A 55368-nucleotide genomic window follows, 5' to 3' on the forward strand; every position below is an offset into this window, starting at 1 on the left:
ATCGGTGTTCTCGCAACCGGCGAGCAGGCCCGTGAACAGCACCGCGACAGCCAGTGCAAGGTATCGCCGGAACACGATGTCCTTTCGTCGCCGAACACGCAGGGCGCTCGTATTTGTGACCCTGGTGAGGGTAACCCGGCGCCCTGTGGGCCGGTGCGCAGTGACCCGGGACGGGCGCGGCAGTGCATGAGCGGAACGACCCGGGACCCCGTCGAACACCCTCGCGTAGGCTGTCCGGCCATGACGACGATGTGGGGCGCCCCGATTCACAAGCGCTGGCGGGGTTCCCGGCTGCGTGATCCTCGCCAGGCCGATTTCCTGACGAGAGCGTCGCTGAAATGGGTCATCGACAACCGCGCCTACACCCCGTGGTACCTGGTGCGGTACTGGCGGCTGCTGAAGTTCAAGCTGGCCAACCCGCACATCATCACCCGTGGCATGGTCTTCCTCGGCAAGGGTGTGGAGATCCAGTGCACGCCGGAGCTGGCGCAGATGGAGATCGGTCGCTGGGTTCACATCGGCGACAAGAACACCATCCGCTGCCACGAGGGTTCGCTGCGCATCGGCGACAAGGTGGTGCTGGGCCGCGACAACGTGATCAACACCTACCTCGACATCGAGCTCGGCGACTCCGCGCTGATGGCCGACTGGTGCTACGTCTGCGACTTCGACCACAAGATGGACAACATCGACATGCCCATCAAAGACCAGGGCATCATCAAGGGCCCGGTGCGCATCGGCCCGGACACCTGGATCGCCGCCAAGGTCACCATCCTGCGCAACACCTCGATCGGCCGCGGCTGCGTGCTGGGTGCCCACGCCGTGGTCAAGGGCGAGATCCCCGATTACTCGATTGCCGTCGGGGCGCCGGCCAAGGTGGTCAAGAACCGCAAGCTGGATTGGGAGACATCGGCCGCCGAGCGCGCCGAACTCGCCGCCGCACTGGCCGACATCGAGCGCAAGAAGGCGGCCAACAGCAACTGACCGGGCCGCTCAGGCCCCGTTGCACACCCCGGAGTCGCGGATCACGTTCCCATAGACATTCGCGGTGGCGATGTTGGCGTTGATGACTCCGGCCGGCTGCTGTTTCTGGATCTTGTCGCTGATCTGGGTCAGCTGATACCACAGGTGATAGATCGAGTCACCGTTGTACAGCGGTGAATACTGGCTCTGGTCCGGGTAATTGGTGATGTACAGCGTGTGAGCCCGAGGATCCAGGAACGCCGCCGACTGATCGACGTTGGCTCTGACGGCGTTGCCCGCGGCCTGCACGCCGGGCGCGGTCCAATAATCGTGCTGCGCGCCCAGGAAATTCTGGAAGCCCACGATCTGACCCATCAACGTGCCGTACTGGGCGTTGAACCACTGACAGGACTCGCGCTGGGCGTCGATCTGCTCGGGAGTGACGCGTACCTGCCACAGGTTGTAGGGGAACACCGTGTAGTTCGGCGACCAGTCCGAGGGCTGGGGCACGAACGCGGGCAGTGAGGGCGCGGTGCCGTTGGGCTCGGCGGTCGCCGGTGCGGCCAGGCCGAGTATGAGCGTCGCGCCGACGAATGCAGCGCAGGCCGTACGTAGATGTCTGCGGATCTGGACCACGCCTCGATTCTGCTTGGTGAGCGCGGCGCCGACAGCGGATCGGCGATTCTCGAAGGCGCGCGTCAACCCGCCCAGTCGATGCCGAAGCGGGCGCTCAGGGCGGCGCGGCCAGTCCGCGGCCAGGAAATGGTCCAGAACCGCCCGGCCCAATCCGCCTGCGAGGTGGTGCCGCTGCTCGGTCCAGACCCGGCAGGTCGAGGCGGGCGGCGCCTGGATCGCGAGAATCGGGCAGGTGCGAGACGCTCATGATCAACGCCAGCACGCCGATCGGCACATTGACCCAGAGGATCCAGCGCCAGCCGATGGTTTCGGCCGGGACACCACCCAGCAGGCCGACGAACAGCCCGAGATGGGCGGCGGTCAGCGTGAGGACGGGTGAACGTTGCGGTGCCATATCCGCACGCTGGGTGCGGATTGATTCGACGCCGGTCGAATCAGCGGTCGGGCAGGGCGTGCTCGACGATCGGCCGGCGCGGATGTGGTTCGCGTTCGGCACGTTTGGCCGCCAGATAGACCTGGCTGGTCTCGGCGGCCACGGTGTGCCAGTCGAAGTCGGCGCTGAGCCGCTCGCGGGCGGCGATCGCCCGGCGCTGCGCGGCCTCGGGGTCGTCGAGCACGGCGCGTACCGCCGCGGCCAGCCCCACCACATCCCGTGGTGCGAACGACATTCCGGTCTGGCCGTCGATCACCGCTTCGCCCAGGCCGCCCACATTCGAGGTCACCAATGGGGTTCCGGTGGCCGCGGCCTCCAGCGCCACGATGCCGAACGGCTCGTAGTGGCTCGGCAGCACCGCGGCGTCGGCGGACTGCAGGGCCTGCAGCAGTTCCTCGTGCCCGAGCCGTCCGACGAACCGGGTCGCCTTGAGCACCTTGTGTTTCCGGGCCTGCTCGATGAGCCACTGCTGCTGGGTTCCGTCGCCGGCGATGGTCAGCGTGGTGCCGGGATGTGCGCGCCGGATACGGGGCAGGGCCGCGATCGCGTCGTGCACACCCTTCTCGTATTCCAGGCGGCCGAGGTAGAGCAACTCAGGCGGACCCTGGCGGGGGCGTCGCGGCGCGAACGGCCAGAGATCGGCGTCGATCCCGTTGCGGATCACCCTGATCTCGGACAGTTCGGGTCCGAACAGTTCGGTGATCTCATCGCTCATCGAGGCCGAACACGTGATCAGCGAATCTGATTCGCGCACCAGCCAGGATTCCACGGCATGCACCTGGCGGCTGATCGGTCCGGAGACCCAGCCGGAGTGCCGACCCGCCTCGGTGGCGTGGATGGTGGAAACCAGTGGTACATCGAAGAATTCGGCCAGGGCGATGGCGGGATGGGCCACCAGCCAATCATGGGCGTGAACGAGGTCGGGCACCCAGCGGTCGCCCGAATTGTCTTTGACGGCAAGGCCGGTGCGCACCATGGCGTGGCCCATGGCCAGGGTCCAGGCCATCATGTCCGTGCCGAACACGAACTCATGCGGATCCTGGGCGGCGGCCACCACCCGTACACCCTCGCTGACCTCATCGGTGGACGGGTGCGTGCTGGGATCGGTGTCGGTGGGCCTGCGGCTGAGCACCACGATCTCGTGTCCGGCTTCGGCCAGCGCGGTGGCCAGGTGGTGCACGTGTCGGCCCAGACCGCCGACGACGACGGGCGGGTACTCCCATGACACCATCAGGATCTTCATGACTGCGTGCCTTCGTGCCGGTGCGAGTGTGCGCACAATGCTGGGGATTGCCGGGGTGTCGAGCGGCAGAACCGCACGCTCGCGCTGGTGGTCATTTTGGCAGACGCCGGGCGTCGAGGGCGCCGAACAGTCCGTCGGCCTTGTTCCAGCCGTCGGCGAGCCGTTCGGCGTGGTCGCGACGGCCCGAGGCCAGTGCGTCGGAGATCTCGCGGGTGGCGTGGGCGTGCAGATGCGCTCGGTAGCGCGCGTAGTCGGCGGCCGAATCCTTGCTGACCATGAACGGCCAGTCGCTCGACACGGTCAGCAACGTCTCTCGCAGGATCTGATCGGCCACGCGGTCGCGCGGGGTCGGTGCACCGACCGCGGCGTGCTGGGTGAGCGCCTTGTCCACGGTGCTCAGTGCGCCGTCGACCACCTCGCTGTTGAGCTGCACCAGATCGGCCACCTTCTCGCCGTTCCACACCTGCCAGTTCTTGCCCGAACCCCATGAGCTGGGCGGCAATTCGACCGGGGCACCGACGAATCCGCCGGCCTTGGCATCCGCGAGGGTGCCCACCCGCACGCCGGCCGCGGGCAGTGCCCGCAGCACCCGGCCCAGCCATTCCGGGCCCTCGTACCACCAGTGCCCGAACAGCTCGGTGTCGAACGCGGCCACGACGTGCGCCGGGCGGCCGATCCGCCGGCTCTCGCTGACCAGCCTGCGGCGGACCACCTCGACGAAGTCGGCGACGTGCTCGTCGATCGCGCGGTCGGCGCGCTGCGGATCGTAGGGCGCCTTCTCCTCGGACGGGACGTTGCGGCCGGTGACCCGGGCCGGCTTGAGGCCCGTGGTGTGGTCGTAGGTGTGGAAATCCCGGTACGCGGCATGACCGGGGTAGCCGGACTTGGGCGACCACACGCGGTAGCTGACCTGCAGGTCGCGTCCGAAGGCCACCACGTCGGAGTCACCGACCGGCCGGCCGAGGGTGGTGTCGCCGTGCAACGACGGGCCGTCCACCATGAAATGCCCGACACCGGCCGCGGCGTACCCGGTCTCCATGCCCGGCGCGTACGCGCATTCGGGTGCCCAGATGCCGACCGGGGTGTGCGCGAACCGCTGCTGTGCATCGGCCAGGCCTTCGCGCAGCGCGAACTCGCGCAGTCGCGGGTTCAGCAGCGGCTGGAACGGGTGTGACAGCGGGCCGCCGAGCAGTTCGATGGTCTCGGCGTCGATCAGCTGGCGCAGCAGCCCACTGGCGCCGTGCCGCCAATGGGTGGTGAATTCCTCGATGGCCGCACCGGCCTCGGCGTACTCACGAATCCCGAACTGCTGCAAGGCTTGTTCCTCGCGCAGCGTCGTCGCCTCCTGGGCGCGCAGCTGCCAGTTGGCCAGCCAGTGGTGCATACCCGTCAGGCAGTAGGGGTCATCGAGCTGCGCGGTGACCACCGGCGTCATGCCGAGAGTGATCAGGTGGCTGCGGTCCTCGGCGGCCAGCCCGCGCAACACGCGCATCAACGGCAGGTAGGCCGCGGCCCAGGACTGGTAGAGCCATTCCTCGCCGACCGGCCAGCGTCCGTGGTGGGCCAGCCAGGGCAGGTGGGTGTGCAGGACGAGCGTGAACAACCCCGGAGCCGGATCGCCGGCGACGTCGAGCCGGGGTACAGGTTCGGGTTCAGGCTCCGGAGTGGGATGCGTCACGGCCGCACCGCGATCGCGACCAGGTCGAGGCTGTCGTCAATGTTGCGTTCGTCGGCGGACGTGAGATCGAAGTCGTCGATGCCGACGGCGGCCACATCGGCGAGCAGCTGCTCGGGCCACGGAGCGTCGGCCACGGCTCGCTGCACCTGCGCCTCGATGATCGAGCCGCCGTGCCGGGCGTCGAGCTCTGCCAGCCCTGCGCCGTGAAACACCCCGAGCATCGACTCGACGGTGAAACCGGCGTCGTGGAGCAGTTCGGTCAGCTCCGCGCCGTTGAGTTCACGGGTGTGGAACGGGTTGAGCGGGGTGTCGCGGCCGGGTGAGAAGGTGATCCGGTTGGGGGTGGAGACCAGGAACACGCCGCCGGGCCGCAGGACGCGGAAACACTCGGAGACGAATTGACCCTGATCCCACAGGTGCTCGATGACCTGGAAGTTCACCACGACGTCGACCGACTCGTCGGCCAGGGGCAGCTCGGCGAGATTGCCGTGCCGGATGTCCACGCGGGGATAGCGGGCCCGCACGTGTGCCACCGTGGCCTCGTCGTAGTCGAGCGCGACGACACGGCGGGCCACGTCGGCGATCAGGTCGGCGCCGTAGCCTTCACCGCAGCCGGCCTCCAGGACCTCACGATCGACACACCGGCCGGCCAATCGCTGATACACCACCTCATGCCGGCGAAACCAGTAGTTCTCCTCGGCCAGGCCGGGGATGGTCCGCTCGCCGGTCAGGGGTAGGGCCCGGGATTCGACGCCGTCCGGGTCTTCCACTAAAGCGCTCATTGGAAGGCAGGCTAACCCAGGCGAAGCACTGGTGGACTATCCGCGAACGGTTCCCCTACCTCAGGGGTGTGGTAGGGGAGGCCGGAATACAAACTCCGACCAGCTATGGTGATCCTGCGAACCATCAAAAGTTACCGACCGGTAACATGATGCTAGTTGCCTAGAACGTGATATGAGCCCGGGTCACCGGTCTCATCGAGGAGGACGAACCAGAGTCATGACGAACATCGTGGTCCTGATCAAACAGGTCCCAGACACTTGGTCGGAGCGCAAGCTGTCCGACGGCGATTTCACCCTCGACCGCGAGGCTGCCGACGCCGTGCTCGACGAGATCAACGAGCGCGCCGTGGAAGAGGCGCTGTTGATCAAGGAGCGTGAGGGCGGCGACAGCACTGTCACCGTGCTGACCGCCGGCCCGGAGCGCGCCACCGAGGCGATCCGTAAGGCGCTGTCCATGGGTGCCGACAAGGCTGTGCACCTCAAGGACGACGGCCTGCACGGCTCCGACGTGATCCAGACCGGGTGGGCACTGGCCCGCGCGCTGGGCACCATCGAGGGCACCGAGCTGGTCATCGCCGGTAACGAGGCCACCGACGGTGTCGGCGGCGCAGTCCCCGCCGTGATCGCCGAGTATTTGGGCCTGCCGCAGCTCACCCACGTGCGCAAGCTGACCGTCGAGGGCGGCAAGGTCACCGCCGAGCGTGAGACCGACGAGGGCGTGTTCAGCCTCGAGGCCTCGCTGCCGGCCGTGGTCAGCGTCAACGAGAAGATCAACGAGCCCCGCTTCCCCTCCTTCAAGGGCATCATGGCCGCCAAGAAGAAGGAAGTCACCGTGCTCACCCTCGCCGAGATCGGCGTGGAAGCCGATGAGGTCGGCGTTGCCAATGCCGGTTCCAAGGTGCTGTCTTCGACCCCGAAGCCGCCGAAGACCGCCGGTGAGAAGGTGACCGACGAAGGTGACGGCGGCACGAAGATCGCCGAGTACCTGGTCGCCCAGAAGCTGATCTAGCCCACCCACTTCCGAAAGACGTAACGAGAACTCATGGCTGAAGTACTTGTGCTCGTTGAGCACTCCGAAGGCGCATTGAAGAAGGTCAGCGCCGAGCTCATTACCGCTGCCCGCGTGCTGGGCGAGCCTGCCGCTGTTGTGGTGGGCAAGCCGGGCACCGCGGCTCCGCTGGTCGACGGCCTGAAGGCCGCCGGTGCGGCCAAGATCTACGTCGCCGAGTCCGACGACGCGGAGAGCTACCTGGTCACCCCCGTCGTCGACGTGCTGGCAGGACTGGCCGAGTCGGCCGCCCCCGCCGGCGTCATCGTCGCCGCCACCGCCGACGGCAAGGAAATCGCCGCCCGCCTGGCTGCGCGTATCGGCTCGGGCCTGCTGGTCGACGTGGTCGAGGTCCGCGAGGGTGCGGTGGGCGTCCACTCCATCTTCGGTGGTGCCTTCACCGTCGAGGCCCAGGTCACCAGTGACACCCCGGTGATCACGGTCCGTCCGGGTGCCATCGAGGCCGCCCCGGCCGACGGTGCCGGCGAGGTCGTCAACGTCGAGGTTCCGGCCCAGGCCGAGAACGCGACCAAGATCACCAAGCGCGAGCCCGCCGTTGCCGGTGACCGCCCCGAGCTCACCGAGGCCAGCGTCGTGGTCGCCGGTGGTCGTGGTGTCGGCAGCGCCGAGAGCTTCTCGGTCGTCGAGGAGCTGGCCGACTCGCTGGGCGGCGCCGTCGGTGCCTCCCGCGCCGCGGTCGACTCGGGCTACTACCCGGGCCAGTTCCAGGTCGGCCAGACCGGTAAGACGGTGTCGCCGCAGCTGTACATCGCCCTCGGTATCTCCGGCGCGATTCAGCACCGCGCCGGCATGCAGACGTCGAAGACGATCATCGCGGTGAACAAGGACGAGGAAGCGCCGATCTTCGAGATCGCCGACCTCGGCATCGTCGGTGACCTGTTCAAGGTCAGCCCGCAGCTGACCGAGGCCGTCAAGGCCCGCAAGGGATAGATTTTTCCTGCGCGAGCAGACACAAAAGCACCCCAAAACTTCGGTTTTGGGGTGCTTTTGCGTCTTCTCGTCATTGGCCATGAGTGTCACGCTGGAGTGACACCCGGCGTCGGCGGGTTGGATGCCCCGGACTACGGACTTTCCAGGGTTTGGATCTCGGCACGCGGTGCCAGTGTTGGTCCTGTCAGCGCGTTGAGAAAGGGATTCGCACAATGAAAATCACAGTCATAGGTGCCAGTGGCCAGATCGGCTCGCGGGTCGTGCGGTTGCTCACCGAAGCCGGGCACGACGTGGTGGCCGCCTCCCTGTCGTCGGGTGCCAACGTCCTGACCGGCGAGGGCCTGGTCGACGCGCTCAACGGCGCTGAGGTGCTGGTGGACGTGGTGAACTCGCCCTCGTTCGAAGACGCCGCCGTGATGGACTTCTTCACCGCGTCCTCACGCAATCTGGCGGCCGCCGCGAAGGAGACCGGTGTCGGGCACTACGTCGCGCTGTCGATCGTGGGCACCGACGGCCTGCCGGACAGTGGCTACATGCGGGCCAAGGTGGCCCAGGAGAAGAACATCACCGAGTCCGGGCTGCCGTACACGATCGTGCGGGCCACGCAGTTCCAGGAATTCGCCGAGGCCATCACCGGGTCGCTGGTGGTGGGCGACGAGGTACGCGTCCCTGATGCCCGGATCCAGCTGATCTCAGTGGACGACGTCGCCGCCGAGGTGGCCAAGGTGGCGCAGGCCGCGCCGCTCAACGGCATCGTCAACATCGGTGGGCCCGACAAGATCTCGTTCGCCGACATGGCACGCGCGGTGCTGGCCAGGCAGGGGGACGACAAGCCGGTCGTGATTGACCCGCAGGCAACGTATTTCGGCACCGCCGTCGACGACAACAGCCTGGTGACCGGCGACGACGGGATCCTTGGTGAAACCCGCTTCGCCGACTGGATCGCGGTGCGCTGACATGCCTGTCTCAGCTGAGCGCGAGCAGGCGCTTCATGACGCGATGACCGTGATCGGCAGTGTGACGCCGCCGTTCATCCCGCCGAATGCCGAGGTGATGACGACGATCATCGAGTGGCCCGCGGGATCCCCTGGGGCGCCCCCACACCGGCATCCCGCCGGACCCGCCTTCGGCTATGTGCTGGAGGGCGAGATGCTCTTCGAGCTGGAGGGCGAGGCGCCGCGGGTGGTCAAGGCGGGGGAGGCCTTCTGGGAGCCCGGCGGTGACGTCATCCACTACTCGGATGCCAACAACCGTGACGACATTCCGCTGAAGTTCCTCGTCAACATGCTGTGTGTGCCAGGTGAACCCATGCTCGTCATCGTCGAAGACGAGGAGCTCGAGGCCCGCAAGGACCGGCGAGTTCGCTGATGGCCGAGTTCGGAGACGTCGTCCGGTCGCGTCGTTCGTCACGAATGTTCCTGCCGGACAAGCCTGTTCCACGTGAGCTCCTGGACGAGGCGCTCGCGTTGGCAGTGCGGGCGCCGTCGAACTCGAACACACAACCCTGGCACGTCTTCTTCGCCACCGGCGAGCGGCGCGACCGATTGGTGGACGCGCTGCTCGCCGCGGTCGAGGCGGCACCGCCGGCGGTCGGCTCCGCGGGCCTTCCGCCGCGGTTCGCTCACCTGCGCCGCGAGAGTGGTGCCCTGGTCTACGGGGCAATGGGGATCGCCCGCGACGACGCCGAGGGACGCTGGGCTGCCCAGAAGCGCAACTGGGAGTTCTTCCACGCGCCCGTCGCCGGGGTGGTCTGCATGCACCGGGATTTCACCAACGTCGACGCGATGGGGGTCGGGATGTTCCTGCAGATCCTGCTGTTGGCGTTGAACGAACGGGGTCTCGGCAGTTGCGTGCAGGTGTCCATCTCGTTCTATCCCGACGTACTGCGCGAACAACTGGGGATTCCCGACGATCTGACGATCCTGAGTGGGCTGTCGATCGGCTATGCCGACCCCCAATTTGCGGCGAATCACCTGGACACACCGCGCAACCCGATCGGCGAGAACGTGGTGTTCCTGCAGGACTGACCGGCAGCCCAAAAAGTCACCTGGCGCTCACAGACATGTCACACAGGCGATGCCGTATGGAGACCCGGCTGGGCGACCGTGCTGGTTATGAGCACTGCATCTGTACTCATCGCCGCTGATCACACCGACAGCGCGGCGCCCGATGCGCCGCGCTACACCCTGTTGTTGTCCGCCGACCCCGAGCTCATCGAAGCCGCCCAGCGGCTCCGCCACGACGTGTTCACCTCCGAACCCGGATTCACCCTCACCGGGGCTGCCGACGGACGTGACGCCGACCGGTTCGACGAGCATTGCGACCATCTGCTGGTACGTGAGGACCGCACCGGCGAGTTGGTGGGCTGCTACCGGATGCTGCCGCCGCCCGGCGCCATCGCCGCGGGCGGGCTCTACACGGCCACCGAGTTCGATGTGCGCGGCCTCGACGCATTGCGGCCGTCCCTGGTCGAAATGGGCCGTGCGGTGGTGCGGACCGACCACCGCAACGGTGCCGTCGTCCTGCTCATGTGGGCGGGCATCCTGGCCTACCTGGACCGTTCCGGGTACGACTACGTGACGGGCTGCGTTTCGGTGCCGGTCGCCGGGAACGCGGACGGCCCACCGGGAACCCAGATCCGAGGGGTCCGCGACTTCGTGCGGCGTCGCCACGCCGCTCCTGCCGAACACACGGTGTACCCGTACCGGCCGGTGATGCTGGACGGCAGAGGGCTCGATGACATCGACCCGCCCTCGCGGACCACGGTGCCACCGCTGATGCGGGGGTACCTGCGCCTGGGCGCGCAGGTGTGCGGGGAACCGGCCCACGACCCCGACTTCGGGGTGGGGGACTTCCCGGCCCTCCTGGACAAGCGCCGCGCCGACGTCCGCTATCTCAAGCGCCTGCGCTCGGTGTCGGCCGCGGCCGACATGGCCGACGGGATGGCCGGGGGCGCCTCATGACCACATGTGATCACTCCTGGCTGCCCAAGGCCTCGTGCGACGGCAGTTGCGTGCATGCCGGCGGCGCCGACGCCGGCCGTCGGCTGGTGGTGTGGATCCGCACTTCGGTGCGGGTGGTGATGGCCGTCATCCTGGCGCCCGGCGTGCCCCTGCTGGCGGTGCCGATACCGGGCCGCTCACATGTGCAGCGTTTCTACTGCCGGTTGATGCTGCGCTGCTTCGGAGTCCGGATCTCATTGTCGGGCGGACCTATTCGCAACCTGAAGGGCGTGCTCGTGGTCAGCGGCCACGTGTCATGGCTCGACATCTTCACGATCGGTGCGGTGCTGCCCGGCTCGTTCGTGGCCCGGGCGGACCTGGTCGAATGGCCCGCGGTGGGCCGGCTGACCCGGGTGATGAAGGTGATCCCGATCGACCGGGGCAGCCTGCGCAGGCTGCCCGCGGTGGTACACACCGTGGCCGAGCGCCTGCGCGCCGGACACACCGTGGTGGCCTTCCCGGAGGGCACCACCTGGTGTGGCCTGGCCTACGGACCGTTCCGGCCGGCGATGTTCCAGGCCGCGATCGACGCGGCCCGGCCGGTGCAGCCGTTACGCCTGGTCTACCGCCACCGCGACGGCCGGCCGTCGACGATTCCGGCCTTTGTGGGGGAGGACACCCTGCTGCGGTCGGTGCGGCGGGTCATCACCGCACGTCGCACGGTGTGCCACGTCCACGTCGGGTCTCTGCAGCTGCCGGGAGACGACCGACGGGCCCTGGCCGGGCGCTGCGAGGCGGTGGTGCGCGCCCACCAGGAGCTCCCTGGCGCTCCCGCGCACGTGCTGGCGGCCTGAGGAGGCCGGAGGGAGGGTCGCCTGCCAGCGGCTATCCTAGGAGGGCTATGGCCTCCATCCTGACCTCCTCCTCAGGCGGGCCGGTCTATCTCGATCACGCCGCCACCACCCCGATGCACGCCGCTGCCATCGAGGCGATGACCGCTGCGCTGGCCACCGTCGGCAACGCGTCGTCGCTGCACGGTTCCGGCCGGCTGGCGCGCCGCCGCATGGAGGAGGCCCGTGAGACGTTGGCCCGCCTGCTGGGCTGTCGCCCCTCGGAGGTGATCTTCACCGCTGGTGGCACCGAGAGCGACAACCTCGCCGTCAAGGGCATCTACTGGGCCCGCCGCGATGCCGAGCCGGCGCGGCGCCGGATCATCACCACCGCTGTCGAGCATCACGCCGTTCTGGACGCCGTGCAGTGGCTGGTCGATCACGAGGGCGCCGAGGTGACCTGGCTGCCGGTCGACGCCGAGGGTGCCGTCGCACCCGAGTCGCTGCGCTCGGCGCTCGAGGCCGGCGACGGACCGGCTGACGTCGCCCTGATCAGCATCATGTGGGCCAACAACGAGGTCGGCACGATCATGCCGATCGCCGAGCTGGCCGCCGTCGCGGCCGAGTTCGAGGTCCCGATGCACAGCGACGCCATCCAGGCCGTCGGGCAGATCCCGGTCGATTTCACCGAAACCGGCCTGGCGGCGATGAGCGTTGCCGCGCACAAGTTCGGCGGCCCGATGGGCGTAGGCGCGCTGGTGCTGCGTCGGGACACCGCCTGCGTGCCGCTGCTGCACGGCGGCGGTCAGGAGCGCGACGTCCGGTCCGGGACACCCGACGTGGCCGGTGCCGTTGCGATGGCCGCGGCCGCCGAGGTGGCCATCGGGGGGCTCGCCGAGCACAGTGCCCGGGTGCAGGCGTTGCGGGACCGGCTGATCGACGGCGTGCTGTCCACCATCGAGGACACCCATCTGAACGGGCCGCAGGGAGCCGACCGGCTTCCCGCCAACACGCACTTCACCTTCCGCGGCTGCGAAGGCGACTCGCTTCTGATGCTGCTCGACGCCAAGGGCGTCGAATGCTCCACCGGGTCGGCGTGCACCGCCGGTGTGGCACAGCCGTCGCACGTCCTGATCGCCATGGGCGCCGATCCGGCCACCGCGCGGGGTTCACTGCGATTCTCGTTGGGACACACCAGCACCGACGCCGATGTCGACGCGGTGCTGGAGGTGCTGCCCGCGGCGGTCGAGCGGGCCCGGCAGGCGGCGCTGGCCAGCGCCGGGAGGACCTTCTCATGAGAGTCCTGGTCGCGATGAGCGGCGGCGTGGATTCCTCGGTGGCCGCCGCCCGGATGGTCGATGCCGGCCACGACGTCGTCGGAGTGCACATGGCGCTGTCGTCGGCGCCGGGGACGTTGCGCACCGGATCCCGGGGGTGCTGCTCCAAGGAGGATGCGGGCGATGCCCGCCGGGTGGCCGACATTCTCGACATCCCGTTCTACGTCTGGGACTTCGCCGACCGGTTCAAGGACGACGTGATCGACGACTTCGTCGAGTCGTACGCCCGCGGCGAGACCCCGAACCCCTGTGTGCGGTGCAATGAGCGGATCAAGTTCTCTGCGCTGGCGGCGCGGGCGCTGGCGCTCGGTTTCGACGCGGTGGCCACCGGTCACTACGCACGGCTGGCCGACGGCCGGCTGCGCCGCGCGGTCGACGCCGACAAGGACCAGTCCTACGTGCTTGGTGTGCTGACCGCCGAACAGCTGTCGCATGCGCTCTTCCCGATCGGTGACACGCCCAAGTCGCAGATCCGGGCCGAGGCCGCCGAGCGTGGCCTGGCCGTCGCGAAAAAGCCTGACAGCCATGACATCTGCTTCATCCCATCCGGAGACACCCAAGCCTTCCTGGGCGCCCGGATCGGGGTCCGTCGCGGCTCGGTGATCGACAACGAAGGTGCGGTGCTCGCCGAACACGACGGCGTGCACGGCTTCACCATCGGACAGCGCAAGGGTCTGGGTATCGCGGGGCCGGGTGCCGACGGCCGACCGCGCTACGTCACCGCGATCGACGCCGAGACGGGCACGGTGCGGGTCGGACCGGCCGAGGACCTCGAGATCTGGGAACTGGTCGGCGACAAGCCCGTGTTCACCAGCGGGGCTCCGCTGCAGGGGCCGGTCGAATGCCAGATTCAGGTGCGGGCGCACGGCGGGATCACCGACGCGGTGGCCGAGCTGCGCGACGGCCGGCTGGCGGTTTCCCTGCGGGCACCGCTGCGCGGGGTGGCCCCCGGACAGACCATGGTGCTGTACCGGCCTGACTCCGACGGTGACGAGGTCATCGCCAGCGCGACCATCGCGCGCGCGTGAGCATCGACGGATGAGCGTCTTCGCAGCGGCCACCGGTATCGGTTCCTGGCCGGGCACCCAGCCACGGGCTGCCGCAGAAGTTGTCGTCGGTGAACTGCACACCCTGTCGCACCTCGTGGAACTGCCGGCGCGGGGGATCGGCGCCGACCTGATCGGTCGGGCCGGGGCCCTGCTGGTCGACATCGGCATCGACACCGTGCCGCGCGGATACCGCATCGCCGGTGGCCGCAGCGCTGCCCTGCGACGCGCCGAGAGCCTGCTCGGCGAGGACATCGATGCGCTGGAAGAAGCCTGGGAGCGTGCGGGGCTGCGGGGCAGCGGGCGCGCCGTCAAGGTGCAGGCGCCCGGTCCGATCACGCTGGCTGCTCAGCTGGAACTGCCCAACGGGCATCGGGCCATCACCGATCACGGTGCGCTGCGGGATCTTTCGGCCTCCCTGGCCGAGGGCCTGTCGATCCACCGTGCCGAGGTGGCCCGGCGGTTGGAGACCCCGGTGGTGGTCCAGTTGGATGAACCGTCACTGCCTGCCGCGCTGGCGGGCCGGCTGTCGGGGGTCACCAGTTTCACCCCGGTGCATCCCGTGGACGAGCCGTTGGCGATGAACCTGATCGACGCGTGTGTCGCCGCGGCCGGGGTGGACGTCGCACTGCACAGTTGTGCACCCGAGCTGCCGTGGAAGGCCTTGTTGCGCAGCACTGTTCATGCCGTTTCGGTCGACGTCTCGACTCTGACGCCGGCGGATCTGGACGGTGTCGGGGAGTTCGTCGACTCGGGACGTACCGTGCTGCTCGGTGTGGTGCCTTCGGTCGCGCCCGAGAGCAGGCCGTCGGTCGAAGAAATCGCCAAGGCGGCGGTGGCGCTCACCGATCGACTCGGGTTCGCCCGGGCTGTGCTGCGGGACCGCATCGGCATCACGCCGTCCTGTGGGTTGGCCGGTGCCACGTCGCAATGGGCGCGCACCGCTGTGGAATTCGCACAGAAGGTCGCCGACGCGTTCGCCGAAGATCCGGACGCCATCTAGAAAAAGCAACCAAAAGGTTGCTCTTGGCCGCGCACGGTCCTAGGCTGAAGGGCAACTGAAAGGTTGCGTATGAGTGCTGATCGGATCGAGAAGGAAGTTCTGCTCAAGGCGCCCCTGGACCGGGTGTGGCGGGCGATCAGCGATTCCGAGGAATTCGGCCGCTGGTTCGGGGTCCGGTTCGACGGACCGTTCGTCGCCGGGGAATCGGTCAACGGTGTGATGACGCCGACCGAGGTCGACGAAGAGGTCGCCGCCATGCAGGAGCCCTACGCCGGCGAAGCCGACGCCTGGCACATCGTTGCGGTCGAGCCGCCGCATCGGCTGGCCTTCCGCTGGCACCCCTATGCCGTCGAACCCGGCTCCCGTGAGCCCGGGGCGCCGACCACCCTGGTGGAGTTCACACTGGCCGAGGCCGACGGCGGGGTCCTGCTGCGCATCGTCGAGTCGGGATTCGACGCGATTCCCGCCGAGCGGCGGAAGTCGGCATTCGAGTCCAACAGCGAGGGCTGGGCCCATCAGGCCGAGATGGTGCGCAAGTACCTCGCGCTCGGTGAGTCGGTGTGACGGCCGCCGTCGGTTCGGCCGAACCGCTGTCCCCGTTTTTCAATGCGCTCGGCGATGCCAACCGGTTACGCATCGTCACCCGGCTCTGTGAGGGCGGCCCGTGTTCGACGGTGCAACTGACTCAGGTGATTCCGGTGACCCGTCAGGCCGCGACCAAGCACCTGTTGCTGCTGGAGGCGGTGGGTTTGGTGGCCAGCGATCGCAAAGGCCGCGAACGGATCTGGCGGATCCAGCCCGAGCCGCTGGTGCAGGCCAGTGACTACCTCACGGCACTGTCGCGGGGCTGGGACAACGCGATCGACCGCCTGCGGGCCTACGTCGAGGACTAGCTGCCGCGCAGCTCCCGGCGCAGGATCTTGCCGGCCGACGACTTGGGGATCGCGTCGATGAACTCGACCTGGCGCACCTTCTTGTAGGGCGCCACCAGGCCGGCCACGAACGTCATCACCTCATCGGCGCTCAACTCGGACGAAGGCTGTTTGACCACGAAGGCTTTCGGCACTTCCTCGCCGGATTCCTTGTCCTGCACCCCGATCACCGCGGCATCGGCGATGTTGGGATGGCCCAGCAGCACAGCCTCCAGTTCGGCCGGCGGGACCTGGTAGCCCTTGTACTTGATGAGTTCCTTCAGTCGGTCGACGACGTAGACGCAGCCGTAGGAATCGACCTGGGCCAGATCTCCGGTGTGCAGGAACCCGTCGGCGTCGATGGTCTCCCGAGTGGCCGCCTCATTGCCCAGGTAGCCGGCCATCACGTTGGGCCCCTTGAACCACAGCTCGCCGGTTGCGCTCAAACCCTCGGCGGGGATGTCGATTTCATGGCCGGTGTCTGGGTCGACCAGCTTGCTGACACTGTTGGGAACGGTCCAGCCGCACGAGTCCAGCGGCGCGACCGTGCCGACCGACGCCAGCCCACCGTCGTGCGGGGTGATGTGGCTGACCGGGCTGAGCTCGCTCATGCCGTAGCCCTGAGACACCGTGCAGCTCAATCGATCTGCCACGGCGCGGCCCAGATCGGCATCGAGCGAGGCGGCGCCGGACAGGACGGCCCGCAGTGAGGACAGGTCGTAGGAATCGACCAGCGGGTGCTTGGCCAGGGCGACGGCCACCGGCGGGGCGATGTAGACGAACGTGCACCGGTGCGTCGCGATGTTGTCGAGGAATTCGCCGAGATCGAATGACGGCATGACGACGAGTTGTGCGCGGGCGTGCAGGGCGGCGTTGAGCAGCACCGTCATGCCGTAGATGTGGAAGAACGGCAGAACTGCCAACAGCCGGTCATCGGAGGTCAGGCCCTGCAGTGGGCGGATCTGGGCCACGTTCGCCGTCAGGTTGGCGTGCGTGAGCATGACGCCCTTGGGGTTGGCCGTGGTGCCCGAGCTGTAGGGGAGCGCGGCCAGGTGCGTAGCCGGATCGAAGCTCACGTCGGGTGCCGGGCCTTCGGCGCCGAGGCCGTCACCGTCGAGCACCACCACCTGGTCTTCGGTGAGGCCTGCCGCCAGTGCTCCCTCGAGGGCCTGCGGCAGCAGCGCGTTCACCGTTACCAGCAGGCGCGCCTTCGAATCCTTGAGTTGCTTGGTGATGTCACGCGCGGTGAACAGTGCGTTGACGGTGGTGGCGGTGGCGCCCGCGCGCAGGATCCCGTGGAACGCGATCGCGAAACCCGAACTGTTGGGGGACAGCAGTGCCACCACGTCGCCGACGCCGATCCCGCGAGCCGCCAGCCCGCCGGCGAACGCGTCGATCCGGCTCACCAGGTCGCCGTAGCTGGTCTCGGTACCGGACTTGGCGTCCACCAGGGCGGTCCGGCCGGCATCGGCCGCCGACATGCCGGCGAAGAGATAGTCGTAGACGCTGACGGTCGGCAGGTCGACGTCGGGGAATGGACTGGCGAAACTCATGGGGCTTCCGATCAGTTCTCGTCGAGTTGTTTGATGAGTCGGCGCGAGGCGACCAACCGGAACGAGGCGTCGATGAGTTCGCGGACCTCGACCCAATCTACCTTCGCCGCACTGAAGTCCAGACCGAGCCAGCCGAAAGGACTCATGTAGGCCGGGAAGAAGAAGCGGCTGTCCTGTTCGAGTGCCCGGCGGTCGCTCTCGTCGACCTTGATCAGCAGCGAGTGGGGATACGGCACCATCTCGCCGCGGCCCTCCGGCTTCACGTTTCCGCCGTACATGGCGAACATCTTCGGCGCGCAGAACACCGGCCGACCCCAGGAGATCTTCTCGAAGGCCTCGGGAAATCCCAGGGCCACGGTGCGGAGTTCGGCCAGGCCCAGGTCGTCATCGCTGAACATGATCGGGTGCGGCATGTCGACAGAGTAGCGGTAGGGACCCGCCCGGGCTGATTAGAAATTAGGCTAGCCTTACCTTGCTCAATCGCAGGAAGGTGGACATGCCCACGACTTGGTTGGATTCCCTCACCCGGCAAACCCGCCGACCGGGTGGGTATCCCTATCCGCATCAGGCCGCCTATTTCCTCAACAATCCGTTGCGCCGACTCAGCGGAGACGACGAGCGTGCCGTCAAGCGGCTCGACCTGACCGGATTCGAGCGGGTACTCGAAATCGGGCCGGGCCCTGGATACTTCAGCGTCGCGATCGCCCGCAACCTGCACCGGGGGCGACTGGACCTGCTCGATGTTCAGCTGGAGATGCTGGACAAGTCTCGCAGCGCACTCGACCGTGCCGAGTGCTACAACGTCAGCTTCCACAGCGGCGATGCCGACGAAGAGCTGCCGTTCTATGACGACAGTTTCGACGTGGCGTTCCTGGCTTCGGCGTTCGGCGAGATATCGGACAAGCGGGGGTGCATCCGGTCCTTGCACCGGATTCTCAAACCCGGTGCGCTGCTGGTGTTTCGGGAAGGATTCCCCGACCCGGACCGCCTCAGCGTCGACGATCTGCGTGAGCTGGTGGAAGCCGACGATTTCGAGTTCTGCGATGCCACCGGGAACCGCTGGCACGACATCGTCAGATTTCGGCGCTTGCCGCTGCCATGAGCTGTCGGCGGGCTCCGCTAGCCTGCCAGAGTGAGCGAGAAGCCAACCGTAGACGCCGACGCCGCGCTGCCCGAACAGGCCGATGCCGACGTGCGGCGACGCTGGCAGGAGCTTGCCGACGAGGTACGTGAACACCAGTTCCGGTACTACGTCAAAGACGCGCCCATCGTCTCGGACGCTCAGTTCGACGCCCTGCTGCGCGAACTGCAGGCCCTGGAAGCCGACCATCCCGAGCTGCGAACCCCGGATTCCCCGACCCAGTTGGTCGGCGGCGCCGGGTTCGCCACCGAATTCGCGCCCGCCGAGCATCTGGAACGGATGTTGTCCCTGGACAACGTGTTCGATTCCGATGAGCTCTCGGCCTGGGCGGCCCGGATCAGCGGGGAGACGGGCGACGCCGCGCACTATTTGTGCGAGCTGAAGATCGACGGTGTCGCCCTGGCGCTCGTGTACCGCGACGGCAGGCTGGTGCGGGCCGCTACGCGGGGTGACGGGCGCAGCGGTGAGGATGTGACGCTCAACGCCCGCACCATCACCGACATCCCGGAGAAATTGACGGCTTCCGACGAGTTTCCGGTGCCTGCCGTGCTGGAGGTGCGCGGCGAGGTGTTCTTCCGGGTCGCCGACTTCGAGGAGCTCAACGCCGGGTTGGTGGCCGAGGGCAAGCCTCCTTTCGCCAACCCGCGCAACAGTGCGGCGGGCTCGCTGCGTCAGAAGAACCCAGCGGTCACCGCGCGGCGCAGACTCCGGATGATCTGCCACGGGCTCGGGCACGCCGAAGGATTCAGCCCCGCGTCCCTGCATGACGCCTATCGGGCGCTGGGTGCGTGGGGTCTGCCGGTCTCCGAGCACACCGCCAGGGTGTCCGGTGTCGCCGCGGTCGCCGAGCGGATCGCCTACTGGGGTGAGCACCGCCATGACGTCGACCACGAGATCGACGGTCTGGTCGTCAAGGTCGACGAGGTGGCGCTGCAGCGCCGGCTCGGCGCGACCTCGCGCGCACCTCGCTGGGCGGTGGCCTACAAATACCCGCCGGAAGAGGCCACCACGAAGCTGCTCGACATCCGGGTGAGCGTGGGGCGGACCGGCCGGGTCACCCCGTTCGCCTACATGGAGCCGGTCAAGGTGGCCGGTTCCACCGTCGGCCTTGCCACGCTGCACAATGCGACCGAAGTTCAGCGCAAGGGGGTGCTGATCGGCGACACCGTGGTGATCCGCAAGGCCGGCGACGTCATCCCCGAGGTCCTCGGCCCGGTGGTCGACCTGCGCGACGGCTCCGAGCATGCGTTCGTCATGCCGACCAACTGCCCCGAATGCGGCACCGTGCTGGCGCCGGCCAAGGAGGGCGACGCCGACATCCGCTGCCCGAATACCCGCAGTTGCCCGGCGCAGTTGCGGGAGAGGGTGTTTCACGTGGCAGGGCGTGGCGCGTTCGACATCGAGGGGCTCGGCTACGAGGCAGCGACCGCGCTGCTGCAGGCCGGGGTGATCGCCGACGAGGGCGATCTGTTCACCCTGACCGCCGACCAGTTGCTGCGCACCGAGCTGTTCACGACCAAGGCCGGCGAGCTGTCGGCCAACGGCAAGCGCCTGCTGGCCAATCTGGACAAGGCCAAGGCCCAGCCGCTGTGGCGGGTACTGGTGGCGTTGTCGATCCGCCACGTGGGGCCCACCGCGGCGCGGGCACTGGCCACCGAATTCGCCAGCCTCGACGCCATCGTCGCGGCGAGCGAGGAGCAACTCGCCGCGGTGGAAGGGGTCGGCCCGACGATCGCCGCCGCCGTCATCGACTGGTTCACCGTCGATTGGCACCGCGCGATCGTGGACAAGTGGCGCGCCGCCGGGGTCCGGATGGCCGACGAACGCGACGCGAGCATCGAGCGCACGCTGGAGGGTCTGTCGATCGTGGTGACCGGATCCCTACCCGGGTTCTCCCGCGATGAGGCCAAGGAGGCCATCATCAGCCGCGGCGGCAAGGCCGCAAGCTCGGTCTCCAAGAAGACCGCCTACGTGGTCGCCGGTGACGCGCCCGGATCCAAGTACGACAAGGCCGTAGAACTCGGTGTCCCGATCCTCGACGAGGACGGCTTCCGCGCGCTGCTCGCCGAAGGCCCGCAAGCGGGACCGGACGCCGCAGAGCCCGAAGAGAGCTAGCCGCAGGGCGTTTCAGCGCAGGATCGTGGCGACGATCCCGGCCAGATAGCCCAACCGCGCCACCTCGGAGGGCCGGAACCCCGGACCGCCGGGACGGCCCAGCACCACCGCGGTGTTCGGGTCGCCCAAGGGTGCGGCGGCCAGTGTGGTGTCCATGTCGCGCCACACCTGCGGCACCCAATCCTCGGTGCCGTCGAGAGCGGCGGCCTGCTGCAACGGCAACCACGGCGCCGACTGGGCCTGCGTCTCGGGAGCGCCGTGACTCCCGGCGATGCGCTCGACGCCGGTTGCGGTGGACCGGACCACGACACACCAGCTGACGCGCAGCACCCGGGGTGCTTCTTCGGCGAGCACCTTCAGCCGCGCGGCCTTCGAATGCGCGGCGGCGACATGGTCGATCAGCTCGAGCTCACGGTGTGCCTCCAGCAGCCCGGTATGGGGGCGGATGCTGTCGACGAAGACGCCCGACAGGTTCTCGGCGGCGGTGATCAAGGTGTCCGGCATGGAGCCCTGCGGCAGATCGACGACCAGATCGTCGATCGCGTAGCCGGCTCCGCGCTCGACGACGTCGAGCGACAGGATGTCGGCACCGACCGAGCCGAGCGCCACGGCGAGTGAGCCGAGGCTGCCTGGTCGGTCCTCTAGCTGGACCCGCAGCAGATACGAAGGCACGCGCATCACCTTTGCACAGCGGGCGCAGCGGGGCATGCCGGTGACCCGCCCGAAGCACTGCCGAGGCTGGACCGATCCCCAAGTCGCTGCGCCTGCCCGCCGAAACCCGATTTGGTGGCTTGACTAGGCTGCTTTGTCGTGTCGAAGATCTCCCGAGACGAGGTAGCCCATCTGGCGCGTCTGGCGCGCCTGGCGCTGACCGACGACGAACTGGACAGTTACGCCGGCCAGCTGGATGCCATCCTCGGCCACGTCAGCCAGATCCAGTCCGTCGACGTCACCGGCGTGGAAGCGACGGACAACCCGCTCAAGGACGTCAACGTCAGCCGGCCTGACGTTGTCGAGCCGTGCCTGACGCAGGAGCAAGCGCTGGCCGCCGCGCCGCGTGCCGAAGACGGTCGCTTCGCCGTGCCGCGGATTCTCGGAGAGGGTGAATGACGAGCATGAGTGAGCTGATCCGCAGCGATGCGGCGACCCTGGGGGCCCAGATCGCGGCCAAGGAGGTCTCCTCGACCGAGGTGACCCAGGCCCACCTGGACCAGATCGCGGAGACCGACGAACGCTTCAACGCCTTCCTGCACGTGGCAGCGGAATCCGCGCTGGAGACCGCGGCACGCATCGACGCTGCCGTGGCCGCCGGCGAGACGCTGCCCTCGCCGCTGGCCGGGGTGCCGCTGGCACTCAAGGACGTCTTCACCGCCACTGACATGCCCACCACCGCGGGCTCGAAAATCCTTGAGGGATGGCGCGCGCCGTACGACGCGACCGTCACCGCCAAGCTGCGCGCCGCGGGTATCCCGATCCTGGGCAAGACGAACATGGACGAATTCGCCATGGGATCGTCGACCGAGAACTCGGCCTACGGCCCGACCCGCAACCCGTGGAACACCGAGCGGGTGCCCGGCGGATCGGGGGGCGGTAGCGCTGCGGCGCTGGCCGCGTATCAGGCCCCGCTGGCCATCGGCACCGACACCGGCGGGTCGATCCGCCAGCCTGCCGCGCTCACCGCGACCGTCGGCGTGAAGCCGACCTACGGCACGGTCTCGCGCTACGGCCTGATCGCCTGTGCGTCCTCACTGGACCAGGGCGGTCCGTGTGCCCGCACGGTGCTCGACACCGCGCTGCTGCACCAGGTGATCGCCGGCCACGACCCGCGCGACTCGACCTCCGTCGATGCCCCGGTGCCCGATGTGGTCGGTGCTGCGCGGGCCGGTGCGGCAGGCGATCTCAAGGGTGTGCGCGTCGGTGTGGTCAATCAGCTGCGCGGCGAGGGATACCAGCCTGGAGTGCTGGAGTCTTTCAATGCCGCTGTCGCCCAGCTGACCGCGCTCGGCGCTGAGGTCACCGAGGTGGACTGCCCGCACTTCGACCACGCGATGGATGCCTACTACCTGATCCTGCCGTCGGAGGTGTCGAGCAACCTGGCACGGTTCGACGCGATGCGGTTCGGGCTGCGCGTCGGCGATGACGGCACGCACAGCGCCGAGGAGGTCATGGCGTTGACCCGGGCCGCCGGATTCGGGCCGGAGGTCAAGCGCCGGATCATGATCGGCACCTACGCGTTGTCGGCGGGCTACTACGACGCCTACTACAACCAGGCGCAGAAGGTGCGGACGCTGATCGCCCGCGACCTGGAGCGGGCCTACCAGAGCGTGGACGTGCTGGTGTCCCCGGCGACGCCGACGACAGCGTTCCGGTTGGGGGAGAAGGTCGACGATCCGCTGGCCATGTATCTGTTCGACCTGTGCACCCTGCCGCTGAACCTGGCCGGGCACTGCGGCATGTCGGTGCCGTCGGGTCTCTCGCCCGACGACGGCCTGCCCGTCGGACTGCAGATCATGGCGCCGGCCCTGGCCGATGACCGGCTGTACCGCGTCGGCGCGGCCTACGAGGCTGCCCGCGGCCCATTGCCCAGCGCGTTGTAGGCGGCAGCCCCTAACCCGGGCACGGTTGTGCCAGGCGGGGCAAGATGGTGCCCATGCGCATCGGAGTTCTCACCGGCGGCGGTGACTGTCCTGGCCTGAACGCGGTGATCCGGGCGGTGGTGCGCACCTGCGACCAGCGCTACGGCTCGTCGGTGGTCGGATTTCTCGACGGCTGGCGGGGCTTGTTGGAGGACCGCCGTATCCAACTGGCCAACGACGATCGCAACGATCGGCTGCTGGCCAAGGGCGGAACCATGTTGGGCACCGCGCGGGTCAACCCGGACAAGCTGCGGGCGGGACTGGATCAGATCAAGCAGACACTCGAAGACAACGGGATCGACGTGTTGATCCCGATCGGCGGTGAAGGCACCTTGACCGCCGCGCACTGGTTGTCCGAGGAGAATGTCCCGGTGGTCGGCGTACCCAAGACCATCGACAACGACATCGACTGCACGGACGTCACTTTCGGCCACGACACAGCGCTGCAGGTGGCGACCGAGGCCATCGACCGGCTGCACAGCACCGCTGAATCGCACCAGCGCGTCATGCTGGTCGAGGTGATGGGCCGGCACGCCGGGTGGATCGCGCTGAATGCCGGCCTGGCCTCGGGCGCGCACATGACGCTGATCCCCGAGCAGCCCTTCGACGTCGAGGAAGTGTGCCGGCTGGTCAAGAAGCGCTTCCAGCACGGATCGTCACACTTCATCTGCGTGGTGGCCGAGGGCGCGAAACCGGCAGAGGGCACGATGCAACTGCGCCAGGGCGGCATGGACGAGTTCGGGCACGAGAAATTCACCGGTGTGGCACAGCAATTGGCGCTCGAGGTGGAGAAGCGGATCAAAAAAGATGTGCGCGTCACGGTTCTCGGCCACGTCCAGCGCGGCGGTACCCCGACGGCCTATGACCGCGTGCTGGCCACCCGGTTCGGCGTGAACGCGGCCGACGCCGCCCATGCCGGCGAGTTCGGGATGATGGTGTCGTTGCAGGGGCAGGACATCGGCCGGGTATCACTGGCCGATGCGACCCGCCACCTCAAGCTGGTGCCGCAGTCCCGTTACGACGACGCCGCTGAGTTCTTCGGCTAGTCCCGGCCCTTGCGCTCGGCCAGGGAAATCACGCGCTCTTGAGCGCTTCGCGGCGTAGTAACTGCCACATGGACGGGGTGTCGACGGTCGTGGAAATGGTCACGGTCGCACCGGTTTCCGGCGATTCCGCCAGTTTGAGCAGGTAGTCGGCGAGATCGGTGCGCGAGGTGAACGCGCCCACCGGGTCGCGCCGGCCGGCGATGTACTCGGTGACGTCGGGCAGGTCGAACAGGCCGGACGGCCGCACGATGGTCCAGTTCAGTCCGCTGCCGGAAACGATGTCCTCCATCCGGCGCATGTCTGCGTAGAGCGTCTTGCCGAAGATGCGGCTGATCACCGGCTGGACCACGCGGAGCGCGAACGGCGTATCGGTGCGGCCGGGGTAATCGGCGATCGCGGTGGAGCTCACGACGGCCAACCGGTCGACTCCGGTGGCGCGCATCGCGGCGACGATGTTGCCAACGCCGACCGAGTACGTGTCGACGGGATCCATGGTGAAGGTGACGCCCAGGGTGGACAGCACCGCGTCGGCGCCGTCGATCACGGCGGTGACCGCTGCTGCGTCGCGCACGTCGGCTTCGGTCACCGTGAGCGCGGCGTCGGTGATCGGGAACTGCGCGGGGTGGCGGGTGACCGCCACGACGGTGTGGCCGGTGTCGAGCGCCCGGCGGGTGAGCAGACGTCCCGTCGCACCGTTGGCGCCGAAGATGACGATTCGCATGAGAGCCTCCCAATTAGTCACTAATAGTGACAATCACGTCATATGACAATCACTGCGAGTGCTAGTGTTCGGCTCGTGGCTGAGGAACCGATCGGGGTGTCCGCGCTCGACCAGCGCATCCCGTTTCTGCTGTCCCAACTCGGCGCGTATGTCGCCGAGGGGTTCAAGGCCAGGCTCGAGCCGCTGGGCCTGCATCCGCGGGCCACCGCGGTCCTGCTGGCGCTGGCCGCGGTCGACGGGCAGTCGCAGCGCGAGCTGTACGGGCGCCTCGGTCTGCACCGCAACGTCATGGTCACGCTGATCGACACGCTGGAAGCCGAAGGGCTCGTCGAACGTCGGCCACACCCCGAAGACCGGCGCGCCTTCGCGGTGTCGCTGACCGAGCGGGCGCGCGAGCTGATCCCGGCGCTCGACGAGGCGGGTCGTGCGCTCGAGGACGAGGTGACCGCGTCGCTGTCCGATGACGAACGAGCCGTGCTGAGACACACGCTGCGGCGGTTGTCGGCCGCTGCGGGTCTGATTCCCGGCGTCCACCCCGGACTGGCCTGAAAAGGCGCCCAACTAGGATCGACACCATGTCTGTCGCTACCGCTGAACTCGTCGACTACGACGACGTCATCGCCGCCTACGAGCCCGTGATGGGCATGGAGGTGCACGTCGAGCTGTCCACGGCCACCAAGATGTTCTGCGGCTGCGCCAATCGGTTCGGTGCCGAGCCCAACACGCTGGTCTGCCCGGTCTGCCTCGGGCTGCCGGGTTCTCTGCCGGTGCTCAACGAGGCGGCCGTGGAGGCGGCGATCCGCATCGGCCTGGCGCTCAACTGCGATATCGCACCGTGGGGCCGGTTCGCCCGGAAGAACTACTTCTACCCCGACCAGCCGAAGAACTACCAGATCTCGCAATACGACGAGCCGATCGCGATCAACGGATACCTCGACGTACCGCTCGACGACGGAACCACCTTCCGCGTCGAGATCGAGCGTGCGCACATGGAGGAAGACACCGGCAAGCTGACCCACCTGGGCAGCGATACCGGCCGCATCGCGGGTGCGACGACCTCGTTGGCCGACTTCAACCGCGCCGGCGTTCCGCTGATCGAGATCGTCACCAGGCCCATCGAGGGGACCGGGGCGCGTGCGCCGGAAATCGCCCGCGCCTACGTCACTGCCCTGCGAGATCTGCTGCGCGGCTTGGACGTATCGGATGTGCGGATGGACCAGGGATCGATGCGGTGTGACTCGAACCTGTCTCTCAAGCCGATCGGCGCCACCGAGTTCGGCACCCGCACCGAGACCAAGAACGTGAACTCGCTCAAGAGCGTCGAGGTTGCGGTCCGGTACGAAATGCGCCGTCAGGCAGCGGTTCTCAATTCCGGCGGCACCATCACCCAGGAGACCAGGCATTTCCACGAGGACGGCTACACCTCGCCGGGGCGCAGCAAGGAGACGGCGGAGGATTACCGCTACTTCCCCGAGCCCGACCTGGAACCGGTCGCTCCCAGCGCCGAGCTGGTCGAGCGGTTGCGCCAGACCATCCCCGAGCTGCCGTGGTTGGCGCGCAAGCGGATTCAGCAGGACTGGGGCATCTCCGACGAGGTGATGCGCGATCTGGTCAATGCCGGCGCGGTCGAGTTGGTGGCAGCCACCGTCGAGCACGGCGCCTCCAGCGAGGCTGCCCGCGCCTGGTGGGGCAACTTCCTGGTGCAGAAGGCCAACGAGTCAGAGGTCGAGCTCGAGGCACTGCCGATCACCCCGGCCCAGGTGGCCGCCGTCGTCAAGCTCGTCGACGAAGGCAAGCTGTCCAACAAGCTGGCACGCCAGGTGATCGAGGGTGTGCTGGCCGGCGAGGGAGAACCCGAGCAGGTGATGACCGACCGTGGTTTGGCGCTCGAGCGCGACGACTCGGTGATCCAGGCCGCTGTGGACGACGCTCTGGCCGCCAACCCTGACGTCGTGGAGAAGATCCGCGGCGGCAAGATCCAGGCCGCCGGTGCGATCGTCGGTGCGGTGATGAAGGCGACCAAGGGCTCGGCCGACGCCGCCCGGGTCCGTGAGCTGGTGCTGGCCGCGTGCGGCCAGAGCGGCTGACCGCTCGTCAGCTCACCGGGCCGGCGAACATCGTCATCGCCGCGGCGGCATATTGCTCGAGCCGCTCGCGCGGGTAGTTGTCCGGATCGTGCACGGCCAGGCGACCGAGCATCTCGGCGAACGAGAGCAGGGTGTGGCCGAGCAACTCGGGGTCCAGCGCGGCAAGCCGGGGGTCCACCGCGATGCCGGCTTTCGCCATTTGCTCGACCTGCGTGAGGATCTGGTTGCGGGCGTTGCGGACGGCCGCGCGGTAGTCCCGCGGAGCGGTGTCGGGCACGGTGAGGATGAGCCGCCAGCGCGTCGGGTTCTCCAACACGCAACGCAGGAATCCGGTGACGGTCGCGGTGTAGGCATCGGTCGGGCCCGTGCCGGACAGATTCTTGGGCAGGGCGGCCAGTACCTGGCTCAGCCCGTTCTGATGTTCGCGGATGAGCAAGGCGGTCACCAGCTCGGTACGCGTCCGGAACGCGGTGTAGAGGACAGGTTTGCCGACTCCGCCCGCCTCGGCGACTGCCTCCATCCTGAGCTCGTGCAAGGGGCAGTCGTGGAGCACGGTCATCGCCGCGTCCAGCAGTTGCTCGCGCCGTTCTTCACGCGGTAGCCGCGGTGCATATCTGCGGCGCTGGCGGTCAGGCACCCGGACAATGGTACGTGATAGTCGAACCATTTCTAAGGGCGCATTACGAGCGTTGCATTCATATCGACCCGTTGGCGCAGCCGGCTCCGGTCAGGCCCGGAGCGCGGATCTATGTCGAAATGTCCTGTGCCTCAGGTGTTGTCGGCATTGCTGCGCGGGAAGCCGCCGCCCTGCGGGAAGAGTGGGAAGACGACGTCGTCGAAGCTCTCGGCATCTCCGGCAGTCCGGTTCACGGTCGCGCCCCACACGTTGCCGTCGGGGGAGAGCTGCAACGCCCACGCGTGACCGCGCACGTTCTCCCGGACCACCTCAGGGTCGCCGGTGACCGCGCCGGTGTCGGGCGCCAGCCGTACGGCGACGGTCTTCTTGGAGTTGACCAGGTTGACCAACACCGTGCCCTCCAGTGCGGCGCACCCGGCGACGCCGGGACGGTCCGGCCACGTCCACACCGTGGACACCTTGGAATCCTTGGTGATCCGCTGCAGCCGATCTGCGCTGGGAGTGCGGTCGGTGACGTAGAGCGAGCCGTCCGACGCATCGACACACATGGCTCCGGCGGCGCCCAGGCCGCTGAGCGCCGTGGTGACCGGGGCCTGGTTGACCGTGGTGGGCTGCTCGATGCGCAGCACCTTGCCGGCCAGTGATGCGGGATCGGCGGCCAGTGCCGGATCGCCCGCATCGCCGGTCTGCACCAACAGGGTGGTCTTGCTGGTGAAGGTCAGCGACCCCATATTGCCGCCGGCGCCCTTGGGGATGCCGGTGAGAATCGGCTTCGGCACGTCGCCGTCGGCGATGCGGATCACCCGGTTGTCGGTCGGCGTGCTGACGTAGGCGTACATCAGCCGGTCCTGGCCGTAGGTCGGCGACAACACGATGTCCATCAGACCGCCGTCGCCGGACGGATCGACGGGGATCATCACTTTGACCTTCGGCTCGGCTTTCACCGACACCTGCTTGACCGCGCCGGTGAGCCGCTCGCCGACCAGCGCGGACTGGCTGTCGGGAAGCATGATCAAACCGCTGGTGCTGTCCAGGCAGCCCTGCATCACGCCCGTTGCCTTGCATTCCTTGGGGAACGGCTTGGCCGGCAGTGGCGGCGGTGGCGGCGGGGTCGTCGTCGGCCCCGGCTCCATCTTCGGTGCAGTGGTGAAAGGCTCGGACTGGGCCGCGTCGAATCGGGCACAGCCCGAACCGACCAGCATCGCGGCGCACAGAACGGCGGCCACCCCCGTCATCCGCCGGCGCGATTTCATGCCCGCCAGATTACGGATGCCTCGGCAGTGCGCGCCACGTCGGGACCGCGCGTCCTGCCCATAGCAGCCCGATACCAGGCAGAAGCGCCGGGGTAAATACCCGGATCGAACCGAACTTGCACTTACCCTGGCAGCTGTGACCAGTCACTCGCAGGACCCGCAAGCCTGGCAACGACCGGGTTACTCGGACGATTCCGCCAGGCCGGCCGGAGCCAGCCTGGTCGACCCGGAAGACGACCTGCCGTCGGCGACGTACGGCGGGGACTTCGAAACCACCGCGATTCCGCGCTACGACGCCAAATCGGGCGACCAGTCGGCATTCAGCCTGGTCTCCGACCCTGAACCGCTGCCATATGTGCAATCCGGCGGGCCCGCCCCGATGGGGCCCTTCGCGGCCGAGCCGGCCGAGATCGAGCGCGACGAGTTCGTCGACGACCGCGTCAAGGCTGCCGGGCGGCGGGGCACCCAGGACCTCGGACTATTGATCCTGCGTGTGGCTCTCGGCGGGCTGATGATCATCCACGGCCTGCAGAAGGCGTTCGGTTGGTGGGGCGGCCCGGGACTGGACGGGTTCAACACCTCACTGGGTGAGATGGGCTTCAAGAACACCGACATCCTGACCTACGCCGCCACCGGCGGCCAGATCGCGGCGGGTGTCCTGCTGGTTCTGGGGCTGTTCACGCCGATCGCGGCGGCAGGCGCACTGGCTTACCTGATCAACGGGGTGCTCGCCACGGCGATGGCCGCCCACGAGCAGGCCCGGCTCTCGGAAGTCATCACCGACGGCACCGAGTACCGGATGATCGTCGTCGTGGCCGCGGCCGCGATCATCCTGACCGGCCCGGGTCGCTACGGGTTCGACGCCGGCCGCGGCTGGGCCCGGCGGCCGTTCGTCGGATCATTCGTGGCACTGCTGCTCGGTGTGGCCGGCGGCATCGCCATCTGGGTGTTGCTCAACGGCGGTAACCCGCTCGGCTGATCGCGCGGATCCTCAGGCGTACGGATTCGGTACGCGGCCGCCGCTCACCTCGGTCAGCAACGGCAGTGTTGCGAAGGTCACGGCCGGCAGGCGCAGGCCGGTTCCGTCGTTCAGGTCGGCGATCGCCCAGGACGACCGGTCGAACCGCAGTCCCTTGATATCGCCCCACGCCACCGTGCGGCTGCGCGTGAGAGACCGCGCCGTGACGGTGTCGGCATCGGCGGTGGTGCGGTACCGGATGATGGCCGCCGACAACGCAACCGGGATCACCAGCAGCACCGAGAACAAGGTGGGATTGCTCAGCACCAGGGTCAGCAGGCCGAGCGTCAGGAAGCCGACTGCCAGGTGCGCCATGGGTGATATCCGGATGACGACAGGGGCGGTTGCCGATCGTGCGCTCACAGGTTCATCCTTGCACCACCGGGTTGGCAGGCCCGCCGGCCATCACCCGGTGCCGGCCCCCAGGTGAAGCAATTTGACCTTTAACCTGTACGACAGCTACCGTCAAGTGCTATGCAGACCCCCGGATTGCTCGTAGTAATTGGTTGGCGCGTTGATGCCGCGCTGGCCCTCTGCCGGGCATAGCAAACCGCATCGACGCGCCACCCTCGTACAGCTGCCGGCTGACGGGGGTTTTTTATTTGCCCACAAGCGCGCCGTAACCATTGAAAAATTGAAATTCCTGGACAGGAACGTGACGCAAACCGTGAAGAGGACATCGTGAGCGCACCGACAACGCGACCGCCGGCCCGGTCAGGAGCCGCGCCTGCCAATGGCGCAGCCAAGACCAAATCAGATTCGGGACAGCCCAAGCGGGTTGCACCGCAGCAGCTCACCGGCGCCCAGGCGGTCGTCCGGTCGCTGGAAGAGCTCGGCGTCGACATCGTCTTCGGGATCCCCGGCGGCGCCGTGCTGCCGGTCTACGACCCGCTGTTCGACTCGCAGAAGCTGCGCCACGTGCTGGTTCGGCACGAGCAGGGCGCCGGCCACGCGGCCAGCGGCTATGCCCACGCCACCGGCAAGGTCGGCGTGATGATGGCGACGTCGGGTCCCGGCGCAACCAACCTGATCACCCCGCTGGCCGACGCCCAGATGGACTCCATCCCGGTGGTGGCCATCACCGGGCAGGTGGGTCGCGCCCTGATCGGCACCGACGCCTTCCAGGAAGCCGATATCACCGGCATGACCATGCCCATCACCAAGCACAACTTCCTGGTGCGCAACGGTGACGACATCGCCCAGGTGATGGCCGAGGCCTTCCACATCGCCAGCTCGGGCCGTCCGGGCGCGGTGCTTGTCGACGTCCCCAAGGACATCCTGCAGGGCCAGTGCACCTTCTCCTGGCCGCCGCAGCTGGACCTGCCTGGCTACAAGCCGAACACCAAGCCGCACAGCCGTCAGGTGCGCGAGGCTGCCAAGCTGATCGCCGCGGCGCACAAGCCGGTGCTCTATGTCGGCGGCGGGGTCATCCGTGGTGAGGCCAGTGCCGAACTGCTCGAGCTGGCCGAGCTGACCGGCATCCCGGTCGTCACCACGCTCATGGCCCGCGGTGCGTTCCCGGACAGCCACCCGCAGCACCTGGGTATGCCGGGCATGCACGGCACCGTGGCCGCGGTGGGCGCATTGCAGAAGAGCGACCTGCTGATCGCCCTGGGCACCCGGTTCGACGACCGGGTCACCGGCCAGCTGTCCTCCTTCGCTCCCGAGGCGAAGGTGATCCACGCCGACATCGACCCCGCCGAGATCGGCAAGAACCGGCACGCCGACGTGCCGATCGTGGGTGACGTGAAAGCGGTCATCACCGATCTGATCGAGGTGCTGCGCCGCGACGGAACGACCAGCGCCGCACTGAAACTGGACGGCTGGTGGGAGTACCTGTCCGGCCTGAAGTCGACCTATCCGCTGAGCTACGGCCCGCAGAGCGACGGCAGCCTGAGCCCCGAGTACGTCATCGAGAAGCTGGGCCAGATCGCCGGACCCGAAGCGGTCTACGTGGCCGGGGTGGGTCAGCACCAGATGTGGGCCGCGCAGTTCGTCAAGTACGAGAACCCCAAGACGTGGCTGAACTCGGGCGGTCTGGGAACCATGGGCTTTGCCGTCCCGGCAGCCATGGGTGCCAAGTTCGCCCGCCCCGAGGCCGAGGTGTGGGCCATCGACGGCGACGGCTGCTTCCAGATGACCAATCAGGAGCTGGCCACCTGCGCCATCGAGGGGGCGCCGATCAAGGTGGCGTTGATCAACAACGGCAACCTGGGCATGGTGCGGCAGTGGCAGACGCTGTTCTACGACCAGCGCTACAGCCAGACCGACCTGGCCACGCACTCACGCCGGATTCCGGATTTCGTCAAGCTGGCCGAGGCGCTGGGCTGCGTCGGGCTGCGCTGCGAGCGGGCCGAGGACGTCGAGGACGTCATCAACCAGGCCCGGGCCATCAACGACCGCCCGGTGGTCATCGACTTCATCGTCGGTGCCGACGCGCAGGTGTGGCCGATGGTCGCCGCCGGTACCAGCAACGACGAGATCATGGCGGCCCGGGACATCCGGCCGCTGTTCGACGAAAACGACGACGAGGGGCATGCCTGATGAGCAACACCACCCCCACTCACACCCTGTCGGTGCTGGTCGAGGACAAGCCCGGCGTTCTCGCCCGGGTGGCGACGCTGTTCTCCCGTCGGGGCTACAACATCCAGTCCCTGGCGGTTGGTGCCACCGAGCAGAAGCACATGTCGCGGATGACGATCGTCGTCAGCGTCGAGGAATCGCCGCTGGAGCAGATCACCAAGCAGCTCAACAAGCTGATCAACGTGATCAAGATCGTCGAGCAGGAGGACGACAGCTCGGTCTCCCGCGAACTCGCCCTGATCAAGGTGCGCGCCGACGCGACCAACCGCGGCCAGGTCATCGAAGCGGTGAACCTGTTCCGCGCCAAGGTCGTTGATGTCTCGACCGAGTCGTTGACAGTGGAGGCGACCGGTACGGCGGAGAAGCTGGAGGCCCTGCTGCGGGTCCTTGAGCCCTACGGTATCCGCGAGATCGCACAGTCGGGCATGGTGTCGGTCTCGCGTGGACCACGTGGTATCAGCGCAGTGAAGTAAGCACGTCAAGTAGCGTTAAGCGGCTGTAGAGCTAGAAAGAGAAGGATAATTTCGCATGGCAGTTGAGATGTTTTACGACGCCGACGCGGACCTGTCGATCATCCAGGGTCGTAAGGTCGCCGTCATCGGCTACGGCAGCCAGGGACACGCGCATTCGCTGTCGCTGCGCGATTCGGGCGTGCAGGTCAAGGTCGGCCTGAAAGAGGGCTCGAAGTCCCGCGTCAAGGTCGAGGAGCAGGGTCTTGAGGTCGACACCCCGGCCGAGGTGGCCAAGTGGGCCGACGTGATCATGGTGCTCGCGCCCGACACCGCGCAGGCCGAGATCTTCAAGAACGACATCGAGCCCAACCTGGAGGACGGCAACGCGCTGTTCTTCGGCCACGGCCTCAACATCCACTTCGGCCTGATCAAGGCCCCGGCCAACGTCACCGTCGGCATGGTCGCCCCCAAGGGCCCCGGCCACCTGGTGCGTCGCCAGTTCGTCGACGGCAAGGGCGTGCCCTGCCTGATCGCCGTCGACCAGGACCCCAAGGGCGAGGGCCAGGCGCTGGCGCTGTCCTACGCCGCCGCGATCGGCGGTGCCCGCGCCGGTGTCATCAAGACCACCTTCAAGGAAGAGACCGAGACCGACCTGTTCGGTGAGCAGGCCGTGCTCTGCGGCGGCACCGAAGAGCTGGTCAAGGCCGGCTTCGAGGTCATGGTCGAGGCGGGCTACGCCCCGGAGATGGCCTACTTCGAGGTGCTGCACGAGCTCAAGCTCATCGTCGACCTGATGTACGAGGGTGGCATCGCCCGTATGAACTACTCGGTGAGCGACACCGCGGAGTTCGGCGGCTACCTGTCGGGCCCGCGGGTCATCGACGCCGACACCAAGAAGCGCATGAAGGACATCCTGACCGACATCCAGGACGGCACCTTCGTCAAGCGCCTGGTCGCCAACGTCGAGGGTGGCAACAAGGAGCTCGAGGCGCTGCGCAAGGCCAACGCCGAGCACCCGATCGAGGTCACCGGCAAGAAGCTGCGCGACCTGATGAGCTGGGTCGACCGGCCGATCACCGAAACGGCCTGATTTCACGTCGACTGGCCAGTTATTGCACGCGAGCATCGAAAATGCGTGCAGTAACTGGCCTTTCGCGTTCTAGATGATCGTGTAGCCGATCGCGGCCAGCGTGCGGGCCACGTCCCTGCCGTCGGCGCTACCAGGAAGCTTCGCGGTGCCGTCGATCTGTAGAGCTTCACCGACGACGCCGTAGAGTTCGGTGGACACCGGGTCGTCGGGCTCGGCCGGCTCGATCCGACCGTCCGGGTAGATGCACTGCGCCCGCATGGCCCACATTGTCTGTGCGGCCGCGACGACGTTGTAGCCACACAGCGGCGGGCTCACGTGATAGAGCTTCATGTCGCCGACCGCAATGATCTTCATGACCGGATCGGTATGTGGCACGGAACCCACCAACCGAGCGATGCCAGTGTTCACCGCTCAAATCTAAGCGCCGGCGCGGCGGGTGCAGCGCAGCAGTTTTCGTCAGAACAGCTAGCTGGCGCACCCGATCGGGGCCGGATCACCGTTTTCTTGGGCGTTCGCACACGCTTCCTTGAACCAGGCGCCTCCGGCGTTGCCGGTCGCGTATCCACCGCCGGCCGCGCCGCGTGCGTATCCACCGCCGGCATCGCCGGTCGCGTATCCGCCGCCGGCGTCACCGCGCGAGAACGCGCCGCCGGCGTGGTCGTTGGCGTAGCCGCCACCACCGGGATCGCCCGGAGCGGCGAGTGCGTATCCCGCCGGACCGAGCAGCCCTGCGAATGCCAGCGAAGCGGCTGCGGCGGCTCCACCCAGGACCATCCTCAGTCGCATTGCCTTGTGTTCCATCATGGCCACCCCCGGTCGTGATCTCACTCGTCGCGGCCGGGCCCAGCCGAGCCCGCGTGCGAGCGCTTGAACCGAGTCTACGTGACTCAGATCACACCTGACAATTATGCGGGCAAACCCGATTCGGTGCGGATGCCCACATCCGACCGCTGGTCAGCAAAGGCAAGGACGGTGCTGGTCTGGCTCGCGGCGTTGATTACGCGCCCAGTCGCGTAGCCACACTGACCACCCGGCGGGCCAGGTGATCCAGCGCGTCGTAGGTGGCGTCGTCGAATTCGCTGATGTTGTCGTGGTTGGCGATCAGGCTCGCGCCGTACGGGTTGCCGTCGACGAACTTGAGCGGGTCGGTGTAGCCGGGCGGCACGATGATCCCACCCCAGTGCATCAGCGTGACGTACAGCGTCAGCAGCGTGGTCTCCTGCCCGCCATGTGCGGTGTTGGTCGAGGTGAACCCGGCGTACACCTTGTCGGCGAGCTTGCCCTGTGACCACAGGCCGCCGAGCGAGTCCAGAAATGCGCGCAATTGCGAAGCGACGGAACCGAATCGCGTGGGGGAGCCGAAGATCACGGCATCCGCCCAAACGATGTCGTCACCGGTGGCGGTCGGAAGATCTTTGGTGGCCTCGTAATTGGCGGTCCAGGCGGGATTGTGGGCGAACGATTGCGGATCCTGGGTCTCGGCCACGTGGCGCAGGCGCACCTCGGCACCCGCGGATTCCGCGGTGGCGGTGACCCGCTGAGCCATCGTGGTGCCGTGGCCGGTTGCGGAGTAGTAGATGACGGCGACCTTCGGCGCAGAGTTGGTCATGGCGCCAGCTTAGGCAGATTCGTGATGCCGAATTCGCGTTTCAGTACGGTGCGCGCCGCGTAGAAGCCGGCCATCCCGTGCACGCCGCCGCCGGGCGGAGTCGCCGATGAACACAGGTACGCCTTGGGGATCGGTGTGGTCCAGGGATCGAAGCGCGGGGTGGGCCCCAGCAGCGCGCTGGCCATGTTGTTGCCGCCGACACCGATATCGCCGCCAACGAGGTTGGCGTTGTGTTCGTCCATCCGCGACGCGGGCACGCTGCGCACGGCGACCACCAGATCGCGAAAGCCCGGCGCGAACCGTTCGAAGATCCCGGTCACCGTCTCGGCCAAATCCCGCGTGGAGTTGTTGGGTACGTGGACGTAGGTCCACAGCGGGCGGCGGCCGGCGTCATCGACGCGCGACGGGTCGGCGATATGGGGGAGTGCGGCCAGCACCATGGGCCACTCGGCGTGACGGCCCGCCGCGATCTCGGACTCGGCCAATGCCATCTGCGCGCGGCTGCCGCCCAGATGCAGCGTCGGCGCCTCGGCCAGACGCGGGTCACGCCAAGGTATCTCGCCGCTCAGCACGAAATCGACCTTCGCGACCCCCGGGCCGTAGGCGTATCGGCTCAACGCGCGGGCGTAACGAGACGGCAGGGTCTTGCCGTAGATCGCCAACAGCGCGGTCGGGGCGGTGTCGTAGAGCACCACACCCGGCGGTGGCTCGGTGACCTCGTGCCCGAGGACCAGTTCGCCGCCGTGTGCGGTCAGATCGGCGATCAGCGCATCGGGGATGGCCTGGGATCCGCCGATCGGGATGGGCCAGCCCACCGCGTGTCCCAGCGTCGCCAGCATCAACCCGGCGCCTCCCGAAACCAGAGATGGCATGGTTGAAATCGTGTGTGCGGCAACACCGCTGAACAATGCCCGGGCGTCCTCGCCTTTGAGCGACCGCCACAACGGCGTGCCCTGGGCCAGGAGCCGGGGTGCGACGCGCGCCGCCGCGCCCAGCGACGGGGGTATCGACCGCTTGTCGCCGAGAATGAGGCCCACCACGCCGTCGCAGTCGGCGGACAGTGGCCCGAGCAGTCGTCGCCAGGAATCTCCGGAGTCCAACTCGGCGCAGGTTCGCTCGATGTCGCGGTAGCCGACCGCGGCGGGCCGGTCGGTCAGCGGGCTGGCATAGGAGATCTCGGGGACGGCCAGGCGCACCCCGCGGGCCGGCAGGTCGTAGGCGGCGAAGAACGGCGACGCCAGGGCCAGCGGGTGTACCGCCGAACAGATGTCGTGGCCGACGCCGGGAAATTCCGGATCGGGCAGGGTGCGGGCGCCGCCACCCGGGGTCGGCTGCGCTTCGATCACGCGTACCGACAATCCGGCTCGGGCGCAGATGACCGCGGCTGACAGGCCGTTGGGACCGCTGCCGACGATTGTGACGTCCACGCCCATCAGTACACCGCACGCGGTTCGGCTGTGGTAGGGCCCACACATTAGGCTGTCCGCGTGAGTCTTCCCGTTGTTTTGATTGCCGACAAGCTCGCGGAATCGACCGTCGCCGCCCTCGGCGACCAGGTAGAGGTCAGGTGGGTCGACGGTCCGGACCGCGAGAAGCTGCTCGCTGCCGTGCCGGAAGCCGACGCGCTTCTGGTGCGCTCCGCCACCACGGTGGACGCCGAGGTCATCGCCGCGGCCCCCAAACTCAAGATCGTCGCCCGCGCCGGTGTCGGCCTGGACAACGTCGACGTCGACGCCGCGACCGCCCGCGGGGTGCTCGTGGTCAACGCGCCGACCTCCAACATCCACAGCGCCGCCGAGCACGCCCTGGCCCTGCTGCTGTCCACGGCCCGGCAGATCCCCGCCGCTGACGCGACCCTGCGCGATCACACCTGGAAGCGGTCGTCGTTCTCGGGCGTCGAGATCTTCGACAAGACCGTCGGCGTCGTGGGCCTGGGCCGCATCGGGCAGCTGGTCGCCCAGCGCCTGGCCGCCTTCGGCGCGCACATCGTGGCGTACGACCCCTACGTCTCGCAGGCCCGCGCGGCCCAGCTCGGTATCGAGTTGCTGCCGCTTGACGAGCTGCTCGGCCGCGCCGACTTCATCTCGGTGCACCTGCCCAAGACCAAGGAGACCGCCGGCCTGCTCGGCAAGGAGAACCTGGCCAAGACCAAGCCGGGCGTCATCATCGTCAACGCCGCCCGCGGCGGTCTGATCGACGAGCAGGCCCTGGCCGACGCCATCACCAGCGGCCATGTGCGCGCCGCCGGCCTGGACGTCTTCTCGACCGAACCGTGCACCGACAGCCCGCTGTTCGAGCTGCCCCAGGTCGTGGTGACCCCGCACCTCGGTGCCTCGACCGCTGAGGCGCAGGACCGGGCCGGCACCGACGTGGCCGCCAGCGTGAAGCTGGCATTGGCCGGTGAGTTCGTGCCGGACGCCGTCAACGTCGGTGGCGGAGCCGTCGGCGAAGAGGTCGCGCCCTGGCTGGACCTGGTGCGCAAGCTCGGTCTGCTGGCCGGTGCCCTGTCCGATGCGGCCCCGGTGTCGCTGTCGGTGCAGGCGCGTGGCGAGCTGGCTTCCGAAGATGTTGAGATTCTGCGGTTGTCGGCGTTGCGGGGCCTGTTCTCCGCGGTGGTCGATGAGCAGGTGACGTTCGTCAACGCACCGACGCTGGCCGCCGACCGTGGGGTGGCGTCTGAGATCAGCACCGCCACCGAGAGCCCGAACCACCGCAGCGTGGTCGATGTGCGCGTCGTGCACGCCGACGGCAGCGCGGTGAACGTGGCGGGCACCTTGTCGGGGCCGCAGCTGGTCGAGAAGATCGTCCAGATCAACGGGCGCAACTTCGACCTGCGGGCCGAGGGCTACAACCTCATCGTGCATTACAACGATCAGCCGGGAGCGCTCGGCAAGATCGGCACCCTGCTCGGCGGGGCCGACGTCAACATCCTGGCCGCGCAGCTCAGCCAGGACGTCGACGGCGACAGCGCCATCGTGATGCTGCGGCTGGATACCGATGTGCCCGAGGATGTGCGTTCCGCGCTCGCCGCGGCGGTCGACGCCACGACGCTGGAAGTGGTCGACCTGTCATGAAACTCGCTGTAATCGCCGGTGACGGCATTGGTCCGGAGGTCATCGCCGAGGCGCTGAAGGTGCTCGACGCGGTGCTGCCCGGGGTGGAGCGGACCGAGTATGACCTCGGGGCGCGTCGCTACCACGCGACGGGGGAGACCCTGCCTGATGGCTTCGTCGAGGAGCTCAAGGGCTACGACGCAATCCTGTTGGGCGCCATCGGCGATCCCTCGGTGCCCAGTGGCGTGCTCGAGCGTGGCCTGCTGCTGAACATGCGGTTTGCGTTGGACCACCATGTGAACCTGAGGCCGTCGAGGTTGTTCGCCGGGGTTTCCAGCCCGCTGGCCGGCAACCCGGAGATCGACTTCGTTGTGGTGCGCGAGGGCACCGAAGGTCCCTACACCGGAACCGGTGGCGCGATCCGGGTGAACACCCCGCACGAGGTCGCCACCGAGGTGTCGACCAACACCCGGTTCGGTGTGGAGCGAGTGGTGCGTTACGCGTTCGAGAAGGCCCGCGCCCGGCGCAAGCACCTCACTCTGGTGCACAAGAACAACGTGCTGGCGTTTGCCGGCTCTCTGTGGAAGCGCACCGTCGACGAGATCGGTGCGGAGTACCCGGACGTCGAGACTGCGTACCAGCACATCGACGCCGCGACCATCCACATGGTCACCGACCCCGGCCGGTTCGACGTGATCGTCACCGACAACCTGTTCGGCGACATCATCACCGACCTGGCGGCCGCGGTGTCCGGCGGTATCGGCCTGGCCGCATCGGGCAATATCGATGCGACGGGCACCAACCCGTCGATGTTCGAGCCCGTGCACGGCAGTGCGCCCGACATCGCCGGCCAGGGGATCGCCGATCCGACGGCCGCGGTGATGAGCGTGGCGCTGCTGCTCACACACATCGGCGAGACCGATGCCGCGGCACGGGTCGACAAGGCCGTCGGCGAGCACCTGGCCACCCGCGGCGATGCGAAGCTGTCGACCAGCGAGGTCGGCGAGCGGATCCTGTCGCTGCTGTAGGCGTCGACGCTGCGCTGAGTCGGCGATGACCGCCCGGTTCGCCACACTCGAGCGGCAGTGCCTGCTGTTCGCAATCGGATCGTCGTTCTTCGCGCTCGCCACGGTGCCGGGATTTCCCGCCCTCGCCGGTGCGGGTGCGACGAATGCGCTGTGCTTCGTCGGCTCGTGGTTCTTCACCACGGCCGCGGGCATGCAGCTCGTGCTGGCCGGGCGCGGCCTCGGATGGTGGTCGGCGGCCACCCAATTCGCCGGGACGCTGCTGTTCAATCTCAGCACCGGAGTGGCCGTGTGGGCCCACGCCGTCCTGGCCGAGCGCCGGTTCGTCTGGGCACCCGATGCGACCGGATCGCTGGCCTTCCTGATCAGCGGCGTGCTGGCGGTGCTGGCGGTCGGCATGTGGTCACCGAAATCCGTTGACTGGCAGGCCGCGTGGATCAACCTGGCCGGATGCATGGCGTTCGGGGTGTCCGCGCTGGCGGCATTCGTCCGCAAGACCGGGGTGACCGTCGATGAGCGGCTGGCCAACTTCGGCACGTTCGTCGGCGCGCTGTGTTTTCTGGCGGCGGCCTTGCTGGTTCAGCCGCGCCTGTCGAAACGGGTCACCCGGGCATCGGATCGGCGCACCGCGGAATCACATCGGGAATGACGACTGCCCGACGAATCCGAAGTCCGCGACCAGGGCGTGCCCGCTGATGGTCGCCGCGGCGGGGGAGGCCAGGAACGTCAGGTAGCGCGCGATGTCGTCGGGCTCGTGGATCGGGTAGCGGTCGCCGAGGTCGGCGTCGTCGGACAAACCGATGTCGTTCTTGGGCATTCGGGTGTTGACCACGCTCGGGCACACGCAATTGACCCGGATGCCGTCGGCACGAAGATCGACGGCCATCGCGTTGACCATCATGATCAGCGCACCCTTCGATGCGCAGTAGGGCACATGCAGCGGCGAAGCGACCAGGGCGGAGTCGGAGGCGACGATGGTGACCGACGCCTTCGAGCTGAGTCGCAGGAACGGCAGCGCATGCTTGACCGGCAACCACTGGCCCTTCACGTTGATGTCGAACATCCGGTCCCACTCACCGGTGCTGATCTCGTCGATCGAGCGACCGTAGAGGCCGGAGACCCCGGCGCACAGCACCAGTGAATCGAGACTGCCGAGTTCGTGCGCGGTGGTCGCGATGGCATCGGCCACCGACTCCTCGTCGCTCACATCTGCTTCTACGGCAATCGCTTCGGCGCCGTGCGCGGTGAGTTCGGCGACGGTGGCCCGGGCTGACTCGATGTGGATATCGGCCACCGCGATGGCCGCACCTTCGGCCGCCAGGGCCAGTGCGGTGCAGCGGCCGATTCCCGTGCCGCCGCCGGTGACGAATGCGACGGAGTCGCGCAGGCCGATATCCATGGGTGTCCCTCTCAGAGTGTGTTCGGGTGGTCGAGGCCCTCGCGCCAGAACTGCACGCTCTCGCGTAGCTCGTCGAGGACGGCCGGGTCGGGATACTCGTTCGAATGGATGATCTCGAAGAACAGGTGGACATCACCGTTCCAGCCGGACAGCGTGGCCAGTGCCGCATCTCGGTCGACGGTGCCGGTGGCATTGGCCGCCGCGGTGAACGGGCCGTGGTGGTCCGCCCCGGCGGGTGACTGCTGCAGCTGCACCACCGGGGTGTTCAGCCACTTCTCGGCCAGCCAGGCCAGTGGGTCGGAGCTGGGTGTTCCGGGCGTCAGCGATGAGGGATGCCCGAGATCCAGGCACAGCCGCCAAGGTACGGCGGTGCCGGACAGTTCGGCCTCGATGGCGTGGGCCTCATCGATGCTGTGTCCGTATTCGCGTGTGACAGCGAGGTTTTCGAACTGCAGGTGATCGAGTCCGGCGTCGGCGGCGGTCTCGGCGAGTTCGCGCATCAGGTCCAGTTCGGTGGCGATGAGTGTTTGCGCCAGCGTGGGGTCGGCGGCAGCGGGCACTGACAGTGCACCGATATGCCCGCCGAGTCCGGTGGCACCGACGGCCGCGGTGAAGGCGATCATCTCCTGGTACCACTCGAATGCCGCGGCGCGGTCGGACGGGTCTTCGGAGAGCAGCAGCGGGGAGGAGTAGGCGGCCAGCCCGGTGAACACGCTGTGGATGCTGATGCCGAACTCGTCGACGGCGGCGCGAACCCGTTCGGCGTAGCGCCGGATCGCGTCCCTGCTCAGTCCGAACGGCACCAGGTCCAGGCTGAGCTGGACGCTGGACAGCCCGAAGTCCTCGACCACGATGCGGGCCCAGTCCTGCGGTTGGGGCCAGCGTTTGACGGCGAAGCAGGTGTTGATCCCGAGGACGAGGTTGGGTTCGTCGGCGGAAGTGGTTGTCATCTCAGTTGATTCGCTTTCCGGTCGAATGATCGAAGAAGTGTGCGGCGTCGGGCCTGACCTGCAAGCTGACCGGAGCCCCTGGGGTGACCCCGCTGAGCCGGCTGACCTCGGCCACCGCCGTCAGTTCCACCTCGCCGGTAGCGACGGTGACAATGGCGCGCGGCCCCAGCAGTTCGACCAGAGTCACGGTGGCGGTGGCCTCCGCTGCGGGGGTGAGCAGCAGATCGTCGGGCCGTACGCCGAGCGTGACGGGGCCGTCGCTCGGCGCGGTGAGGTCGAGCTGCAACCCGGATTCGGTTCGGAATCCGCCGGTTTCGTTCTTCCCAGGGATCAGGTTCATCTTCGGTGACCCGACGAAGGTGGCGACAAAGGTGTCCGCCGGTTTCGAGTAGACCTCCAGCGGGGTGCCGGTCTGGGCCACACTGCCTTCCCGCATCACCACCATGCGGTCCGACAACGTCATGGCCTCCTCCTGGTCATGGGTGACGTAGAAGGAAGTGATACCCAGCCGGCGCTGGATGTGCAGCAGCTCGGTGCGGGTTTCCACCCGCAGTTTGGCGTCCAGGTTGCTCAGCGGCTCGTCGAACAGGAACACCGAGGGTTCCCGGACGATGGCACGGGCGATCGCGACGCGCTGCTGCTGACCGCCGCTGAGATCTTTGGGCCGCCGGTTGAGCAGGCTGCCGAGCCCGATCGACTCGGCTACCTCGGTGGCCCTCCGGTGTGCCTCGGCCTTCTTGACCTTCTTGGCCCGCAACGGGAAGGCGATGTTGTTCAGCACGTTCAGATGCGGGTACAGCGCATAGTTCTGGAACACCATCGCGATGTCGCGGTCCCTGGTGTCGACGTGCGTGACGTTGCGCTCGCCGATGAAGATGTCGCCGGAAGTGATGGGTTCCAGGCCGGCCAGCATGCGCAGGGACGTGGACTTCCCGCACCCGGACGGCCCCACCAGCACCGTCATCGAACCGTCGGGCAGGTCGAGGCTGAGATTGTCGACGATGCGGTGCTGACCGTAGTCCTTGCACACATCGCGGAATGTGATAGTTGCCATGTGATCTCCAAAAATTGCCGAGGCGGCTAGAACTTGACGGCTCCGCCGCCCATGCCTTGGATCAGGCGTCGCTGCACGAAGAATGCCGCGATGATGACGGGAACGATCGAGATGATGATGGCGGCGCTCATCGAGCCGAGGTCGACGCCGCGGAACGTGTTGAACGATGAGATGGCCACCGGCAGAAGCTGATTGTTGTTCGGCGCCAGGATGAGTCCGTAGAACATGTCGTTCCAGGACAGGATGAAGCCGAAGATCGCCGAGGCGCCGATGCCCGGATAGACCTGCGGGATCATCACTTTGCGGAACGCGGCGAACCGGGTGAGTCCGTCGACGAGGGCCTGTTCCTCCAAGGACCGGGGAACCGCTTCCCAGAGCCCGATCAGGAACCACGTGACGAACGGCAGCACGAAGCTGATGTGGGCGAAGATGACGGGGATCAGGGTTCCGCTCAGATTCATCGCGTACCCGGCGGTGAGGAAGGGGAACACCAGAACCGCAGGCGGCAGCACCTGGGCGGCGAGCATGCCGAATCTGGTTGCCGAACCACCGGTCTTGTAGCGGCTGATGGAGTAGGCGGCCATGCTGCCCACGGTGATGCTGATGCCCACCGTCACGAATGCGACGATGGCGCTGCGGACGACGGCGCTGACGATCGTGCTGTCGAGCACGTGTTTCCAGTTGTCCATCGACGGTGAGAACGCGATGAGCCACGGATCGTTGAGTTGTCCGGGCGTCTTGAAGCTGGCGAGCGCGATCCAGGCCAGTGGCAGGACGACGATCGCGACACCGGCGAGGAGGAACCCGATCCGAAGCGCGCTGAAGGACTTGCGCCGTAGGTCACTCATGCTGCGGACTTCTCCATTCGGCGGTACACGACGACGATGACGGCCAGCACGAACGCCAGCACGAGGCACGCCATGGCGCTCGCCTCACCGAGCCGGAAGAACTGAATCCCCGTCTGGTACATCAGATACTGGATGGTCTCCGTCTCGGTGCCCGGGCCGCCTCGCGTCGTGGCGTAGACGTACTCGAAGACTTTCAGCGCATCGAGTGCGCGCAGCATGACCGCGACGGTCAGCACCGGAGACAGCAGCGGCAGGGTGACCCGGAACAGGGTGTACAGCCCGCTGGCCCCGTCGACCTTGGCGGCTTCGAGCGGCTGTTTGGGCAGCGACTCCAGCCCGGCGACCAAGAGCAGAACGAGAAATGGTGTCCACTGCCAGACATCGATGGCGATCAGGGTGAACAGTGCCGAGCCGGAGCCGAAGAAGTCGTGGTCGATGCCGATCTTGTGCAATGCGTTGGGTATCACCCCGAGCTGGCTGTTGAGCAGGAACCGGAACACCAGCGCCACGGCGATCGGGGTGATGAACATCGGGATCAGCAGAACCGACCGGGTGAGATCTTTCATCCAGCGCTGCCGCTGCAGTGCCAGCGCGATCAGCAGTGCGAGGACGAGCTCGGCGACCACCGCGATCACCACATACGTCGCGGTGACGCCCAGCGAGCCGATGAACTTCCCGTGAAAAGCCTTGGTGTAGTTGTCGATTCCGGTGAACTGCGCCGGGCGCTGTGAGGTCAGCTTCTTGTCGACGAAGCTGAGGTACACGGCGTACACCAACGGGAAGCCGATGGCAACGGCGAATACCGTTGCGAACGGCGCCATCATGCCGTAGCGGAACTTTCTCATTGTGCTCTCTCCAGGCGGTTTCCGCGGAGCGCTGGAGGGGGAGCGCTCCGCGGAAACCGGGTCAGCGGCCGGTGATCTGGTTGGCCGCGGTTTGCGCGTCGGCCAGCGCCTGATCGATGGTCTTGGCGCCGATCACCGCTTCATTGAGCTGTGTGCCGACCTCCTGCACCATCTGTTCGGCGTTGAGCCCCTGCGCGAACGGGACGTTGTTCTTCAGGATCTCGTCCACCGCCGCGAAGTAGCTCTCACCGTTGCCGGACTTGCGGACCTCAGGGTCGGCCACCGTCGAGATCCGGGTGGGCGCTCCGCCGCGCATGACCCGCTGCTTGTCGGTGTCCTTGTCGGTGATCCAGGAGATGAACGCCCACGCGCCGTCCGGGTTCTTGGAGTTGGCCGGGATCGCCCAGGACCAGGTGCCCAGTGCGCCCCGGCCACCGGGCATCGGTGCCAGCTTGAACTTCCCGGCCAGTTCCCCGGACCCCGGTGCGTTGAGGCTGGAGGTCAGCCAGTTGTAGCCGACGATGGACGCCGATCCGCCGGAGGACAGCGACCGGATGGTCTCGTCCTGTGCCCAGTTCACACTGTTGGGCGGGGCCGCGGTCTTGAGGGTGTCGATGTAGATCTGCAGCGCCTTGTGGGCTTCGGGGGTGTCGATCGTCGGCTTGCCGTCCTTGTCGAACATCGAGCCGCCCGCGGCCGCATACCAACTCGACCATTCCTCGAGAATCTTGTAGCCGCGTTGCGGGCTGTGCGCGATACCGGCGTGCTGCGGTGTCGTCAGCTTGTTGACCGTCGTCACGAGCTCGTCGAGGGTGGTCGGCACCGGCAGGCCCGCCTGCTGCAGCAGATCGTCGCGGTAGATGTAGCCCTGGGCGTAGTTGTACATCGGGATGCCATAGGTGGATCCGTCGATCTCGTTGACCCCGCGCAGCGACGGGTAGAAATCGTCGTAGTCGAGCTTGCTGGCCGACCCGATCCGGCTGTCCAGCGGCGCCAGGAATCCGGCGTTGACGAAATCGTCGGTCCACGGGTTGTCGATCATGATCAGGTCATAGGTGCCCTGCGGGGCCTGGAACGACGCCACCAGCTTGTCGCGCATCGAGTCGTAGGCAAGCTTCTCGATGTCGACGTTGATGTTCGGGTACGCCTTCTTGAACCCGTCGAGAAGAGACTCGACGGCTTCGGTGTCGTGTTCGTCCTCCATGAGGATCTTCACGGTGCCGGCGTGGTCGGCGGGAATATCACCCGCGCCGCTTCCGCTTTCGCTCGCCGGTCCGGAACTCGAACAGCCGGCCAGCGCCAATGTGGTCGCCCCTAACAGCGCGGCGACTGAGGACAACCACTTTCTCGTTGCTGCCATATCTCTTCCAATCCTGTTGATTCGGTGGTGATCAATCCATGAAGGCGCCGCCGTTGACGGCAAGTGCCTCGCCGGTGATGAACCGGGCGTCCTCGGAAAGCAGGAAGGTCAGCGCCTTGGCGATGTCTTCGGGCTGCTCGACCCGTCCGAGCGGGGTGTCATCGATCCACATCTGTTTCACTGCTTCGGCGGTCGTGCCCCGCAACGAGGCCTCCCACTCGAGTTCGCGCTCTTGCATCGGGGTGGCGACATAGCCGGGACAGATGCTGTTCACGGTGATGCCGTGCTCGGCCAGTTCGTAGGCCATCGACTGGGTCAGTCCGATGACCCCGAATTTGGATGCGATGTAATCGCTGAGGAACGGAACCCGGCCCTGCTTGCCACCCATCGACGCCGTGTTGACGATGGTGCCCTTGCTCTTGGTGCGGACCATTGCCCGGGCGGCCGCCTGACCGCAGATGAACACGCCCTTGAGGTTGATGTCGAAGGTCTTCTCGACCCGGTCCAGCGGCATGTCCAAGAAGCGCTCCATGAATGAGATGCCGGCGTTGCTCACCCACGCGTCCAGTCCGAGCCGATCCGCGACATCGTCGGCGACGCGAGCGGCACCGGCCGGGTCGGTCACATCGAGCTGCAGATACTCGTGTCGCTGACCGGCTGCGGTGTCGAGTTGCTGCGAGCAGTTCTTGGCGGCCTGCTCGTCGACGTCGGTCACGACGACCTGCCAGCCCCGACGGGCCAACTCGGTCACCATGGCCTTGCCGATGCCGGATCCCGCGCCCGTGACTACGACTGTCTTCGTCAATGTTCTTCCTTCTCTTGCTGTGATCGGTGGGTGCGGACTGCCGAGATCACTCGTGCGCGACCCGCACATCGATGCCTTGCTGTCGGGCCGCGTCCAGTACCGGATCGTCCTGCGGGCCATCTGTCACGATGGTGTTCACCGCGCTCAGCGGCGCGATGTTGATCAGCTGGACACGCCCGAGCTTGCTGGAGTCGACGGCGAGAATGACGCGGTCGGCGGACTCCATGGCCGCGCGCTTCACATCGCTTTCCTCACTGTGGTAGTCGGTGAGTCCACGCTTCGCATCGACACCGGCGACGCCCATGATGTAGGTGTCGCAGTTGTACCGCCGGTAGGTCGCCTGTGCATCGGAGCCGATGAGGCTGAGTTCCCCGGGCCGCAGCCGTCCACCGGTGAGGAAGACCGTGGTGTTGGGTTCGTCGACGAGTTCGAGCGCGGCAAGCACACTCGGGGTGATCACGGTCAAACCCAGCCCGCGGCCGCGGATCTGATGCGCCACGGCCAGTGCGGTGCTGCCGCTGTCGATGATGACGGTCTCGTGTGGTTCCAGAAGCTCGACCGCAGCTGTTGCGATGTGAGCCTTCTCGGCCGTGGCCGACTCGACCCGGGTGCCGAAAGCGGGCTCTTCGGCCTTGTGCGAGTAGGCGATCGCACCGCCGCGCACCCGGCGCACCGCGCCTTGGGACTCCAGGACGTCGATATCGCGCCGAATCGTCATCTCCGAGACCTCGAACATCGCGGCCAATGAGGCGAAGTCCACTTCGCCGTCAGACCGCAGCCGCTCTTCGATGAGGGCTCTTCGCTCTTCGACTGACATCGGCACCCCTGTGACTATCTGTGAATGATTGACAGTTTCCACTGTGATCTTTCAACTCACGGACGAATGTCGTTAATGTTTAACATAGTCGGGTGTGAGATGGGAAGAGATAACAATGGTGGATTCTGAGCAGCGCGACAGCCCATCGGGGCTGGCAGCCGAACTGGTCGACGTTGCGCTTGAGGCGGCGCGTGCGGGTGCGGCGATACTCCGTTCACGTCCACGGGCGAGTGCCAGCGTGACGGTCAAGGGTGAGCGGGGCGACCTGGTGACCGATGTGGATGTCGCCGCCGAGCGCGCTGTGCGCGCGGTGTTGAGCAGTCGCAGGCCGAATGACCATGTCACCGGGGAGGAGCTCCCCGGCACGGCCCCGGCCGGCGCGCGGGTGCGGTGGTCGATCGATCCGCTGGACGGCACGACCAACTTCACCAGGGGAATTCCGTACTACGCCACCTCGGTCGGCGCCGTCTGTATTCGCACCGGACAGTGGCTCGCCGGCGCGGTCGACGCTCCAGTGCTCGGCAAGACCTACTACGCCTACAGGGGTGGCGGAGCATGGCTGGCCGAAGGGGCGGGCGTGTACCGGTTGACCGGGCCGGCTGCCGGGGGCGACGGCGCCGCGCGCCTGTTGGGAATGGGTTATGCCTACTCGGCAGAGGTGCGCCGGGCCCAGTGCGGCATGACTTCCGAGATGATGGCCGGATACACCGATGCTCGGGCCCTCGGGTCGGCGGCGCTGGCGATCTGTGCTGTCGCCGAGGGTGCGCTGGATGGTTACGTCGAGAGCCACCTCGGTGAGTACGACTGGGCGGCTGCGGCCTTGGTGGCCGAAGAGGCGGGCTTGGCGGTGCGGCGACCGGCGGCTGTGGCCGATGAGCTTCGGGTCACCGTCTCGGAACCGCGTCAGTCGTGAATTGTTAACAGAAGGTTGATAGTTCTTCACACTCTCGGCTAGTGTCAGCGACACGTTGCGCTGGCATCGTGAACTCTGGACAGGAGACAGTTCTTTGCGGGGCACCTATCTGATCGGTGTCGATATCGGCACCACCGGAACCAAAACGGTTCTGCTGCACGAAACGGCCGGCATCGTGGCGCAGGCGACGTTGAGCTCTCCGATCTTCTCGGACGGGCCGGCCTACGCCGAGGCCGACGCCGCGGCCTGGGTCACCAACGCGGTAGAGGGAATTCGGCAGGTACTGGCCGAATCTCAGATCGACCCGGGGATGGTGGCCGCGGTCGCGGCGACCGGCATGGTTCCCGCGGTGGTCTGCCTCGATGCCGACCTGAAACCGGTGCGCCGGCCGATCCTGCAGAACGATGCCAGGGCCACCCGTGAAATCGACGAGCTGTCGACGGTGATCGACGGTGCGGATATGTTGTCCCGCACCGGATCCGCGCTGACCCAGCAGTCGGTGGCACCCACCGTGCGCTGGTTGCAGCGCAACGAACCCGAATGCTGGTCGGCGACGCGCTATCTGGTCGGGTCCTATGACTATGTACTGATCGCGTTGGGAGCGGAACCGCACGTCGAGCAGAACTGGGCGCTGGAGTCCGGCCTGTACACCCTCGACGGGAAGCACTTCGGTCCGGCGCTTGAGGCAGTCGACCTACCGGTTTCGTCGCTGTGCGAGGTGTACCGGCCAGGCACCAGGGTCGGCACGATCAGCCCGTCGATGGCCGAAACCACCGGCCTGCCGACCGATGTCGCGTTGGTGGTGGGCGGCGCCGACCATGTGCTGTCGGCCTACGCGGCCGGGGTCGACACTGCCGGTGACTGGTTGGTCAAGTTGGGCGGTGCCGGTGACATCCTCACTGCCTGCGCCGATCCCATCGTCGATGCGCGCCTGTATCTCGACGCGCACCCCCGGCAGGGCACCTGGCTGCCCAACGGTTGTATGGCCACCAGTGGCAGCCTCATCCGCTGGTTCCAGACCCTCATCGGCGGAACGCCGTTGACGGATCTCGACGTCGAGGCCGCCGTACGCCGACCCGCGGCGGTGTTGTGCCTGCCGTACTTTCTCGGTGAGAAATCGCCGATCCACGATCCGCAGTTGCGCGGCGCGTTCATCGGCCTCGAGCTGGCCCACACCGGTGCGGACATGTACCGATCGGTGCTGGAGGCGATCGCTTTCGGGTTCCGGCACAACGCCGAGGTCATGAGATCGGCGGGAATCACGTTGTCCAGGGCCAGGGTGACAAACGGTGGCAGCAAGTCCACCCTGTGGAAGCAGATCCACGCCGATGTGCTCGGCACCGAATTGTCGCCGGTGCGTGACCATCCGGGAGCTTCACTCGGGGCCGCCATCTTGGCGGGTGTGGGAGTAGGTGCGCTCGGTCTCGATGACGCCGCGCGATTCCTGCAATTCGACGCGCCGGTGGTGCCCGACCGTGATCGGTCGGCGATCTATGAAGAGGCGTATCAGCTGTGGCGGCAGGCCGGCGATGCGCTGGTGCCCATTTCTCACGGACTGACGAGGCGGGCGCGGTGAAGATCCGTCACGACTACAAGGTTGCGGTGGCCGACGGCGGTTGGCGCATGGTCGATCTCGGCTTGACCACCGGTCTGGATTCCGGCGACATCACATTGTTCGACCGGGAGAGCGACGTCGTCTACGCGCTGCCTGCGCCATCGGATCGGCTGCCGATACGGAGCTGGAAAGATGTTCGCCCAGAAGACGTCGCGGTCGTCGACCCGGACGGCAACACCCTGCCCGAATCGCTGACCGAGCCGACCGTCGAGCTGCCGATGCATCTCGCGATCTATGCGGCCCGGTCCGATGTCAATGCCATCGTGCATACCCATGCCGAGGATTCACAGGTGTTCGCGGCGGCCGAGAAGGACATCCCCACCGCGACCATCGATTCGTACACTCGCGTCGGGTTCGGCCCGATCCGGTGTGGGAAGTTCGGGGTCGTCGCATCAAAAGAACTGGGCGACAACATGGTCGCCGTGCTTGCCGACGGCAGCAAGGCGGCCCTGATGGCCCGGCACGGCGCGGTGGCGCTCGGCCCGGACCTGGCTGACGCACTCTTCACCGCCACCGTCATCGAGAAAGCCGCGCGGCAGGCGATGAAGGTGGCGTCGCTGGGGGTCACTCCCGAACAGCTGAGCCTCTACCACATTTTCGACCATGACCTCGCGCGCGACATCGAGGAAGGACGCGTCCACCTCGACACCCAGACGGTCACGATCCAGCGCTTGGCCTGAGAGACAAGAAGAACAAGAGGAGATAGGTAAACCATGCAATGGCTTGAAGATGTCTTCGGCGTGCACAAACCGGTGATTGCGATGCTGCACCTGGATGCGCTGCCGGGCGATCCGTCCTTTGACACGGCGGCCGGGATGCGAGCGGTGGTGGACAACGCGCGTCGCGACCTCGATGCGCTTCAGTCCGGCGGGGTTGACGCGGTGATGTTCTCCAATGAGTTCAGCTTGCCGTACCTGACGAAGACCGAGCCGATCACCGCGATCGCCATGGCCCGCGTGGTCGGCGAGCTTCTCGACGAGGTCGAGGTGCCGTTCGGCGTCAACGTGCTGTGGGACGGTGTGGCATCGATCGACCTCGCCGCCGCGACCGGTGCGAAGTTCGTGCGGGAGATCTTCACCGGCGTCTACGGCAGTGATTTCGGATTGTGGAACACCAACGTGGGCCAGGCAGCCCGGCACCGTCGCCGCGTCGATGCCGGCGATGTCCGACTGCTGTTCAACGTGGTTCCGGAGGCCACGGCGTATCTGGGCGAGCGGGATCTCGCCGACATCACCCGGTCCACGGTGTTCAACGCCAAGCCCGACGCGCTGGTCGTGTCGGGGCTCACCGCCGGTGCGCCGACCGACACCTCGGCATTGTCGACGGTCAAGAACAACGCGGGCGACGTCCCGGTATTCGTCAACACCGGTATGCGGGTGGAGACCGCCGAGGCGCAGCTGAGCATCGCCGACGGCGCGGTTGTCGGTACCGCGTTCAAGAAGGACGGGGTGTTCGAGAACCGCTCGGATCGTGAGCGGGTGGAGAAGCTGATGACCGTGGTCAGGAACTTCCGCCAGAGCTAGCCTTCAACTTCGGAGTCGCCCCGGGTCGAGTCTGCCGCGGCTCGGGGCGACTCAGTTCCTTCGGCGATGAGTCTGCCGGTGCCCACCGGTCTACCTTTCGAAAGAGCAACCAACTCATCGGGAGTAACGCCATGGGCCTCATCGAGATCGAAATGTTCGCCACCCTGGACCTCGTCGCGCAGGCGCCCGGTGGCCCCGACGAAGACCCCGAGGGGTTCTCGTTCGGCGGCTGGCAGGCGCCACTGATCGACGAGGTCTCGGGCGAACAGGTCGGCTCCGCCTACGAGGGCACCGATGCGCTGCTGATCGGACGCCGGACGTACGACATCTTCGCCGCCCACTGGCCGCACCAGACCGACGAATTCGGCAAACTGTTCAACAGCATCCCGAAGTACGTCGCCTCCCGCGGGGAGCCTGATCTCTCGTGGTCCGGCTCCACACAGCTCGGCCCGGATCTGGGCGCCGCTGTGCGCGAGATCCGAGACAAGCATGAACATGTGAAGGTCGTCGGAAGCCTGGACCTGGTCCAGACGCTCCTGCGCGAGAAGCTCTTCGACCGTCTCGACCTCTGGCTGCACCCGATCCTGCTCGGCGCGGGGAAGAAGGTGTTCGACGGTGGCGCGGTGCCCACCAACGTCACACTGCTCAAACCGCCGGTGGCCGGCCCCAGCGGCATCGTGTACCTGCGCTACGGCCTCGCCGACGGCGTCCCGGGAACCGGGGATATGAGCGAGCGGGATCGGTGAGCTCGGCTGGGTGCTGTCAGGGGCGGGTCGGGGCTACCGTGACGGCGCTGGCGTCCACATCTGCGATATGGACCCGCTGAGCGCCCTGACGCACGAACAGGCTTGTGACGGTGGACGGTTGGTTGGACTGCTGCTGATCGGGCGGCCGGGGCACGCGCGCGATCACCACCGCGTCGCCGTTGGGCAGCGGGTAGTCGCGGTACGTGCCGTCCGGGGCGATCTGGGTCCACCGGCTGCCATTCAGCTCCCAGACGCCGCCGTCCGGCGTGGGTTCGGACCGATTGGTCGGACACTGCGCGGCGCCGGCGGTGGCGCGCAGCTTTCCATCGGGTGTCCACCACACGGCGCCGGTCTGGTTGCCGTAGAAGTAGGGCCTTGGGGTCGCATCGAAGGGGCCCTGTGGAAATCCGGCAGCCTGGTGACCGGTGGCCGAGTCGACCACGGTGACCTGGTGTCGGTCGCAGGGGCCGGCCTTGGCGGTGCTGCCGGTCTCGTATGCGAATCGGGTTCCGTCGGGGCTGAAGATCGCTGATACCCACTGCCTGGTCGGTGGGTGCTCAACATCGCGGACCGTGCCGTCGGAGTCGACGAGAAACAGATGATCGGCCTGGCTGAATCTGTCGGAACCATACTTCTTGACAATGGCCACGCGACCATGACCTGCGCCAATCACATTCCCGGTGAAGTCTTGCGTCTCGGCCGGGACTGCTTGTTGCTCGGGCGTTCGCGGCGGCAACTGAACTGTGTGCCACACCCTCGGCGTCGCGTCCGGTCGGCTGATGTCCAGCTGCATCAGGGTCACCTGCCCGTCGGGAGCGTCCACCGGCGGCGGGGCCTGCCAGACGACCGTGCTGCCCTGCAACGCATATGGGGCGCCGGGCCGACCCGGCCGTCGAGAATCCGTGCGTGATTCGGCCGGGATGTCCACCTCGTGTGGTTGACGGCTTGCCACATCTATCCACACCAGCCTGGCGTGAATATCGCCGCCGTCATAGGGGTATCGCCCAGCCTGCTCATCGGAGTACTGCGCGAAGGCGTACTTTCCGTCGGTGGTGAAGCCCGGTGTAGTCATTCCGACGAACCTGGACGGCTCAACTTGTCTGGTCCAGGTGGCAACGGGTTTCGGGCCTTCTGTCAGCACGAAACCGACCTCTCCGGCGTCGAACCACGGGGTGGTTCTGGGGACCGTATAGGCGATCAGCGGGCCGTGAGCCTCCGGCGAAGCGGTTGGGGAGAGCGGGCTCGACGGCTGGTCGCGCACCTGACATGCGCTGGTCGCGAGCGCGAGTGTCAAGACGGCGCCGACGAGACGGCCGGTTCTGGCGGGGCGCCACGAAGCCTCAAGTCGAGGGGAAATGCCCGATCTCATCAGAGCAGCGTATGTCTCACACCGAAGCGGATCGCCGATCCCGGTTACCGTGCCTCAACCGCCGGATCGTCAGGTACCAGAGGGACCGCCAACAACGGCAACAACGCACACACCGCGAAAGCCGCCGGGTAGCCCGCCACACCGATCAGCGCACCGAACAACGGTGCCGAGCTGGCGGTCGCCAGATGCTGGCTGGTGTTCTGCGTGCCCAGAGCGCGTCCGCTCCAGAACGGGCCGGCGATCTCGGCGATCGCCGTGAACGCCAAACCGTTGTCGGACACCGTGATCACCGAGGCGATCACGATCAGCGCGACGCTGATCGGTGAACCCAGCCAATCGGTGAGTGCCAGCAGCCCCATCGTCGCTGCTGCCGCCAGCGCGATCGTCCGGATGGGCCGCAGCCGCTGCCCGACCACATCGGACCAGCGGCCGGCGGCGATCCGGCCTGCCGCGCCGAGTAATTGAGCGACGGTCACCAACGTGCCAGCCGACGCGGCCGACCACCCGCGATCGCTCATCAGCCACACCAGGGTGAACGTCCAGACCATGCCCTGGGGCACCACCAGCAGCACCGACACCGCGTGGATGCGCCACAACACGTTTGAGCCGCGGTACGGGTTGGCCAGGTGCTCGGCCGGCGCCTCATGGCGGGGCGGCCGCGGCGGATCCAGCACTCCCACAGCGCAGATCACCGCCGACAGCACACACACCACGGCGGGGAACAGCAGCGCCGTCGCGGTGCCGTGGCTCTCGGCCAGGCGCGGAATCACCAACGCGCCCAGGCCGACACCCAAAGGCGTTGCCGTCTGCCGGATGCCCATCGCCAGCCCGCGCTGTTCGGGTGGGAACCAGCCGACGACCACCCGCCCGCTTGCCGAATTGCTGCTGGCCGCGGCCATTCCACCCAGCAGCAGGAACAGTCCGACGGTCACCAGGGAGTGCGCCGCGGCCGCTCCGAACGCCGCCGCGGCGGTCAGTGCCGAGCCCACCGTCAGCACGATCCGCTCGCCCACCCGGTCGACGACGTACCCCCAGGCGATCAGGGTGACCACCAGTCCGAAGCTCGGCATCGACGACAGCAGACCTGCCTTGGCCAGATCCAGGCCGAGCTCGGCATGCAGGGTGGGGATGAGGAACGCCGCGCCGTTGATGAACACGTTGGCGCATGTGGTCGCGGTGAGTGCGATCGCCAACATCGACCAACGGCGGAACGTGCTGATCGATGAAACAGGCATGGGGGCATCGTTTCACGGCGTCTCAGGATATTGAACTGTGATCCCAATATATGGGAGTTCGTGAAAG

The 55368-nt window shown here is 67.3% G+C and carries 59 protein-coding genes (1 of these 59 cut by a window edge); 32 read left to right on the top strand and 27 right to left on the bottom strand.

Annotated elements, in window-relative coordinates:
- On the bottom strand, positions 1-75 hold the 5' portion of the coding sequence (locus tag EH231_RS01410; RefSeq protein ID WP_124711738.1) for a BamB-related PQQ repeat family beta-propellar protein. 1209 nt of this gene lie to the left of the window's left edge; the window shows 75 of its 1284 coding nt (coding positions 1-75); the start codon lies at positions 73-75; its stop codon lies off the left edge, out of view.
- Positions 76-240: 165 nt separating this feature from the next.
- On the opposite strand from EH231_RS01410, the gene EH231_RS01415 reads away from it, so the two are divergent.
- Complete coding sequence (locus tag EH231_RS01415) at positions 241-984, top strand: acyltransferase (protein WP_090424985.1); 744 nt, start codon at positions 241-243, stop codon at positions 982-984.
- A gap of 9 nt (positions 985-993) precedes the next feature.
- Here the strand turns inward: EH231_RS01415 and EH231_RS01420 are convergent, their stop codons facing one another.
- From EH231_RS01420 to EH231_RS01440, 5 genes are all read right to left on the bottom strand, one after another.
- The gene (locus EH231_RS01420; RefSeq protein WP_164481128.1) at positions 994-1590 is read right to left on the bottom strand and encodes a hypothetical protein; all 597 of its coding nucleotides are present in this window, start codon (positions 1588-1590) and stop codon (positions 994-996) included.
- Between the two features lie 103 nt (positions 1591-1693).
- A complete protein-coding gene (locus tag EH231_RS33730) occupies positions 1694-1993 on the bottom strand; it encodes an MFS transporter (RefSeq protein ID WP_090424986.1) in 300 nt (99 codons plus the stop codon).
- Between the two features lie 40 nt (positions 1994-2033).
- Complete coding sequence (locus EH231_RS01430; protein ID WP_090424987.1) at positions 2034-3275, bottom strand: glycosyltransferase family 4 protein; 1242 nt, start codon at positions 3273-3275, stop codon at positions 2034-2036.
- A 91-nt stretch (positions 3276-3366) separates the two neighbouring features.
- Positions 3367-4878: a 1,4-alpha-glucan branching protein domain-containing protein gene (locus EH231_RS01435; protein WP_090425992.1), complete on the bottom strand. Its 1512-nt coding sequence runs from the start codon at positions 4876-4878 to the stop codon at positions 3367-3369.
- A gap of 71 nt (positions 4879-4949) precedes the next feature.
- Positions 4950-5735 (bottom strand): class I SAM-dependent methyltransferase, encoded by a 786-nt coding sequence (locus EH231_RS01440; RefSeq protein WP_090424988.1) that lies wholly within the window; start codon positions 5733-5735, stop codon positions 4950-4952.
- 217 nt (positions 5736-5952) lie between these two features.
- Here EH231_RS01440 and EH231_RS01445 point away from each other — a divergent pair, with 217 nt between their 5' ends.
- The 12 genes from EH231_RS01445 to EH231_RS01500 all read left to right on the top strand — a co-directional run bounded on the left by EH231_RS01445 (position 5953) and on the right by EH231_RS01500 (position 15785).
- A complete protein-coding gene (locus EH231_RS01445; RefSeq protein ID WP_044517415.1) occupies positions 5953-6744 on the top strand; it encodes an electron transfer flavoprotein subunit beta/FixA family protein in 792 nt (263 codons plus the stop codon).
- A gap of 33 nt (positions 6745-6777) precedes the next feature.
- Positions 6778-7734, top strand: a complete 957-nt coding sequence (locus tag EH231_RS01450) for an electron transfer flavoprotein subunit alpha/FixB family protein (protein WP_044517417.1) — start codon at positions 6778-6780, stop codon at positions 7732-7734.
- 212 nt (positions 7735-7946) lie between these two features.
- A complete protein-coding gene (locus tag EH231_RS01455) occupies positions 7947-8690 on the top strand; it encodes an SDR family oxidoreductase (protein WP_124711739.1) in 744 nt (247 codons plus the stop codon).
- A 1-nt stretch (position 8691) separates the two neighbouring features.
- Complete coding sequence (locus EH231_RS01460; protein WP_090424990.1) at positions 8692-9102, top strand: cupin domain-containing protein; 411 nt, start codon at positions 8692-8694, stop codon at positions 9100-9102.
- Positions 9102-9761, top strand: coding sequence for a nitroreductase (locus EH231_RS01465; RefSeq protein ID WP_124711740.1), 660 nt, complete (start codon positions 9102-9104; stop codon positions 9759-9761). The genes EH231_RS01460 and EH231_RS01465 overlap by 1 nt, the downstream gene beginning before the upstream one ends.
- 87 nt (positions 9762-9848) lie before the next feature.
- Entirely contained in the window at positions 9849-10697 is an 849-nt protein-coding gene (locus EH231_RS01470; protein WP_090424992.1) for a GNAT family N-acetyltransferase, read from the top strand.
- Positions 10694-11530: a lysophospholipid acyltransferase family protein gene (locus tag EH231_RS01475; RefSeq protein ID WP_124711741.1), complete on the top strand. Its 837-nt coding sequence runs from the start codon at positions 10694-10696 to the stop codon at positions 11528-11530. The genes EH231_RS01470 and EH231_RS01475 overlap by 4 nt, the downstream gene beginning before the upstream one ends.
- Positions 11531-11577: 47 nt before the next feature.
- On the top strand, positions 11578-12804 hold the full coding sequence (locus EH231_RS01480; RefSeq protein WP_164480726.1) for a cysteine desulfurase family protein: 1227 nt from the start codon (positions 11578-11580) through the stop codon (positions 12802-12804).
- A complete protein-coding gene (gene mnmA, locus EH231_RS01485) occupies positions 12801-13871 on the top strand; it encodes a tRNA 2-thiouridine(34) synthase MnmA (protein ID WP_124711742.1) in 1071 nt (356 codons plus the stop codon). The genes EH231_RS01480 and mnmA overlap by 4 nt, the downstream gene beginning before the upstream one ends.
- A 10-nt stretch (positions 13872-13881) precedes the next feature.
- Complete coding sequence (locus tag EH231_RS01490) at positions 13882-14892, top strand: uroporphyrinogen decarboxylase/cobalamine-independent methonine synthase family protein (RefSeq protein WP_124711743.1); 1011 nt, start codon at positions 13882-13884, stop codon at positions 14890-14892.
- A 69-nt stretch (positions 14893-14961) separates the two neighbouring features.
- The gene (locus tag EH231_RS01495) at positions 14962-15456 is read left to right on the top strand and encodes an SRPBCC family protein (protein WP_124711744.1); all 495 of its coding nucleotides are present in this window, start codon (positions 14962-14964) and stop codon (positions 15454-15456) included.
- A complete protein-coding gene (locus EH231_RS01500) occupies positions 15453-15785 on the top strand; it encodes an ArsR/SmtB family transcription factor (RefSeq protein WP_124711745.1) in 333 nt (110 codons plus the stop codon). Before EH231_RS01495 ends, EH231_RS01500 begins: the two co-directional genes overlap by 4 nt.
- Here the strand turns inward: EH231_RS01500 and EH231_RS01505 are convergent.
- Positions 15782-17356, bottom strand: a complete 1575-nt coding sequence (locus EH231_RS01505) for a 4-coumarate--CoA ligase family protein (RefSeq protein ID WP_124711746.1) — start codon at positions 17354-17356, stop codon at positions 15782-15784. The genes EH231_RS01500 and EH231_RS01505 overlap by 4 nt on opposite strands.
- Before the next feature lie 11 nt (positions 17357-17367).
- Positions 17368-17769, bottom strand: coding sequence for an MmcQ/YjbR family DNA-binding protein (locus EH231_RS01510; RefSeq protein ID WP_124711747.1), 402 nt, complete (start codon positions 17767-17769; stop codon positions 17368-17370).
- Positions 17770-17867: 98 nt separating this feature from the next.
- On the opposite strand from EH231_RS01510, the gene EH231_RS01515 reads away from it, so the two are divergent.
- Both EH231_RS01515 and ligA read left to right on the top strand, forming a co-directional pair.
- The gene (locus EH231_RS01515; RefSeq protein ID WP_164481130.1) at positions 17868-18458 is read left to right on the top strand and encodes a class I SAM-dependent methyltransferase; all 591 of its coding nucleotides are present in this window, start codon (positions 17868-17870) and stop codon (positions 18456-18458) included.
- 30 nt (positions 18459-18488) lie between these two features.
- Positions 18489-20612, top strand: a complete 2124-nt coding sequence (ligA, locus tag EH231_RS01520) for an NAD-dependent DNA ligase LigA (protein ID WP_124711749.1) — start codon at positions 18489-18491, stop codon at positions 20610-20612.
- Positions 20613-20624: 12 nt separating this feature from the next.
- Here the strand turns inward: ligA and EH231_RS01525 are convergent, their stop codons facing one another.
- On the bottom strand, positions 20625-21293 hold the full coding sequence (locus EH231_RS01525) for an ACT domain-containing protein (protein ID WP_205263309.1): 669 nt from the start codon (positions 21291-21293) through the stop codon (positions 20625-20627).
- A 129-nt stretch (positions 21294-21422) separates the two neighbouring features.
- Between EH231_RS01525 and gatC the strand changes: the two genes are divergently transcribed.
- The 3 genes from gatC to EH231_RS01540 are packed head-to-tail and all read left to right on the top strand — an operon-like array spanning position 21423 to position 24294.
- On the top strand, positions 21423-21722 hold the full coding sequence (gene gatC, locus EH231_RS01530; protein ID WP_066895883.1) for an Asp-tRNA(Asn)/Glu-tRNA(Gln) amidotransferase subunit GatC: 300 nt from the start codon (positions 21423-21425) through the stop codon (positions 21720-21722).
- 5 nt (positions 21723-21727) lie between these two features.
- Complete coding sequence (gatA, locus tag EH231_RS01535) at positions 21728-23209, top strand: Asp-tRNA(Asn)/Glu-tRNA(Gln) amidotransferase subunit GatA (protein ID WP_124711751.1); 1482 nt, start codon at positions 21728-21730, stop codon at positions 23207-23209.
- Positions 23210-23262: 53 nt separating this feature from the next.
- Positions 23263-24294 carry an ATP-dependent 6-phosphofructokinase gene (locus EH231_RS01540; protein ID WP_019343140.1) on the top strand — a complete coding sequence of 344 codons (1032 nt, stop codon included), beginning with the start codon at positions 23263-23265 and terminating at the stop codon, positions 24292-24294.
- 28 nt (positions 24295-24322) lie between these two features.
- Here EH231_RS01540 and EH231_RS01545 read toward each other — a convergent pair whose 3' ends face one another.
- Positions 24323-25015 carry an NAD(P)-dependent oxidoreductase gene (locus EH231_RS01545; RefSeq protein WP_090425001.1) on the bottom strand — a complete coding sequence of 231 codons (693 nt, stop codon included), beginning with the start codon at positions 25013-25015 and terminating at the stop codon, positions 24323-24325.
- Positions 25016-25090: 75 nt separating this feature from the next.
- Here EH231_RS01545 and EH231_RS01550 point away from each other — a divergent pair, with 75 nt between their 5' ends.
- Positions 25091-25564: a MarR family winged helix-turn-helix transcriptional regulator gene (locus EH231_RS01550; RefSeq protein ID WP_234927093.1), complete on the top strand. Its 474-nt coding sequence runs from the start codon at positions 25091-25093 to the stop codon at positions 25562-25564.
- Between the two features lie 26 nt (positions 25565-25590).
- Complete coding sequence (gene gatB / locus EH231_RS01555) at positions 25591-27102, top strand: Asp-tRNA(Asn)/Glu-tRNA(Gln) amidotransferase subunit GatB (RefSeq protein ID WP_090425003.1); 1512 nt, start codon at positions 25591-25593, stop codon at positions 27100-27102.
- A gap of 7 nt (positions 27103-27109) precedes the next feature.
- Here gatB and EH231_RS01560 read toward each other — a convergent pair whose 3' ends face one another.
- Together EH231_RS01560 and EH231_RS01565 are read right to left on the bottom strand one after the other, a co-directional pair.
- Positions 27110-27769, bottom strand: a complete 660-nt coding sequence (locus EH231_RS01560) for a TetR/AcrR family transcriptional regulator (protein WP_164480727.1) — start codon at positions 27767-27769, stop codon at positions 27110-27112.
- A 101-nt stretch (positions 27770-27870) separates the two neighbouring features.
- Positions 27871-28992 carry a PQQ-dependent sugar dehydrogenase gene (locus tag EH231_RS01565; protein ID WP_164480728.1) on the bottom strand — a complete coding sequence of 374 codons (1122 nt, stop codon included), beginning with the start codon at positions 28990-28992 and terminating at the stop codon, positions 27871-27873.
- A gap of 136 nt (positions 28993-29128) precedes the next feature.
- On the opposite strand from EH231_RS01565, the gene EH231_RS01570 reads away from it, so the two are divergent.
- Positions 29129-29971 carry a DoxX family protein gene (locus tag EH231_RS01570; RefSeq protein ID WP_090425005.1) on the top strand — a complete coding sequence of 281 codons (843 nt, stop codon included), beginning with the start codon at positions 29129-29131 and terminating at the stop codon, positions 29969-29971.
- Between the two features lie 12 nt (positions 29972-29983).
- Here EH231_RS01570 and EH231_RS01575 read toward each other — a convergent pair whose 3' ends face one another.
- Positions 29984-30325 (bottom strand): PH domain-containing protein, encoded by a 342-nt coding sequence (locus EH231_RS01575; RefSeq protein WP_090425006.1) that lies wholly within the window; start codon positions 30323-30325, stop codon positions 29984-29986.
- 366 nt (positions 30326-30691) lie between these two features.
- On the opposite strand from EH231_RS01575, the gene EH231_RS01580 reads away from it, so the two are divergent.
- From EH231_RS01580 to ilvC, 3 genes are read left to right on the top strand one after another with little or no spacing between them, the layout of a single operon-like run.
- The gene (locus EH231_RS01580; protein WP_124711753.1) at positions 30692-32554 is read left to right on the top strand and encodes an acetolactate synthase large subunit; all 1863 of its coding nucleotides are present in this window, start codon (positions 30692-30694) and stop codon (positions 32552-32554) included.
- Positions 32554-33066: an acetolactate synthase small subunit gene (gene ilvN, locus EH231_RS01585; RefSeq protein ID WP_044517446.1), complete on the top strand. Its 513-nt coding sequence runs from the start codon at positions 32554-32556 to the stop codon at positions 33064-33066. The genes EH231_RS01580 and ilvN overlap by 1 nt, the downstream gene beginning before the upstream one ends.
- Before the next feature lie 55 nt (positions 33067-33121).
- A complete protein-coding gene (ilvC, locus tag EH231_RS01590) occupies positions 33122-34135 on the top strand; it encodes a ketol-acid reductoisomerase (RefSeq protein WP_036439400.1) in 1014 nt (337 codons plus the stop codon).
- A 69-nt stretch (positions 34136-34204) separates the two neighbouring features.
- Here ilvC and EH231_RS01595 read toward each other — a convergent pair whose 3' ends face one another.
- The 4 genes from EH231_RS01595 to EH231_RS01610 form a co-directional block, all read right to left on the bottom strand.
- Positions 34205-34489: a hypothetical protein gene (locus EH231_RS01595; protein WP_234939884.1), complete on the bottom strand. Its 285-nt coding sequence runs from the start codon at positions 34487-34489 to the stop codon at positions 34205-34207.
- Between the two features lie 111 nt (positions 34490-34600).
- The gene (locus EH231_RS01600; RefSeq protein ID WP_124711755.1) at positions 34601-34936 is read right to left on the bottom strand and encodes a hypothetical protein; all 336 of its coding nucleotides are present in this window, start codon (positions 34934-34936) and stop codon (positions 34601-34603) included.
- A gap of 196 nt (positions 34937-35132) precedes the next feature.
- A complete protein-coding gene (wrbA, locus tag EH231_RS01605) occupies positions 35133-35744 on the bottom strand; it encodes an NAD(P)H:quinone oxidoreductase (RefSeq protein WP_090425008.1) in 612 nt (203 codons plus the stop codon).
- Complete coding sequence (locus EH231_RS01610) at positions 35741-37171, bottom strand: phytoene desaturase family protein (protein WP_090426010.1); 1431 nt, start codon at positions 37169-37171, stop codon at positions 35741-35743. The genes wrbA and EH231_RS01610 overlap by 4 nt, the downstream gene beginning before the upstream one ends.
- A gap of 60 nt (positions 37172-37231) precedes the next feature.
- Here EH231_RS01610 and serA point away from each other — a divergent pair, with 60 nt between their 5' ends.
- The 3 genes from serA to EH231_RS01625 are packed head-to-tail and all read left to right on the top strand — an operon-like array spanning position 37232 to position 40471.
- Complete coding sequence (serA, locus tag EH231_RS01615; RefSeq protein ID WP_090425009.1) at positions 37232-38818, top strand: phosphoglycerate dehydrogenase; 1587 nt, start codon at positions 37232-37234, stop codon at positions 38816-38818.
- Entirely contained in the window at positions 38815-39825 is a 1011-nt protein-coding gene (locus EH231_RS01620; protein WP_090425010.1) for a 3-isopropylmalate dehydrogenase, read from the top strand. Before serA ends, EH231_RS01620 begins: the two co-directional genes overlap by 4 nt.
- 25 nt (positions 39826-39850) lie before the next feature.
- Positions 39851-40471: a hypothetical protein gene (locus EH231_RS01625; RefSeq protein ID WP_124711756.1), complete on the top strand. Its 621-nt coding sequence runs from the start codon at positions 39851-39853 to the stop codon at positions 40469-40471.
- On the opposite strand, the gene EH231_RS01630 is transcribed toward EH231_RS01625, so the two are convergent.
- The 8 genes from EH231_RS01630 to EH231_RS01665 form a co-directional block, all read right to left on the bottom strand.
- Positions 40457-41221 carry an SDR family NAD(P)-dependent oxidoreductase gene (locus EH231_RS01630; protein WP_124711757.1) on the bottom strand — a complete coding sequence of 255 codons (765 nt, stop codon included), beginning with the start codon at positions 41219-41221 and terminating at the stop codon, positions 40457-40459. The two genes, EH231_RS01625 and EH231_RS01630, sit on opposite strands and share 15 nt — an antisense overlap.
- Positions 41222-41232: 11 nt before the next feature.
- Entirely contained in the window at positions 41233-42171 is a 939-nt protein-coding gene (locus tag EH231_RS01635; protein ID WP_124711758.1) for a sugar phosphate isomerase/epimerase family protein, read from the bottom strand.
- A 1-nt stretch (position 42172) separates the two neighbouring features.
- Positions 42173-43225 carry an ABC transporter ATP-binding protein gene (locus tag EH231_RS01640; protein WP_090425014.1) on the bottom strand — a complete coding sequence of 351 codons (1053 nt, stop codon included), beginning with the start codon at positions 43223-43225 and terminating at the stop codon, positions 42173-42175.
- A gap of 26 nt (positions 43226-43251) precedes the next feature.
- Entirely contained in the window at positions 43252-44073 is an 822-nt protein-coding gene (locus tag EH231_RS01645) for a carbohydrate ABC transporter permease (protein ID WP_090425015.1), read from the bottom strand.
- A complete protein-coding gene (locus EH231_RS01650; protein ID WP_164480731.1) occupies positions 44070-44918 on the bottom strand; it encodes a carbohydrate ABC transporter permease in 849 nt (282 codons plus the stop codon). The genes EH231_RS01645 and EH231_RS01650 overlap by 4 nt, the downstream gene beginning before the upstream one ends.
- A gap of 61 nt (positions 44919-44979) precedes the next feature.
- Entirely contained in the window at positions 44980-46278 is a 1299-nt protein-coding gene (locus EH231_RS01655; protein ID WP_124711759.1) for an ABC transporter substrate-binding protein, read from the bottom strand.
- Between the two features lie 31 nt (positions 46279-46309).
- Complete coding sequence (locus EH231_RS01660; protein WP_164480732.1) at positions 46310-47083, bottom strand: SDR family NAD(P)-dependent oxidoreductase; 774 nt, start codon at positions 47081-47083, stop codon at positions 46310-46312.
- Positions 47084-47129: 46 nt separating this feature from the next.
- The gene (locus EH231_RS01665; protein WP_090425018.1) at positions 47130-47900 is read right to left on the bottom strand and encodes a DeoR/GlpR family DNA-binding transcription regulator; all 771 of its coding nucleotides are present in this window, start codon (positions 47898-47900) and stop codon (positions 47130-47132) included.
- Between the two features lie 115 nt (positions 47901-48015).
- Between EH231_RS01665 and EH231_RS01670 the strand changes: the two genes are divergently transcribed.
- The 5 genes from EH231_RS01670 (at position 48016) to EH231_RS01690 (ending at position 52697) form a co-directional block, all read left to right on the top strand.
- Positions 48016-48813 carry an inositol monophosphatase family protein gene (locus EH231_RS01670; protein ID WP_205866401.1) on the top strand — a complete coding sequence of 266 codons (798 nt, stop codon included), beginning with the start codon at positions 48016-48018 and terminating at the stop codon, positions 48811-48813.
- A 94-nt stretch (positions 48814-48907) separates the two neighbouring features.
- The gene (locus EH231_RS01675) at positions 48908-50389 is read left to right on the top strand and encodes an FGGY-family carbohydrate kinase (protein WP_124711760.1); all 1482 of its coding nucleotides are present in this window, start codon (positions 48908-48910) and stop codon (positions 50387-50389) included.
- Positions 50386-51108 (top strand): class II aldolase/adducin family protein, encoded by a 723-nt coding sequence (locus tag EH231_RS01680; RefSeq protein WP_090425020.1) that lies wholly within the window; start codon positions 50386-50388, stop codon positions 51106-51108. Before EH231_RS01675 ends, EH231_RS01680 begins: the two co-directional genes overlap by 4 nt.
- A 33-nt stretch (positions 51109-51141) precedes the next feature.
- A complete protein-coding gene (locus EH231_RS01685; protein ID WP_090425021.1) occupies positions 51142-51951 on the top strand; it encodes a BtpA/SgcQ family protein in 810 nt (269 codons plus the stop codon).
- A 131-nt stretch (positions 51952-52082) separates the two neighbouring features.
- Entirely contained in the window at positions 52083-52697 is a 615-nt protein-coding gene (locus tag EH231_RS01690; protein WP_124711761.1) for a dihydrofolate reductase family protein, read from the top strand.
- 16 nt (positions 52698-52713) lie between these two features.
- On the opposite strand, the gene EH231_RS01695 is transcribed toward EH231_RS01690, so the two are convergent.
- Both EH231_RS01695 and EH231_RS01700 read right to left on the bottom strand, forming a co-directional pair.
- A complete protein-coding gene (locus tag EH231_RS01695) occupies positions 52714-53769 on the bottom strand; it encodes a hypothetical protein (protein ID WP_090425023.1) in 1056 nt (351 codons plus the stop codon).
- Between the two features lie 341 nt (positions 53770-54110).
- Positions 54111-55301 (bottom strand): MFS transporter, encoded by a 1191-nt coding sequence (locus EH231_RS01700; RefSeq protein ID WP_090425024.1) that lies wholly within the window; start codon positions 55299-55301, stop codon positions 54111-54113.
- Positions 55302-55368 lie beyond the last annotated feature (67 nt).

Source organism: Mycolicibacterium nivoides (genome assembly GCF_003855255.1).
GTDB lineage: Bacteria > Actinomycetota > Actinomycetes > Mycobacteriales > Mycobacteriaceae > Mycobacterium > Mycobacterium nivoides.

Coding starts and splice junctions, on each gene's coding strand:
- EH231_RS01455 (WP_124711739.1), top strand. CDS start 7,947: ATGAAAATCACAGTCATAGGTGCCAGTGGCCAGATCGGCTCGCGGGTC.
- EH231_RS01445 (WP_044517415.1), top strand. CDS start 5,953: ATGACGAACATCGTGGTCCTGATCAAACAGGTCCCAGACACTTGGTCG.
- EH231_RS01685 (WP_090425021.1), top strand. CDS start 51,142: ATGCAATGGCTTGAAGATGTCTTCGGCGTGCACAAACCGGTGATTGCG.
- EH231_RS01475 (WP_124711741.1), top strand. CDS start 10,694: ATGACCACATGTGATCACTCCTGGCTGCCCAAGGCCTCGTGCGACGGC.
- EH231_RS01460 (WP_090424990.1), top strand. CDS start 8,692: ATGCCTGTCTCAGCTGAGCGCGAGCAGGCGCTTCATGACGCGATGACC.
- EH231_RS01625 (WP_124711756.1), top strand. CDS start 39,851: ATGACCGCCCGGTTCGCCACACTCGAGCGGCAGTGCCTGCTGTTCGCA.
- EH231_RS01545 (WP_090425001.1), bottom strand. CDS start 25,015: ATGCGAATCGTCATCTTCGGCGCCAACGGTGCGACGGGACGTCTGCTC.
- EH231_RS01665 (WP_090425018.1), bottom strand. CDS start 47,900: ATGTCAGTCGAAGAGCGAAGAGCCCTCATCGAAGAGCGGCTGCGGTCT.
- EH231_RS01490 (WP_124711743.1), top strand. CDS start 13,882: ATGAGCGTCTTCGCAGCGGCCACCGGTATCGGTTCCTGGCCGGGCACC.
- EH231_RS01630 (WP_124711757.1), bottom strand. CDS start 41,221: ATGGATATCGGCCTGCGCGACTCCGTCGCATTCGTCACCGGCGGCGGC.
- EH231_RS01430 (WP_090424987.1), bottom strand. CDS start 3,275: ATGAAGATCCTGATGGTGTCATGGGAGTACCCGCCCGTCGTCGTCGGC.
- EH231_RS01670 (WP_205866401.1), top strand. CDS start 48,016: ATGGTGGATTCTGAGCAGCGCGACAGCCCATCGGGGCTGGCAGCCGAA.
- EH231_RS01655 (WP_124711759.1), bottom strand. CDS start 46,278: ATGGCAGCAACGAGAAAGTGGTTGTCCTCAGTCGCCGCGCTGTTAGGG.
- ilvN (WP_044517446.1), top strand. CDS start 32,554: ATGAGCAACACCACCCCCACTCACACCCTGTCGGTGCTGGTCGAGGAC.
- EH231_RS01440 (WP_090424988.1), bottom strand. CDS start 5,735: ATGAGCGCTTTAGTGGAAGACCCGGACGGCGTCGAATCCCGGGCCCTA.
- EH231_RS01650 (WP_164480731.1), bottom strand. CDS start 44,918: ATGAGAAAGTTCCGCTACGGCATGATGGCGCCGTTCGCAACGGTATTC.
- EH231_RS01495 (WP_124711744.1), top strand. CDS start 14,962: ATGAGTGCTGATCGGATCGAGAAGGAAGTTCTGCTCAAGGCGCCCCTG.
- EH231_RS01635 (WP_124711758.1), bottom strand. CDS start 42,171: ATGACAACCACTTCCGCCGACGAACCCAACCTCGTCCTCGGGATCAAC.
- EH231_RS01575 (WP_090425006.1), bottom strand. CDS start 30,325: ATGGCGCACCTGGCAGTCGGCTTCCTGACGCTCGGCCTGCTGACCCTG.
- EH231_RS01540 (WP_019343140.1), top strand. CDS start 23,263: ATGCGCATCGGAGTTCTCACCGGCGGCGGTGACTGTCCTGGCCTGAAC.
- mnmA (WP_124711742.1), top strand. CDS start 12,801: ATGAGAGTCCTGGTCGCGATGAGCGGCGGCGTGGATTCCTCGGTGGCC.
- EH231_RS01700 (WP_090425024.1), bottom strand. CDS start 55,301: ATGCCTGTTTCATCGATCAGCACGTTCCGCCGTTGGTCGATGTTGGCG.
- EH231_RS01415 (WP_090424985.1), top strand. CDS start 241: ATGACGACGATGTGGGGCGCCCCGATTCACAAGCGCTGGCGGGGTTCC.
- EH231_RS33730 (WP_090424986.1), bottom strand. CDS start 1,993: ATGGCACCGCAACGTTCACCCGTCCTCACGCTGACCGCCGCCCATCTC.
- EH231_RS01695 (WP_090425023.1), bottom strand. CDS start 53,769: ATGACTACACCGGGCTTCACCACCGACGGAAAGTACGCCTTCGCGCAG.
- ilvC (WP_036439400.1), top strand. CDS start 33,122: ATGGCAGTTGAGATGTTTTACGACGCCGACGCGGACCTGTCGATCATC.
- gatA (WP_124711751.1), top strand. CDS start 21,728: ATGAGTGAGCTGATCCGCAGCGATGCGGCGACCCTGGGGGCCCAGATC.
- EH231_RS01560 (WP_164480727.1), bottom strand. CDS start 27,769: ATGGTTCGACTATCACGTACCATTGTCCGGGTGCCTGACCGCCAGCGC.
- EH231_RS01510 (WP_124711747.1), bottom strand. CDS start 17,769: ATGCCGCACCCGATCATGTTCAGCGATGACGACCTGGGCCTGGCCGAA.
- EH231_RS01565 (WP_164480728.1), bottom strand. CDS start 28,992: ATGAAATCGCGCCGGCGGATGACGGGGGTGGCCGCCGTTCTGTGCGCC.
- EH231_RS01450 (WP_044517417.1), top strand. CDS start 6,778: ATGGCTGAAGTACTTGTGCTCGTTGAGCACTCCGAAGGCGCATTGAAG.
- EH231_RS01505 (WP_124711746.1), bottom strand. CDS start 17,356: ATGAGTTTCGCCAGTCCATTCCCCGACGTCGACCTGCCGACCGTCAGC.
- EH231_RS01600 (WP_124711755.1), bottom strand. CDS start 34,936: ATGGAACACAAGGCAATGCGACTGAGGATGGTCCTGGGTGGAGCCGCC.
- EH231_RS01595 (WP_234939884.1), bottom strand. CDS start 34,489: ATGAAGATCATTGCGGTCGGCGACATGAAGCTCTATCACGTGAGCCCG.
- EH231_RS01640 (WP_090425014.1), bottom strand. CDS start 43,225: ATGGCAACTATCACATTCCGCGATGTGTGCAAGGACTACGGTCAGCAC.
- EH231_RS01470 (WP_090424992.1), top strand. CDS start 9,849: ATGAGCACTGCATCTGTACTCATCGCCGCTGATCACACCGACAGCGCG.
- EH231_RS01465 (WP_124711740.1), top strand. CDS start 9,102: ATGGCCGAGTTCGGAGACGTCGTCCGGTCGCGTCGTTCGTCACGAATG.
- EH231_RS01480 (WP_164480726.1), top strand. CDS start 11,578: ATGGCCTCCATCCTGACCTCCTCCTCAGGCGGGCCGGTCTATCTCGAT.
- wrbA (WP_090425008.1), bottom strand. CDS start 35,744: ATGACCAACTCTGCGCCGAAGGTCGCCGTCATCTACTACTCCGCAACC.
- gatB (WP_090425003.1), top strand. CDS start 25,591: ATGTCTGTCGCTACCGCTGAACTCGTCGACTACGACGACGTCATCGCC.
- EH231_RS01690 (WP_124711761.1), top strand. CDS start 52,083: ATGGGCCTCATCGAGATCGAAATGTTCGCCACCCTGGACCTCGTCGCG.
- EH231_RS01645 (WP_090425015.1), bottom strand. CDS start 44,073: ATGAGTGACCTACGGCGCAAGTCCTTCAGCGCGCTTCGGATCGGGTTC.
- EH231_RS01620 (WP_090425010.1), top strand. CDS start 38,815: ATGAAACTCGCTGTAATCGCCGGTGACGGCATTGGTCCGGAGGTCATC.